The following is a 57,143-nucleotide window of genomic DNA, read 5'->3' as shown; positions in this document are numbered from 1 at the left end:
TACAGCAAATGATTTTGAATTTGCATGGAAGCGATTATTAAATCCGAAAACGGGTTCTATGAATGCGACAGAAATGTATTTTATTAAAGGGGCAGAGGCATACAATACTGGAAAAGGTGAAGAGGGACAAGTTGGTATTCAAGTCGTTGATCCTCAAACATTAAAGGTAACTCTTGAACATCCAGTTGCTTCTATTAAACAAAAATTAGCAAGCTCACTATTTATTCCATTATCTAAAAAGTCAATTGATGATAATAATAAATTAAAAACAGATCCAAAAGAGTTAATTACGAATGGGCCATTCACGTTAAAAGAGTGGAAGCATAACCAGGCAATTACAGTACAAAAAAATAAAGAATTCTACGATAAAAAGGTAACTCTAAAAGAAATTGAGTTTCGTATTATTCCAGACTCTAAAACAGCGTATCAATTATTTAAATCAAAAGAATTAGATTTACTAAGTGGTTTACCACAAGAGATGATTGAAAAAGAAAAAGGAAATAAAGAATATAAGCGTGTTGCAGGATTCTCATCTTATATTTACTCGTTTAACGTAGAAAAAGAGCCGTTTACAAATGCGAAGGTACGTAAAGCATTTTCATTAGCGGTTGATCGCAAATTTATCGTTGAAAAATTGTATAAAAATAATGCGCAAGAAGCATATGCATTCGTTCCAGAAGGAGCAAAAACACAAAGTGGCCGTGATTTCCGTAAAGAAAAAGGTGATTACGTTAAATTTGATCCAGCAGAAGCGAAAAAATTATTAGAAGAAGGTATGAAAGAACAAGGATGGTCTACATTACCTGAAGTAACATTAAAATTCACTACAGATACACAACATAAAAAAGTAGCAGAAGCAATGCAAGAAATGTTTAAGAAAAATCTTGGAGTAGATATTAAATTAGAAAATAAAGAGTGGAAGAGTTACATCGACACATACAAGCAAAGTGATTTCCAATTAGCTTATATGGGATGGGGCGGCTCTTTATTAGATCCAATTACTAAACTAGATTTATATGCAGGTGATGGTCCGAATAACTATGCAAAATGGCATAATAAAGAATTTGACGCTTTAATAAAAGAAGCAAAAGTTGAACAAAACGAGGATAAGCGTTTTGAATTATTGCATAAAGCGGAAGATATTATGTTTACAGATTCACCATTAATCCCAATTATTTTCCCAAGTTCCTCATATTTACAAAAACCATCAGTATCCGGTGTCCAATTCATTATCGGTTCTAGTCCAGAATTAAGGTACGCAAAAATTAAAAAATAAAGAAGTAGGCAACCGCCTACTTCTTTATTTTATTTCTCTTTTATATTCTTTTTTCGTTCCATCAGAGAAGACAACTTCTAAATCGAATTTTTGATAGTCTTTATCAAGTTTGAACACGTTCACTACTTGATCGATTACTTCTTGGTCAGCAGTATCTTTATCAAATTTTAATTCTTGTAGAAGTGGGCTTAATTTTGTGATAGCCTCGTCTCCTGTTAATTTTACATCTGCTTTATGATCTTCAATTTTTGCTTCCATTTTCTTATCAGCTGCTACATTTTTATAGTCTGCTTCGTAGTCTTTCTTTGTATCTTGGTAGTCTGCCTTTAAATCGAATTCATTGAAGTTTAGTTTTAAATCTGCAGGAGCCTCATTTTTTGCTTCTTCAGTCGTCTTTTTATTAGAAGTTGTGTCTTCTTTTGCAGGAGCTTTACATCCTGTTAATGCAGGTACTAGCATAAGAGCTAATAAAACTGATAGTAGAATTCTCATTATAAATTCCTCCTTATGTAAATTCGTTCTATACAAGTTTTTCCCAAAAACATGTAATTATGTATGTGTTGAAAATAAATTATTATCCTGCAGTCATAAGGGCTAATCCGCAATTTAAATCAAAAACGATTTGTATGTATATGGTAAATTGAAGTTGTGAGGGAGGGACTAAAATGCATGAAGAATATAAAGAGATAATAAAAAAATCAATTGAATATATAGAGAATCACTTACATGAGGAGCTTACAACAGAAAGAGTGGCATCTCACAGTGCAGTATCGATGTACCATTTTCATCGCATCTTTCAAAGATATGTTGGGATGAGTGTAACGGATTATGTTCGTAAGAGAAGATTAACTCATGCTGCACAAGATTTGGTATCGACTGAAAGAGCAGTTATTAATATTGCAGTGCAATACGGTTTTTCCTCACAAGAGGCATTTACTAGAGCTTTTAAAAGAATGTTTCAATTACCACCAAAAAAATATCGAAAGTATTTCCAGTCATTTTATATAGAAAGAGAGGGGATTTCAATGGAAAAAGGTATACCGAAAGGATGGGTATTAAGTGGAAGTCATCCCGCTGAATATGAGATGGGTTTAGATTACGAAATTGCCCATCAAGGAAAAGTATCTGCATATATAAAAGCAAAAGAGAACGTTACGCACGGAGGATTTTCAACATTAATGCAAATGTTTCGAGCGGATAACTATGTAGGTAAGAGATTACGTTTAACAGCATTTATTAAGAGTGAGAATGTAAAAGATTGGGCAGGATTGTGGATGCGAGTAGATGGAAAAAATACGGAGCCGATTGCTATGGATAACATGCAAAATCGTCCAATTAAAAATACGAATAACTGGCAATCGTACTCGGTTGTACTAGATATAAAAGAAGAAGCACTTGGTATTGCATTTGGTGTTTTATTATCAGGAGAAGGTTGTGTCTGGCTAGATAGTATTCGATTTGATGAGGTGGATGGAAAAATTCCTGTAACGGATTTGGCAGAAAGTTTTTATGAAACTCTTCTAGAAGAGCCAATGAACCTGCAATTTGAAGAAATGGAAAAAGAATGAGGTAAGGAGAAAATGTATGCTCCAATATGTAAAACTAATAAGTATTAGTTTAGTAGCGTCATCTTGTATTATGGGAATTAACTATTTAATTAGCTATCTTTGGTCAGGGCATATACCTTCTTTGACGTGGAAAACATATTTGATATTTGCATTTATATTTATTATGAGTTTTAGTTCAATACAAAAAGATGGAAAAGAGGATTGTTGACAATAGTCTTCTTCGCATTTCTTTAACACAAATGTTTATTCCTGTATGTGGGATTATTTCCCGCAACATGCGTAGCGAATGGCTATTACAAAATAATATTTGCCGGAGTTAATTTAGAGAAAATATTATCTCATTATTATTTATTAGACTAGTTACACAATTAGTAGCGGGGCTCACTATAGGTATAAAAGAAATGAAAAAGGGAAGAGACCTTGTAATTAATGAAGTACACAGTAAAAAGGTATCCTTCAATTGGATACCTTTTTATTAGTACTTATTATTTTGCAACTTCTGCCCACTTGTAGTTAAATTCACCGCCGAAGTCAGTTGTTACAAGTCCTTTAATGAAAGAGCGTTGTAAGTAAGAGCGACCTTGTTGGTACAAAGGAGCGACAGCGCCATCTTGTAATAAGATTTTTTCAGCTTGTTTCATTGCTTCCCAGCGTGCTTTTTCATCGCCAGCTAAATCTGTTTTCACTTTATGAATTAGCTCGTCGTACTCTTTGTTAGAGTATTTATCAAAGTTATAAGCACTATCTGTTGTGAATAAATCTAAGAATGTAATAGGATCAGCGAAGTCAGGACCCCAGCCATCAATTCCGATTTCATAATCACCACTTAATAGTAATTTCAACTGTTGTTTACGTGGTTGTGGCTTTAAATTCACTGTTAATCCATCTAGATTCTTTTCCAGTTCACCTTTTAAATATTCGCCAGTCTTTTTAGCTAAAGCATTATCACTTGTTAATAGTTCAAGTGTTACTTTGTCAGTACTAAGTTCTTGCTTCGCTTTTTTCCAGTTTTCTTTCGCTGATTTCACATCATCTTTGACTAGGTTTCCGTTTTCTTTGCGGAAGTCAGTGCCCTCTGGGCTCTTTGCAAATTTCGCAGGAACCATTCCTTCAGCTGGAACAGCACCGTTATTTAAAATTGTTTCTACGTATGCTTTTTTATTCATTGCGCCGTTAATAGCAAGGCGTGCATGTTGATTTTTTAATACTTCATTTTTTTGATTGAGTCGTAAAAATTGAATGCCGACTTCAGCACGTTCTTTGAAGTTTGGATCGCCCTTATATTTATCAACAAACTCCGCAGTTAAAGCAACACGGTCAATTTGTCCTGAATCATATAAGTTAACTTCTGTAGACTTATCTTTAACGACATTGAAGTTGATTTCTTCTAATTTTACTGTTTTAGCATCCCAATAGTTAGGATTCTTCTTTAATTGGAAGCCTTGTTCGTGCTTCCAGTTATCTAATGTGAAAGCACCGTTGTAGATTAAATGATTTGTTTCTAAACCGTATTTATCACCTTGCGATTTTAAGTAATCTTCATTAATTGGTAAGAATGTTGCAAATGTCGTTAAGCTTAAGAAGTAGGGAACAGGACGGTCTAGTTGTACTTCTAAAGTTTTGTCATCAAGGGCTTTGACACCTAATTGATCAAGTGGTAATTGTTTTTGATTTATTTGTTTTGCATTCTTTATATCGAAGAATAAGAATGCGTATTCGGCAGCTGTTTCAGGATTTACAGCACGTTGCCAAGCGAAGGCGAAGTCTTTTGCTGTAACAGGAGTACCGTTTGACCATTTCGAATCACGAAGATGGAATGTATATTTTGTTTTATCAGGACTAACGTCAACCGACTCAGCGACACCAGGAATTGGTTTATTATCTTCGCCCATTGCATATAAACCTTCAAAAACATTTCGCATTACGTTCATGGATTCCCCATCCGTTGCTTTTGCAACATCCATTGTTGGAATTTCTGAAGCAAATGATAAGTTAATTGCTTGTTTATCAGGTGCTTTATCGTTTGCTTTTGCTCCGCTTGCATTATTTTTATTTCCCCCACAAGCAGTTAGTAGTAGACTTGCCCCTAAAACAGATGCAACAACAGGTACAACTTTTTTCTTCATTGTTCGTTCCTCCCTAAATGTGTTGTTCATAACGTCATAATGTCCATGTCTTGAAGTAGCTATAGAAAGAGATAAAACCTAGTATAAATATTTGTTTATAGGTAATCATGTGTTCTATATGTATATACATGTTGAACTATAATGTATCGTTATATGTTTCAACATAGTAGACATTATATTTTGATGGTTAAATATTTCGTTTCTTTGATTATTTAGAATATTAACACCAGAAAGAACTATATGTCAATAATAAAAACAAAGCGTTAATTTCTTGGAATAATATATTAAAAAAGTAGATTCACTCATATTAAGGAATCTACTTTTAATATATTTTGTCAAAAAAACAATGGGAGTTGGTGGAAATACGTTGTTTAAAGTTTCACTTTATTTTTCAATTTTTGCCCATTTGAAGTTTAATTGACCTGCAAAGTCTACTTGTACAATGCCTTTCACATAAGATTTCTCTAAATAAGATTCGCCTTTTTGGTAAAGAGGAGCAATAACAGAGTCTTTAAATAATATTTTCTCTGATGCTAGTAATGCATCAAAGCGGGCTTTTTCATCACCAGCTAAAGTAGTTTTCACCTTTTCAATTGCTTCGTCGAACTCTTTATTAGAGTAATGATCTAAGTTGTAAGGGTTATTCGTTGTAAACAATTCAAGGAATGTAATTGGATCAGCAAAGTCAGGGCTCCAACCATCAATTCCGATTTCGTAGTCACCTTTTAATAAGAGTGAAACTTGTTGTTTACGTGGTTGCGGTTTTATATTTACTGTTAAGCCCTCTAAATTCTTTTCTAATTGACCTTTTAGAAACTCACCAGTCTTCTTCTCAAGGTCACCGTCACTTGTTAATAATTCTAATGTTATCTTTTCAGAACCTAGTTCTTTTTTTGCCTTTTTCCATAATTCTTGTGCAGATTTCGTATCAACTTTTGTTAAATCGCCGTTTGTAGCACGGAAGTCTTTTCCATCAGGACCTTTTGCAAAGTTTTTTGGCACAAGACCAAAGGTTGGTGTAGAGCCATCATTTAATAACGTATTGACAAAGGACTTTCGATCAATCGTTTGATCAATTGCTTGGCGTGCAGAAACGTTTTGAAGTACTTTGTTTTGTTGATTCATACGTAAAAATTGTACCCCTACGTTCGGACGTTCTTTAAAATTAGCATCCTTTTTATATTTATCAACGAAGTCAGATGTTAGTTTTATACGGTCTAATTGTTTAGATTCGAATAAATTTACTTCTGTTGATTTTTCTTTTACGATGTTGAAATTGATTTCTTCGATTTTGACAGTATCTTTATCCCAGTAGGTAGGGTTTTTCTTAAATTTAAAGCTTTGTTCATGCTTCCAATCACTTAGTGTAAAAGCTCCGTTATACAAAATTGTATTATCTTCTAAAGCGTACTTATCACCTTGTGTTTTAAAGAATTCCTCGCTAATTGGTAGAAATGTTGGGAACGCCGTTAAGCTAATAAAGTACGGAACAGGACGCTCTAATTCTACCTCAAACGTATGGTCATCAACTGCTTTTACACCAAGTTGATCGGCTGGAAGCTCTTTGTTGTTAATTTGTTTTGCGTTTTTAATATCAAAGAATAAAAATGCATATTCAGAGGCTGTTGCTGGATCAACAGCTCTTTGCCAGGCGAAGACGAAATCTTTCGCTGTAACAGGAGTACCGTTTGACCATTTTGAATCTCGCAGGTGGAATGTGTACTTCGTTTTATCGCCACTTACTTCATGGGATTTTGCAACGCCAGGGACAGGTTTGTTACCTTCACCAAGATTATACAAACCTTCAAATACGTTTCTCATTACTTGACCGGAATCAGTATCTGTAGCACGAGCTGTATCCATTGTTCGTATTTCAGAAGGTGAAGATAAGTTTAAAACCTGTTTACTAGATGCCTCGTCTTTTGCATTTGCTCCGCTAGCTTCGTTTTTATAACTACCGCAACCAGTTAATAAAATACTTACTCCTACAACTGATGCGATACCGGGTAAAAACTTCTTTTTCATTTGATTTTCCTCCTAAATAATTAAGTTTGGATGATGATGAGGGAAATGAAAAATAAAAAAATCCCTCTTTTCTGATTGAGAAAGAGGGATTTTCACATACAAGTTATGTACCCGTATATAAACGAAGTCCCTCATTCTATCTTTCAAGCATAAAGCTTGCAGGAAGTGGCACAGTATTCAAAATGAACCTGCTGCCGAGGTTTCAAAGGGCCAGTCCCTCCACCTCTCTTGATACAATGAGTAAACGAATGAATTTTATTAATTTTTGTGTTTCTTTGATAATTCAAAATCTTACACCTTGGATAATGAAGTGTCAATCAAATGAAACATAGTTTAAATTTTCAGTTTTTTTAAAGTGAAAAAAACCACTGCACATGGCAGTGGTTTTTCTGCTAGAAGTTAAAGTTATCTGGATCTGGACCGACGCGATGATTTTCATTCAAAGCTTGAATTGCTTTCATATCATCCGAGCTTAATTCAAAATCAAAGATGTTTGCATTTTCAATAATGCGGTGCTCTTTAATTGATTTAGGAATCGTTACAACTTCATTTTGTAAATCCCAGCGTAAAATAACTTGTGCAGTTGATTTACTATATTTTGTCGCAATTTCTTGTAATGTTGGATGATCCAGTAGTTGCCCTTGCATTAATGGTGACCAAGCCTCGAGCTGGATGTTATGTTCTTTACAGAAAGCATGTAATTCTTCTTGTGCTAAACGAGGGTGGTATTCCACTTGGTTGACCATTGGCTTAATTTCAGCAATTTCAAATACGTCTTGTAAGTGGTGAATGTGGAAATTACTCACACCGATAGCACGAACACGACCATCTTTATAAAGCTTTTCTAACGCTTTCCATGATTCAGTATATTTCTCTTTTACAGGCCAATGTACTAAATATAAATCTAAATATTCTAGGCCTAATTTCTCTAATGTAGTTTCAAATGCTTGAATTGTTGTTTCATAACCTTGATCGCTATTCCATACTTTTGAAGTGATAAATAGCTCTTCACGAGGAATATCAGATTCGCGAATTGCTTGACCAACGCCTTCTTCATTTTGATAGATTGCTGCAGTATCGATGCTGCGGTATCCGTTTTTAATAGCTGCTTTTACAGAATCAATTACTTCTGATCCGTCCTCTACTTTAAACACACCTAAACCGAACCAAGGCATTTTTACACCATTATGTAATGTTGTATAGTCTTTTAAACTTGTTAAATTCATATTATTTCCCCCTAGCTTTTTTATTTGTTGCTTCAACTGCTTGTTGAATGACTTCTGAAAAATTATTTTCATATAGAACTTTTAAGCCTTCAGCAGTTGAACCTCCTGGTGTTGTTACTTGTTCTCGGAGCATAGCTGGATCTTCGTTTTGTTGGAGCATAGCGGCAGAACCAGCAATCATTTGAATGACAAGGTGGTTTGCCGTTTTCTCATCAATTCCATAGTTTTTCGTCGCTTCAATTAAACCTTCAGCAAAGTGATAGAGAAAAGCAGGTGCACTACCAGTAATGGCGGTAAGTTGATGAACTTCCTCTTCAGTACAAAACTGTGAGGTACCAATACCTTTTAAAAGGAGTTGTAGCGTTTCTTGATGCGTTTCACCTACGGAATGTCCCGTCGTATATAAGGAGATGGACTTTCTGATTTCGGCAGCTGTATTTGGCATAATCCAGGCAACAGGTGTCCCTTGAGGAAGCCGTTTTTCTAAATAAGATGGTCCAATTCCGGCAGCAACGGTCACAACGAATTGCTCAGTTAGAAGAGGAGATAACTCCTGTAATAACTGTTCATGTGCAGCTGGTGGCATTGCTAAAACAATCGTATCAACGGATGTAATATGCTGCTTCCAGTCTGTAGTGATGGACACATTATATCGCCCTTGTAATTGTTCTAGTTTTTCTATGTTGCTTCGGTTGGAAACGATAATTTCTTCGATATATTCTTTACTCGTTTTAAGTAACCCGGAGAAGATAGCTTCTGCCATACGACCGGCACCAATAAATAAAATTCGATGTTTAGTAAGCATATCCTTTATTCCCTTCTAGTAGAGATATGTTATAAAAAACGATACCATTTTTAAGAGAATTTTGTAAAAAGAAAAGACTTACCGTATATGGAATAGATAATGAGGGGGTTTTTGAATAAGGGAATTCATGATAAAAATAAGAGGAGTTCCTTATACTGGTGATATGGAATTTATTACACATCTGGGGAGAGATAAATATGGTTAGAAGTCCACTTTTTTTACTCATTTCTAGTATTATTTGCGTATTGGTTGGATTTTACATTCAATCGAGTTATATTGAAATTTTCGCATCGATTATGGGGATTGTTAATGTTTGGTTATTAGCAAGAGAAAAAGTATCCAACTTTTTATTTGGTATGATTACTGTTACATTATTTCTGTATATTTTCATTATACAAGATTTATATGCAATGGCAGTATTAGCAGTCTTTCAATTTATATTTAATGTATATGGTTGGTATTATTGGATTGCACGTAGTGGGGAAGAAGAGGTAAAAGCAACTGTCCGTTTAGGTTTAAAGGGGTGGACCTTTTATATAATTTTTATTTTAGTTGCTTGGGTTGGTTGGGGCTATTATCAAGTCCGTCATTTAGAATCAACAAGTCCATATTTAGACGCTTTAAATGCTGTATTAGGATTAGTAGCTCAATTTATGCTAAGTCGAAAAATCTTAGAGAACTGGCATTTATGGATTTTGTATAACGTAGTTAGCATTGTAATTTATATTTCCACTGGTTTATATGTCATGCTAATACTAGCTGTTATTAATCTCTTTATATGTGTAGCTGGTTTGCTAGAGTGGAAGAAGAACTATAAAGGACAAGTGCGTGTAAATAATTATATTTAGAAAATAATTAAAATCGAAAAAACCCCTGGGACACATATGCCTCAGGGGTTTTTAATAGAATATAAGTTTATGCTTTTGTTAGACCAAGTAATACAGCGCCGCCGATAATTAAAACACTACCTAGTGCAATAAAGATCAATTGACGTTTTGTTTTCTTTTCACCTAAGAAGACAATCGCACCGAATGTTGAGATAACGATTCCAGTTTGAGATAATGGGAAGCTTGTCGCTACTCCGACACGTGGTAATGAAAGAAGTAAGAATAAGTTTCCTGTTCCCCAAAGTAAACCAGATAAAGCATTACGAATTGCATATTTGTTAAATGGCTTATGTTTAGATGTCAGTACAACCGCACCGACAAACATACCAACTGCTTGTGGTAAAATAGCAGACCAACCATCAATGTTATACCAACGAATAATAATTACATATACAAGATAGCCGAAAGTAGAAACAATTAAAGTAAGAAGTCCTTTTTTCAATTGTCCTGGTGGCTGTGCATTTTCTTTATCATCTAATGATGTGAATACAACGCCAACTACGATTAATAGGATTGCAATCGTTCCCATAATGATCGTTGTTGTAGTAGTCCACTCGCGGAAAGCGATAACTCCAAAGATAGAAGTTGCAACAAGTTGCATACCAGTAGAAATCGTTACAGTAGTAGAAACACCTAACTTTTCAACTGTTTTTAATTGGTTTACTTGTCCTAAAGCCCAGAATACACCTGAAATAAAACCAACAATCAAGATTGTCATTGTTAAAGCTGGTTGAGTAAATACATACATAACTGTTGCGAAGAATAGAGCACCGATTGTCATACCTACCGTTTGGCTATATGCACCACCGCCCATTTTTACGCTTACTAATAAGATGTTTCCCCATGCAATTGCAGGAAGAAGCGCTAATAAAATGTCCATTACAAGACTCCCTTCGGTTTGCTATACCAATATAATTACATATCGTTCTAACGATCGGTAATGCCCCACTAATAGAGTAGAAGATTACCGATCGCTAAAACAGGATGAAGAATTCACGATATAAATGCGTTTTCATTTCTTCATTTTTTCAAACACCTCCATATAATAACAGGAAATTGCCTATTTTAGAAAGTAAATTCAAATAGAATGTATATTTAAATAAAAGGTAAAATTCAGTCACTTTATATAGTATTTTTTATTTCCTAAGAAATAAAAAAGCAGCTTTTGTCGAAAGCTGCTTTAAGAATTAGTAATTCTTTTATTAATGAGCTGAATACATAGGAGAAATATGAGTGACATACTGATAGTGATAATTACAAGTGTCCAAGCGAGTTGCATATTACTTGCATCAATGGCCATATAAATTGCTGTTGGGATTGTCTGTGTTTTGCCAGGAATATTCCCAGCAAACATGAGTGTAGCACCAAATTCTCCTAGTGCACGAACAAAGCTTAAGATCATACCGCTTAGTAATGCAGGAAATGCAAGCGGTAGTGTAACGTGTAGAAAAACTTGATATTCACTGGCGCCGAGATCGCGAGCGCCCTCTTCAATTTGTACATTTGCGATCGAAAATCCTGTTTTTGCTGATTGATACATGAGCGGAAATGCGACAACTGTAGAAGCAATGATAGCAGCAGTAGATGTGAACATAATGGACTGCTGAAATACCGATTCTATCCACTTTCCAATGGGGCTGTTATTTCCAAAAATAATAATGAGAAAAAATCCGATTACAGTTGGCGGAAGTACCATTGGTAATAAGAAAATAGTTTCTAGTATTACTTTATATCTCCATGAGGAGCGTGCTAGTGACCGACCGATAATCGTTCCTAAAATTGTGACGATAATGGTGGCGTATGCAGCTATTCGTAAAGATAAAAAGACAGGTGACAAAATATCATCAAAGCTCATGGCAATTATGATAGGACTGTAAATCCATATTTCTTAAAGATAGATTGTGCATCTTTTGACTGCAAATATTCATAAAATGAAGTCGCCTCTTTCTTATGCTTCGATTCTTTTATAACGCCTAAAGGATAGTGGATTGGTTCATGAGAAGTAGCTGCTGCCGTCTCGCCAATTTTTACTTTGTCTGAAATGAGAGCATCTGTTTTGTATACAATACCAGCATCGACATTACCTGTTTCTACATATGTTAACACTTGGCGAACATCTTTTGTAAATACGATTTTATTTTGAATGTCATTCCAAAGATTTTCATGTGTGAGAGAAGCTTTTGCATATTTCCCAGCGGGTACAGATTCAGGTGTACCAAGTGCGATTTTTTTGATTTTCTCATCTTTTAAATCTTGAATTTTTGTAAGAGAGCTATCTTTTGGGACGACTAGAACTAGTTCATTTCCAAGAAGGTTTTTTCCTTCTTTTTCATTAATGAATCCTTTTTTAACAAGTGTTTGGAATTTATCTTCTGCTGCAGAGAAGAATAAATCAGCAGGCGCACCTTGTTCGATTTGTTGTTGAAGTGCACCGGAAGCACCGAAGTTAAAAGAAAGTTTAATATTAGGCTTTTTCTCTTTATATTGTTTTTCAATTTCTTTTAATGCATCTTGTAAGCTAGCAGCAGCTGATATAGTCAGTTCGACTGTTTTTCTCTCTTTAGCAACTGACTTCTCCTTCTTTTCCACGCTTGTACAAGCAGCACTAAATATAAGAAGGAAAGAAAGTATAAGTGCCCCAATAGATCGTAATGTGAATTTGTTCATAAAAAAATCCCCTTTCGTTTTGACATAACTAATTATAACTAAATATAACTAATTATAACTAGTTATAATTGAATATAATTTGAACAATATGGTTGTTTTTAAAAAATAGGAGAAATATTCTTTTCTTTGTTACAATGAAGGAAGAAAGTGAGGAATCGTCTATGGATCATCATTCCTACACAACGGAAGAAGTAGCGAAGCGATTAAAAGTATCAAAACTAACTGTATACGACTTAATTAAAAAAGGAGAACTTCCTTCTTATAGAGTTGGTAGACAGATGCGCATTGATACAGCGGATTTAGAACAATATATAAAGCAAATGAAAACAGGAAAGATACAAGTTACTTCTGTAAAGAATGACGATAGTAGTATCTTGAATACATGCATCATTAGCGGGCAAGAACTAACGTTAGATATGTTGGCAAAACGTATAGAAAATCGATTGCTAAATTCTAATGTATTAAGAGCGTATCAAGGTAGTTTAACAAGTTTAGTGAAGATGTACCAAGGAGAAGGAAGTGTAGTTAGTTTACACTTATTTGATGGTGAAACGGGTACTTATAATGTTCCTTACGTAAAACGTATTTTAGTTGGACAACCGTGTATTATGATCAATTTATTGGCAAGAAATGTGGGGTTTTATGTTCAAAAAGGAAACCCAAAGAAAATAAAGACATGGGCTGACATATTCGGGTCCTCTATAAAATTTGTAAATCGAGAAAAAGGCTCTGGTATTAGGGTGCTAGTGGATGAACAATTACGAATTCAAAAGTTAAATAAAGAACATATTAGTGGATATGAATGGGAAGAATCGAGTCATCTTGGTGTTGCCACGCAAGTTGCGAACGGAAAAGCTGATGTTGGGGTAGGATCGGAAAAGGTTTCGCAAATTGTAAATGTAGACTTTATTCCGATAATGAAAGAACAGTATGATTTAGTAATTTTGAAGAATAAAGACAATGAAGAACTTATTGAAGTTATGAAAGACATTCTGCAATCGGAAGAATTTCATAATGAGTTAAAAGCGATTGGCGGATACGATATTATGAAAACAGGCCAAATTATATATGAAACAAACTAAAAAGCTGCTTGTCTATAAGACGAGCAGCTTTTTCTATATATAAAGGGGTTTGGGGAAACGAATTGTTAAACAAGACTTTGAGCAAGTGTGTAAATGAAAGCTGTAAGAAGAGTCGCTCCACTTGCAAGTCCGATAAAGTCTGATTTGTTGAAAGTAATGTTGTTCATTATAATCTCTCCTTATTTGTTTAATGTAGTTGCAACTGCTTTTGCATCGACAAGTGCGGATAGCACCATGCCCATTGTGTTAAAAAAATTGTTTGATTTCATTTTGTTCATCATGCGTATCCGCTCCTTTTCGAATTGTTGTTGCCCTGCTTTATGTCTTAATTATAGGGAAAATGATGAACTACAACTATCGAATTATCTTACGGGAGACTTACACTTTTGTAAGAAAAAAAGACATTCGTGTAAGAATGTCTTTTAAAGCATATTGATGTGATGGTGCTCTTCAATTGTTTTTAAAAAGCTACGCATTGAATTGGTCATGTAGCTATCTTTGCGGCGTATGAAAACAGTTGAAATACTACCGTATTTCTCGGGAATCGGATGACAGTGTACTTTACCTGCTGTAGAAAGATGTTGTACCGCGGACTGGGGCACGAGTGTAATCCCAAGACCGAGTGCTACACTATTTAATATTGTTTCTAATATGTTAAATTCCATAATTCTTTTTGGTAGCAAACCTTCATCTTTAAGCCATCGTTCTAGTTTGGTACGGTATCCACACCCTTGATTAAAAACGAGTAAGGGCGTCGTAGTAAATTCTTCTATATGAAAAGCTTTATTTTGTGTCACGAGCATTAATTTTTCTGTACTAACATCGTATTGTTCAATTAGTGGATGCTTAATAGGACCTGATATAAAGGCGCCATCTAATTGATGGTCAAGGACTTCTCTAATAAGTTCTTCGGTTAGACCAGCTTGTAATGATAAATCAACGTTTGGATAGCTTTTATAGTAAGAAGACAAAATGGTAGGCAATGTACTTACTGTTTCGACTGTACCGATTTTTAATATACCAGATGGTGTTTCACTATCTAGAAACACTTGTTTTAGCTCTTCAACATCTTGCAAAATTTTATTAACATAAACGAGCATTTTTCTTCCTTCAGCTGTTAAAGTCATGCCTCGTTTATGACGGTAAAAGAGCGGTGTTTTTAGCTCGTTTTCTAATTGTTTAATACGTGCGGTTACATTTGATTGTACATAATTTAATTCCTTTGCTGCGCCGCTTACACTACCGCGATCGGCAACGCTTTGGAAGATTTGTAAGTCTCGTAATTCCATTGTATGCTCCCCCTTGATGTTAACTATCATTATAAATGATAGTTAACATCATTTTGAATCGTTTTACGTGATATGTTTTTTCTTTTACAATTCTCTTTGTGCAAATAGAAAGAAGCGGGGGATTATGGTGAGAAGAGGTCAAATAGTAATAGGAGCTTTGGCATGTTTAATTGCAAGTATGTCATGGGGAGCGATGTTTCCGGTTGCTGATCATGCGCTAGAATACATAGATCCATTTTATTTTTCACTTATTCGTTATGGAGCAGTGGCGATAGTACTGATTATATTATTGTTAATGAAAGAAGGAAAACAGGCATTTCGTTTAGAAGGAAGGGGAAAGTTACTCGTCTTTTTTGGAACGATGGCGTTTACTGTATATAATGTACTCATATTTTTAGGTCAAATGTTAATGGGAAAATCAGGTGTAATGGTAGCCTCCATTATGGAAGCACTCATGCCGATGATTTCCATTTGTATTTTATGGGGATATAAGCATATAAAACCGAAAAAATATATGATAACGAGCATGATTATCGCTTTTGTAGGAGCTGTGTTTGTTATTACGAAAGGTGATATGAGTTTCTTTTTAACATTGAAAGATAACATGTTTTCACTAGCGTTTATATTTATTGGTGTTGTAGGTTGGGTTATTTATACGATGGGTGGTCAAACGTGTAGCGATTGGTCAACATTACGCTATTCTACATTGACGTGTGTATTTGGTACGACTGTCACAGGAATTATAACTGTAATGATTACGGTGCTTGGGTATGTTCCAGTCCCAAGTATGGGAACGATTTCTATCGTGAAGTATGATTTGTTATTTATGATGACATTACCAGGAATCATAGCGCTACTCGCTTGGAATTACGGTGTGAAAATCTTATCATCGATTAACGGCATTTTATTTATTAATTTTGTACCCGTTACGACTTTGATTATTATGATGATACAAGGGTATCAAATAACAATGTTTGATATTGTAGGAACTTTACTTGTTATTGCAGCACTTATTCGCAATAACGTTTGTCAGAGAAAAGAAGAAAATATAAATAAGCAAGTTTTACAAGAAGAGCAATTACGCCAAGCGGTTTAATAGGCAATTGGAGGATTTAACATGTTAGAAAGTTTATTGTTTTTCTTCGCCGTCGGAGTTGCGTGCGAGCTTGCAGCAATTAATCGAAATGGTCGTAAGAAGGTAAAACAACAAGCTGAACTGATACAGCTTTTAAAAGAGTTAAAAGAAAGAAAAATTTAAAAAGACGACCGGGCATAGACGGTCGTCTTTTTCTATATATAAAGGGGAAAGGGGACACAAAGTTTATATAAGCGTAGCAGCGTAAATAAAAGCAGTAAGAAGAAGAGAGCCGCTAGCTAGTCCTAAAAAATCTAATTTGTTAAAGGTGATATTTTGCATAATATATTCTCCTTACTTGTTTAATGTAGAAGCAACAGATTTTGCATCGATAAGAGCGGACAATACCATGCCCATTGTATTCGTAAATTTGTTGTTCTTCATTTTGTTCATCATATCGATCCGCTCCTTTTCAAATGGTTGCCCTGTTTCTGACTTAATTGTATAAGATATTGGGGAGAGTCACTATCGAATTAGCTTACAAGAAAATTACACTTTTGTAAGAATTGAAATTTAACAATAAATACTTATTTTTATTACCAACTCCTAAAACTTAGTGTTATAATCATTGTAAGAAAATGATTATACTTCGGATATTTAGAAAGGAACGAAACAAATGTATAAACCAATTACATTTTCGTTGAAATATATATTTAAAATGGCTGGGAAAGTAGAAGTACAAGGGAGAGAGAAATTACCAGAAGGCGGCCCTTACGTTGTTGCGTGTACACATACGAGTTTTATGGACGTTTTAATGTTAGCAACTGGGATGTATCCAACCCAAATTCATTACATGGCCAAAAAAGAATTATTTGAAGGGAAATTCAAAAACTGGTTCTTTAAAAATGTAAATGCATTTCCGGTAGATCGTGCGAATCCAGGGCCGAGCACATTAAAAATTCCATCGCGTTTATTAAAAGAGGGAAAAGTAGTAGGGATTTTCCCAAGTGGAACGAGATCAACAGAAGACGTTTCATTAAAAGCGGGGGCTGTTACGATTGCACTGCGTTCTAACGTTCCATTAGTGCCGGCAGCTTATATTGGTCCATCAAGTGTAAAAGAATTAATAAAAGGAAAAAAAGCGCAATTAGTTTTTGGAGATCCGATTCAAATTGATGCCGGAGAACAAATAGATCGAAAAACGGCTATGAAAATGATGACAGATCAATTAAACGAAAAATTTGAAGAACTAAAGGAAACTTTGCAATCGAAACAAAAGTAAAAAAGACGACCGGGCATAGACGGTCGTCTTTTTCTATATATAAAGGGGAAAGGGGACACAAAGTTTATATAAGCGTAGCAGCGTAAATAAAAGCAGTAAGAAGAAGAGAGCCGCTAGCTAGTCCTAAAAAATCTAATTTGTTAAAAGTGATGTTGTTCATTATAATCTCTCCTTACTTGTTTGTAGAAGCAACAGATTTTGCATCGATAAGAGCGGACAATACCATGCCCATTGTATTTGTAAATTTGTTGTTCTTCATTTTGTTCATCATATTAATCCGCTCCTTTTCGAATAGTTGTTGCCCTGTTTCTGACTTAATTGTATAAGATATTGGGAAGAGTCACTATCGAATTAGCTTACAGGAAAATTACACTTTTGTAAGAAAAACGAATGAAGGTGTAATGATGAGAAGATTTGACATATGTTCATGGAATTCATTAAGTTAAAAGGAGAGGTGAGTGTATGGCTAATATTAAAGATATCGCAAAGATGGCCGGAGTTTCAGTTACGACCGTTTCGAGGGTGCTAAATGATCACCCATATGTAAGTGAAGAAAAAAGGAAAGCGGTTATTGAGATAGTTGAGAAGTTGAATTACTCACAAAACGCAAACGCTGTTCATTTATCCAAAGGGAAGACGAATATTGTTGGTGTAATTTTACCTTACATTAATCATCCGTGTTTTGATGCGATGGTAGGTGGAATGATGGAGGTGGCGTTAGCTCATAATTACAGGGTGTTACTTTGCCAAACGAATTACAATAAAAAAGAAGAAATGAAAAGTTTACATATGCTAAAAACAAAACAATTGGACGGCCTTATTATTTGCTCGCGTGCGAATGATTGGGAAACGATAGAACCGTATGCTTCTTACGGCACAATAATTGCTTGTGAAGATAATGATATTTCAAATATCTCAAGTGTATATACAAATCATTCGGCAGCCTTTCAGTTAGGAATGAATTATCTTATTGAAAAAGGTTATAAAAAAATTGGTTATTGTACGGGAAGGAAGTTAGGGCCAAGTAGTCAAAAACGTTTTGATGTTTATAAACATCAATTACAATCCATAGATGAAGAGGTTAATGAAGAGTGGATTTTTACAGAATGTTTTACATTAGAAGATGGTGTGAGAGCGGCTCATAAGTTAAAGGAGATGCAGGTCCTCCCAGAAGCGTTAATAGTAGCAGGAGATGAAGTTGCGATTGGGATTATGACAGAAGTTGAAAAGTTAGGTATTCAAGTTCCTGAGGATTTGGCGATTATTGGTTTTGATAATCAACCTATTTCACAAGTGTTACAGTTGACAACGATTGATCAAAATTTAAAGGAGATAGGCAAAAACGCTTTTGAAATGTTTTATAGGCAAGTGAGCAACGAGAGTTATAAACAAGAAAAGGTGGAGATTCCGTATGAACTTGTGGAACGCTCTACAGTTTAGTCTTAATCCGTTATGTGTATAATCGCATAACGGATTATTTTTTGAAATGTCTTTGACAGGAAACGCGTTTCATACTTTATAAAAGAGTTAAACCGGTCTGTAATAATCCATGGATTCTTTTCAAGTGTTAAAACAATGAATAGAATTTGGAGGAATATGCATGAATGAACTTTTATCGAGTATGAAAAAATATGTAGAGGATGACGAAAAGATTTTAGCTGTTGTGGTAGGGATATTTGAGAAGGATGATTTTACCGTAGCTTACCGGCATGGGATTTTCGCTGCTACTACTAGACGTCTCCTTTTTTACGGGAAATTTTCGGGCTACCCTGCAATATTTGAAGAGTATCCGTATTTGCATATAGATGACATAGATCTCTGTCCATATTTTGAATTTACTTGTAATCATGAAAGGGTTAGAGCTAGGTATATTCAGAAAGGGAATGTGGAGCGATTTGTTCGTGCAGTTAGAGAAAATATGAATAATTAATCAACCCTTTGTTTAAACATAATATCTCGATCTTTAAGAGGTAAAATGCGGAATAAAAACCACTTCTAAACCTCTAGGAGATAGTGATACAATGTCAAATGGGGGAGGGTATGAATTATGGTTAATCAACGTATAAAGGAAATAACACTAATTACAATTGGTTCATTATTATTCGCAATTGGTATTAATTACTTTGCAATTCCAAACCGTTTATCGGAAGGTGGAATTATTGGTTTAACGGTTGTTACGTACTACTTATTTGATTGGTCACCAGGGATTGTGAACTTTGCTATAAATGCAGTTTTACTAGCTATTGGTTATAAGTTTTTTGATAAAAAAACGATGGTTTATACGATTTTAGGGATTGTAGAAACATCCTTGTTTTTATATGTTACAGAACATATTGAGTATCATGTAAATAGTGATACGCTATTAGCAGCTTTATTTGCTGGTTTGTTTGTAGGTATCGGATTAGGCTGTATGTTCAAAGCTGGAGGTACATCAGGAGGATCGGCAATTTTAGCACAGTTAGCAAATCAATATTTAGGGTGGAGCGTTGGTAAAGGCGTACTTATTATTGATATCGTTGTAATTGCTGGTTCTGTATTTATAATAGGACAAGAAAAAGCGATGTACACACTTGTTGCAGTATTCATCGGTGCGAAAGTGATTGATTTCATTGTAGAAGGAATGGATACAAAAACGGCTGTTACAATCATTTCAAATCAACCAGATTTAATACGTGAGGCTATTACCAAAAACATGACACGCGGTGTCACTGTATTAGAAGGACGCGGCGGATATACTGGAAAAAATAAAGAAGTTTTATATGTTGTTATTAATAAACAAGAGCTTGTTAAGTTAAAGCAAGTTATTAGCCGAGTAGATGAAGATGCTTTCGTTGTTATTCATGATGTGCGTGATGTGCTTGGTGGGGGCTTTAAAGCGAGCTAAAAGGTGAACGAGTAAAATCGTTCACCTTTTTTTATTCTTACAAAAATGTAAGTGTAATGTAATGAGATTCAATAGTAGATTTTATTGCTTCTTCTTAAAATGGATGTATATATATCCTGCAGAGGAGGAATGTTTATTGTGAAGAAAAAAATGATCACTACTATAATAGCGATGCTAGTGATAGTAGTAATGTTACTGCCTACGAAACTTGGACCAGTTATTGATAAATATAATCCGCTTTATAAGACGAAAGAATACTATACGGTTGTGAATACAATTGGTCAGCATGTTGGTGATGAGTGGTATGAATATGAATTTATTGCATTTGACGAACGTGGAAGAGAACAAAAAATAAAGAAGACTGTTAAGCATATGTTAAAGAGAGATGAAGCATTAAAAGTGTACGCAAAAGGACGATACGGCGAGTCAATTGAAGAAATTGAAGCTGTAAATATTCCTATTAATGCGAAGAGTAAACTTTTAGCGATGAGATAGCGAAATATACCCCTGCCTATTTTTTGTCGAAAATCAAAATACTAGGTAGGGGTATTTCGAGGTTCGTAAAAAAGCCTTAGTCCATATGGGCTAAGGCTTTTTTTATTATATAAAGGGGAAGGGGGTACATTGTAGTAGCATGAGTGAAAGGTATAAGAAGAGTAGCTACTAGCAATGTAATTTGGTTATGTGAGCGTTCTTCTTATTTGGCTTACTTTCTAACTGTATTGTACGAAATATAGATATGGAAAACTATCGAATTACATTACGCATAGCTTACAAACATGTAAGCCTTCTGTAATGTAATTCGATAGTTAAAAGATAGTAAATTTAATATAGTATAAATAGAAAGTCTAATGTATTACTTTCTGTTTGTAATGTAAGGAAGAATGAAAAACCAACTACTTTTTAATAACCCTCATCTGTATGTAGATGGGGCTCTTTTTATAAACCTTACAACATTGTAAGGTTTACGTAAGTTAATTCGATAGTAAATTTGTCATATTTTTTGCATAATAGATACAAATAGATGAAAATAGTTAGGGATTTAGTAAGAAGGGAGAAAAATGGGATGCGTAAAGAAGAAGTAGTGAGGTTTCCAATTAAAGATTTCTGTAGCTACTTTACTGTTGCTGTAGTATGTATTGGATTATTTGATATCATAACAAACTTAATTGTTAAATAATATAGATGATAAAACAAGAAGGGAGTTCCTTTCTTGTTTTTTTTTATGGAGGAATAAAGATGAGGTGGATTGATAGCCATATACATGTTGATCAATATAAGGATGAAGAGAAAAGTAGATTACTTAAAGATTTGGAAAATAGTAAAGAGGTAAAGGGGCTTATTGCGGTATCTATGAATTATCAATCATGTAAGGAAACTTTATCTTTAGGAAAGAAATTCCCTTTCATACACCCAGCAATAGGATTTCATCCGGAGCAACCGATTCATAAAGAAGAATGTGAGCGCATATTCAAATTAATTGAAGCTCATGCTGAGGAAATCATTGCGATTGGTGAAGTGGGCTTGCCGTATTATTTAACGAAAGAAGATGAAGGGGTTACTATAGATTCATACGTGGCGATATTGAGACGATTTATAGAACTAGCTAGTGAATATGATTTGCCCATTGTATTACACGCAGTTTATGAAGATGCCGATATTGTATGTGATTTACTTGAAGAATATAAAATTTCACGTGCACACTTCCATTGGTTTAAAGGAAATGAAGCGACAATGGGACGGATGGTGAGGAATGGTTATTATATTTCTATCACACCAGATGTTTTACATAAGGAGAAAATTAGAAAGATCGTTTCGTATTATCCACTGGAATATATGATGGTAGAAACGGATGGACCGTGGGAATTTCAAGAGAATACTATAACACACCCTTGTATGATTAAAGATGTATTAGAAGAAGTTAGTGTAATAAAAAAAATTCCAGTAGAGAAAGTTGCAGAACAAATATATAAGAATACAGTTCGCTTTTATCGATTGACTGAATCCTAAAAAACACCAAGCAGCTCGCTTAGTGTTTTTTATTAGGATTCTAATTTTTTCGCACGTCTTAATAATAATAGAAAGACAATGATAACGAACCCAAGTATAAGGAAGAATCCATATTGTTTTATATAATCAATTACGTCATTTGCACTAGTTGATTTTTCAACGTGGATACCGTCTTTATTAGTAGTAATATGAATATCTTTCATTTTTACTTCATTCGTTTCTTTTTGTAAATCAATCCACTCTATGTTTGGAATACTCTCTAGATCTTTTAATACTTCTTTTAATGGTTTCACACCTAAGTAAGGATGATAGAATGCACCAATAATTCCATCGGATAATTTAGCAACAGATAAAGCACGCTCTTTCATTTGGGCAATAGCTCGTGGTTTATCTTCTTCAATAAATCCAACTGTTTCAGGCATTAATTTCATTCCATGTAGAAATGATGGTGTACTTCTATACGCTGGAGAGTGCATGGATTTCCAAGTTGTATCACTTAACTGCAGTTGACCTACATAAGTTGAAAAGTACTTTGATAAGATTTCATAACCTTTTTGAGACATTGTGTAATGAGGTGCTTCAAATGCGACAGGATATAGTTTAGCATCTACAAGTTCTTGGATACCTTTTTCAATATGATCTGTCGTATATTTTTCTTCAAATGCTTCACCTTTTTTTACATATTGGTTATATGCCTCTATATTTGGGAAATTATCTTTTGTTTTTGGCTTTTCATGCTTCGGTTGACGAATGGGTTGATCAGTTTTTACGTCCCAAAATTCAAACCCTTCACCAGTTTCACTGTCATAAAATTGGTGAGTATAACCATGCATAATAATTGCTGCACCATCATCTTGCATAGAGCGTAAAAGATCGACTAGTTCGGGTTTATCTTTTAAATGTAGTGTTTCACCTGTATCTGGATCTGTATATACAGGAATAACAGTTATCATGTAAGGAATCTTTTTCTTCTTTAATAAGTCGGCAATATCCTGTAATTGATTTATATCTGCAGCTGGGTGAACATCCTCGAGGCGTAAATAGGCTAATTTTTTATTAGTTTCAGGTTTTTGTTGAAAATAAGAAAATAAGCTTTCGCCAATATAATAAGATATCCAATCAAAGAGGTTGGAAGTTGCAACGTAATACGAATTGTTTTGCTGTACAATTAATGGATAAGTATTATTGTCTCTTAAGGCATGGGCAAGAATTGTTCCATTTGTATCAAGTTGTTTAATTGATCTCTCTTCCTCTAATGTATTCTTTAGCTTACGTGTTGGATATTCAATTTTATCAGAGTTTATATCTTCGTTTTTAAGTGTGATGAACGAAAAACGATTAGATAACTGTTCTATGTTTTGACCTAAAACTAGTAGTGGTCCGGGGAAGCTTTCTAGAAATTCTTTTGCTTCAGTAGAAAGTTCTTCTTGTTTTTCACCCATGTAAATAACGTGTGTATACGAAGATTTATCAGTTACTTCAGATAACTGTTTTATATTTTTAATTGTTATATCATTAGTGAAATGTCCTACTTGTGTATTAAGTATTTGGATATCACTTGTAATTTGATCATCATTTGAACTGTATAAAATAAGGACTTTCGACTTTTCGGTTTTTTGTGCGGAAATAGGGACAGGAATTAATAGTAGTAAACTGAATAAGAGTAATAGCCATTTTTTCATATTATTATTCTCCTAGTTTATATTTAGAATTCAATTTACAATTATATACAAAAAATAAGTTATAGTCTATGAAAGTTACATTTTTGCACGTATTTACCAAATGTTTTTTCACAAAATAGGCCTAAAGCATGATGATAATATGTATAGTTATTTGCTATGATAAAAGAGTAAGAGAATGATAGAACATAGGTAATTGTAAAGGGAAGGCTGAAAGGGGACAAATTTCAGCGGAGAAAGAGGTAGAGGTAGTGAAGAAATTCTTTGTAGGATTTTTAGTCGTTCTTGGGGTGTATTTATATTTCCAAGGAAAGTCTGAAGGAATGGATAAGCTAGTGAAAGAGACAAGCTATGTTGATTCAGAAGAAGCAAAACAGATGAAACAAATTATTATAGAGGAAGCAAAGAAAGTAAATCTTCCAGAATGGATACCTCTTACAATTGCCGAACATGAAAGTCGATTGAATCCAAGAAGTATTGGAGACAACGGAACTTCATTCGGATTGTTTCAATTGCACCGTGGTGGTGGACTTGCGCCAGATCATTTAACTGATGAAGAGTTGAAAGACCCACGTACAAATGCACAAATTGCAATGCCGCATTTGGTGAAGGGATATAAGCGCGGGGTGCAAAGAGGCTTGACTGATTTTGCATTATTGAAATATGTAGCGAATACATCAGGATGGCCAGGGAATTTAGGGCCAGAGTGGACGGATAACAATATGAAGTATAACGTTGGATTAGAGAACGTATACTATCGAAATAAAGGTGTACTAAAAGAGTAGGTTTTCGATACCTACTCTATTTTTTTATGGATATTTTTGTCTTCCTGCCTTGTGAAGTACTGCGCTAGTTGTATGTTCACTTCTTCTAGTTTTGTAGAAACTTGTGGTATTTTATATCCTACATACAACGGTGAAACGACAAACCTAGGAACAACTTTACAAATAATTTTTCCGTTTAAGTGATAGAAGAATAAGTTATAACTGCTACACCCTTTATGGAAATCTGTCAGTATGTATCGTACAGTTTGCTGAATGTAATTTGCCATTTCATCTATACATGCAATATCATCAATGATTATATTGAATTCAGTAAAACCGATAATAGGAAGCTCTGAAATATTGAGTTCAATACGTTCATTTTTTTGAACAATTATCCCTTGGAAATTTTCCTCTTCAATATTCTCGAGATAGTCTACATGTTTCATTCCGATAATTTGCATGTGTGCATGATGCAAACTTCCGCCTGAAAATGGACCATGATTTTTGTATAAAATTACAGATGAAAAGTCTTCGTTTTCCTGTAACTTTAACCAATGTTGAATAGAGAAATGAATTAGTTTTCGCATATGCTCTTCTGTATATGTTGCGATATGATCTTCACAATTATCCGTTTCGATTAACACGGTTTGAAATGTATCTTTTAATGTAGGGAATTTATTTTTCAACCAAATAATTGAGCCCTCAGTTTCTAAAATATCCGTTAAATTTTCTCTATCGCAAAATGGACATGCAGCGCTTCTGTTCCGAATGCTTTCTGGTTTTTGTTTACCGATATCGTTTAAAAAATATAGTTGTTGTGTATCCATTTGTATATACCCCTTTAAAATATGTGTAAAAATCCCGCTTAATACATTCGGGGAAAGGAGGAGGAAATCCTTTAAAGTGAATAGGGAAAAATAAAAGACAAGATATCCTCATTACGATAGGGTATCTTGTCTTTTATTTTTTCTTTAATAATGTGTATGGATAATATAGAGTATTTTCACTATGTTTCGTTTTTCTATTTTTTATTGTGTATAAGGCGATTGCTGTACTTGCGATTATAATAATGGCTTTCTTCATATTCATATAACCCCTTTTTATTGTTGGTTTAATTCTTGGCTAACTGCCTTTGCATCGACTAAAGCGTGTAAGATCATTTTCACCATGTTCATCATATTTCTTCACTCCTTTTTATAGTTCATTTAGTTCTTTTACAACTGCTTGTCCGTTCACTAATACCTCAAAGATTGCTTTTACGATTTCTTTCATCATGATTGCTTCCTCCTTTTGTTTGTCTCTCTTGTTTACATCTTTATTGTATAGGGAGGCATCTTTTCGTACTATCGCTTTCCATTACGTGAACATAACAGTTTTGTAAGATTTGATGTCACTTATTGAAATGTTTAGTCTATCTTCATTATTTTCAGAAAAATGACTATTCAAACATAAAATAGGGAAGTATAATAAAGAAGTAAGTATTAAATTCCGTACGAAAGGGGTGAATGAGATGAAACGTTCTTTAGCTGCGCGTGCCAAATTTTTAGATTTTATCTATTTTTGTCGTGCGATTTTTCATGATGTAATTGTTAACGGGATACGTCTGCCCTTTTTTAACAATTGCATAGTAGCTATTGAACGATAGAAATCTCTTCACCCATTTTTAATAAACGTGTGAAAAGGGAGCTATTTGGCTTCCTTTTTCTATGTCGAAAATCATGGGGAATGTTTCTTTCCCATGGTTTTTTTATATTGAAAGGAGTACGGAAAATGACAATTTGTAGTGTAAATAATGTAACGAAATCTTTTGGTGGAAACATCATATTTGAAAATATATCGCTTGAAATAAAGAATGGTGAACGTGTTGGTTTAGTTGGCCGTAACGGTAGTGGGAAGACAACAATCTTTGGTCTTCTAACAGGAATGGAGAATGTGGATGCAGGAGCCGTTCATATGAAGAAAGGTACACGTATTGGTCATGTCGCACAAATTCCAAAGTTTGATGAGGGCATGACTGTATACGATGTATTGGGTTCCGCCTTTAAAGTAGAAAAGGAATTAGAAAAAGAAATGCGTGTTTTAGAAAAAAATATGACGGAGGAACGGGAAGCGTCTGCTTTGCAAAAATTGATGGAGAGGTACGGTGTAATTCAAGAAAAATTTACGTTTCTTGGTGGTTATGAAATAGAGGCAAATATTATGAAGGTAGCAAATGGTCTACAAGTGACGGAACTATTCCTCCGATCATTTCTAGAATTAAGTGGAGGAGAACAGACGAAGGTAAGCCTTGCGTATATGCTATTGCAGAAACCAGATTTACTTCTATTAGATGAACCGACAAATCATTTGGATTTATTTGCAGTCGAATGGTTAGAGCAATTTTTAAAAGAATACACCGGAACGGTTATGGTTATTTCACATGATCGCTATTTCCTTGATGAAGTTGTAACGAAAGTTTTTGATTTAGAAGATGGAGAAATTCACGTGTATCATACGAATTATTCTCAGTTTGTTGAGGAGAAGGAAGAAAGGTTGCTTCATGAGTTTCAGGCTTATCAAGAACAGCAAAAGAAAATAAAGAAAATGAAAGAAGCAATTAAGCGTCTACGTGAATGGGCAAATCAAGCGAATCCGCCGAATGAAGGACTGCATAAGAGAGCGAGAAATATGGAACGTGCGTTAGAACGTATGGAGAAGTTAAAGAGACCGATTTTAGAACGAAAACAGATGGGACTTCAGTTTGAAGGGCAAGAGAGAAGCGGGAAAGATGTTGTTGTAATGAAAGAAGTGAGTAAAGGTTTTTCTGACAAACCTTTATTTGAACAAGCGAATTTACATGTTCGTTTTCAGGAGCGTGCGGCTATCGTTGGTCGTAATGGCACAGGGAAGACTACGCTACTAAAATTACTATTAGAAGAAATAGAGCCAGATGCTGGTGAAATTCGGATGGGTAGTAGTGTCAAAATTGGTTATTTATCGCAGCATGCGTACGGAAATATGAAGAGTAATGTATTGGAAGCTTTCAGAGAGTATGTAGCTGTAACAGAGGGAGAAGCAAGACATATATTAGCTAAGTTTTTATTTTATGGTCCAGCTGTGTTTAAGAATGTAACGCAACTGAGCGGTGGAGAAAAAATGAGGCTAAGACTGGCGCAACTTATGTATCAAGACATCAATTTTTTAATTTTAGATGAGCCGACAAACCATCTTGATATTGAATCAAGGGAAGTTTTAGAGGAAGCTCTTGAGCAATATAATGGAACGATTTTAGCTGTTTCACATGATCGTTATTTTTTAAATAAGTTATTTGAAAAGACGTATTGGATTGATGAACGCAAATTATTTGAGTTTGCAGGGAACTATGCATGGGCTCGTCAAAAGTGGGAGGAAAGGATTGAGAAGCAAGTAATAAGGCAGAAACCTCAAGGGAGAAAAAGTATTGAAACAGTCCCTGTAAAAAAGAAAGAAGCTAGGAATATTGAGGGGATTGAAACCGAGTTAATGCGTGTAGAAGAAGATATATATGCACTTGAATGTAAAATGGAACATGTAGCTGATGTTGAAATGCTTGAACAATTGTATGAAGAAAAAACGAAAAAAGAGTTGTTACGAGCGGAGTTATATAATGAGTTAGATAATATTGTGGGGTAAAGAGTAGAAAGCTAATTCCTTTCAGTTTTGCTGAAGGGATTAGCTTTCTTTTTTTATAACTATATTTTACTGTAAGAGATAAATGAAAAAGTGTGTTTCACGTGAAACAGTAACTTGGGTAAATCTTTGTTACGCATCTTGTATAGGTTGTGAAACATATGCAATGATGAGGCAAAATATATATGTTATTAGTAGATTTTCGATAGGATTAATTACGAAAGTAAAGGCTAATTATTTCCCGAGACATAAGTATGTATGATGGAAATCTGAGATTGAAAATAAAAAAGAAAGCAGAGTCACAGCTTTACGCGCTGAACTCTGCTTTCTTTTTGTGTGGTATCTTCTTTTGTTGAAATGATAATAGCGATCCCGAGCATAATAAAAAAAGCTAAAAAGAGGACGAATTTTGGGAAGAAAGGGAATAGTAATAGCGCCCCGACTATCATAATTGTTAATAATACGTAGTGCAGGACATATTGGAATAGGTTGTCCATGTTTTCGCCCCCTTTTTGGTAATTGATTATTAGTATTCTATGTTTCATGCTGAAGGAATAGAAGTAGTTTTTATGTTTTTTAATATAAAATGTGGATGCATAAACTAAAAAACATTAGAAGCGATACATATTGAAAACGAAAAGGGACTTATAAAAAAAGCTATAGTAGGGGTTAAGTGAAGATAACTACAACGATATGTAGTTTCCTAAATTAAATAGACAATATTTTTGAAAAAAACCATAAAAATATTTATTTAGAAAGAATTGACAAAATATATTGAAAGTTATAAGCTATTAACCATAAAGTCTACCGGAAAAGTCGGAATAAGATTGTTACCCCTCAAAAACATCTATTTTTTACGATTAAAACCGACTTTTCCGATTGGCTATAAATGTTGCTGTGGGAGGCATACATAAGGCAAGCAGTTCATAAGGTGTAATTATTAAAAAAAAGTTAGGGTGGGGACAATGAAGAAAAAGACGAAAAAATGGGCTGGTGTATTTTCGGTATTAATGAGTAGTTCGCTTGTGCTATCTGCTTGTGGGGGACAGGAAGATAAGGCTTCTACAGAACCGGTTAAACAACAAGATTTAAAAAATATAAAAATTGAAAAGATCGCTGCGACAGATAAAACGAAAGTACCAGATAAAGCGAAGAATAGAAAAGATACGCTAGTAGTTGGTATTAGTAAACCTGGTGGCGTATTTTTACCATATTTCCAACAAAATGGTTGGGATGGAAACGTGACTTCAGTGATTTTTGCATCTCTTGTATCAACGGATAAACAAGGGAAACCAATTCCGGAATTAGCGGAGAAGTGGGACGTTTCTTCTGATCAGTTAACATATACATTCCATTTACGTAAAGACTTAAAATTTAGCGATGGATCGCCATTAACAGCAGATGATGTAGCGTTCACATTGACGCTTTTACATGATAAGGCATATGAAGGTGAAATAGATATCTCTCAATATGCGGTTAAAGGTGGTAAAGAATATAAAGAAGGAAAGGCAACTTCTATTGAAGGTATTCAAGTTGTTGATCCACAAACAATTAAAATTACCACTGAAAAAGTTAATTCACAAGCTATATTTGTTTTAGGTGGTACAGTATTATCAAAAGCTTATTACGGAAAAGATTACAAACAAAATACAAGTTTAGATTACTTAAAAGAGTTATATGGAAAACCGATAGCTGCGGGTCCCTATAAATTTGAAAAGTATATCCCGGGGCAAGAAGTTCGATTTGTAGCAAATGAAAATTATTATGCGGGCAAACCCAAAATTCCAAACTTCATTTATAAAATTACTTCTGGCGATACGAAGCTTCAATTATTCCAAACAGGTGAGGTTGACTACACTGGCCTAGGTACTGGTGATGAAATTCTTGAACAGGCTAAGGGTTTAGAATTTGCGAATATCCAAATCGAAACAGCAGCGTCATTTAGTTATATTTATATGAATAATAATAAGCCGTACTTAAAGGATAAAAAGGTTCGCCAAGCACTTATTTACGGATTAGATCGTAAAAAATATGTTGATACAGCATTGAAAGGATACGGTACGGTAGCTAATGTACCAATTCATCCAACTTCTTGGGCTTATACGGAAGAAGGAGTTAATAAATATGAATACGACAAAGAAAAAGCGAAAAAATTATTAGATGAAGCAGGATGGAAAGTTGGTTCGGATGGAGTTCGTGAAAAAGATGGTCAAAAATTAAAGCTTTCTTATTTCGGCCCAAGTTCGGCTAAAGATAGTGATTTATTAATTCCAATTGCGAAAGAGAATTATAAAGAAATAGGTGTAGAATTTAATCCAGAATTTATGGACTTTAATACTATGCTTTCGAAGGTAAATAAAGGTGACTATGATTTAGCTTCTGTTTCGACACCGATTACAAGTGATCCGAGTGAAACAGCTGGTGAATATTTGTCTGGTGTCAATGATAAGAGTCTTGGTTATAAAAATGCGAAAGTAGATGAGTTAATTAAAAAAGGTATTGAGACAGTTGATATTGAAAAACGTAAACCTATTTATAAAGAATTATATAAAGAGTTAAGTGATGACCCACCAGTAATTCTATTAAACTACCGTAGAACAATTACTGGTTATAACGGGAATATAAAAGGAATTGACTCTGAAAAATACAATAGTATTAGCGCAAACTTACCAGTTTTATCATTTGAAAAATAACGATAAGGATGTATAAATAGAAGACATTTTTTCATTCGGTTAGTAATGTACCGCTTTGAAAAAATGTTCTTCTATTTTAGGCATAAGATTGGAGAGAAAAAGGGTGAAAACATATATCGTTCGTAGGTTGTTACAAATGATTCCTACACTGTTCGGAACATCAATTATTATTTTCTTCCTGTTTGCGCTTCTTCCAGGAGACTATATTGATTCAAATCCAAAGATTACACCTGAAAGGGCAGCTGAACTTAGGGAATTATATGGATTAAATAAGCCAATTGTTGAGCGTTATTTTCATTGGTTAGGTAATGCATTGCAAGGGGATTTTGGTTTTTCGCTTCAATATCAGGAACCTGTAACGTCATTATTAAATAAATTTATTTGGAATTCTTTTAGTGTAGCTGTTATTGCATTGTTTTTTATTTGGCTAATTGCACTTATTATCGGCGTATTCTCAGCGACGAAGCAACATTCTTTATTCGATAAACTTGTAACAATTGGTGTCTTTGCAGCAATGTCATTTCCTTCATTTTTTATCGGTTTGTTTTTAATTAAGGTGTTCGCGGTGGACTTTAAGTTATTACCGATAGGCGGAATGATTGATGTCGGGAGTAATTCGACTGGATTAGCTTACGTAATAGAAGTTGCCAAGCATATGGTTTTACCAGTATTTATTTTGACTCTTCTTGGTGTGGGTTCATTAACTCGTTACTTTAGAACAAGCATGTTAGAGGTTGTAAGGCAAGATTACATACGAACAGCACGGGCGAAAGGTTTAAAGGAGAAGACTGTTATTTATAAGCATGCGTTAAAAAATGCAATATTACCGGCGATTACGTTATTAGCATTTGAATTACCAGGTTTATTTTCGGGAGCAATTATTATTGAACAAATTTTTAACTGGCCAGGGATTGGTAATATTCAATTAGAAGCACTAAATTTTCGTGATTATACAGTATTAATGGCATTTACGATGTTTCTTTCTTGTTTAACAATTGTTTCAAACTTTTTCGCTGATATCGTATATGCAGTTGTCGATCCACGTATTCGGTTGAAGTAAGGGGGGATTAGATGGAAACTGTTACAGCAATTACAGAGAAAAAAGAAAAAAAGAGAAGAAATGAATCATCACCATGGCGACAGGCTCTTAAAAAAATAAAGAGAAATAAGATGGCACTCGTGGGGTTTTATGCACTAATGTTTATGTTTTTATTTTGTTTTGTCGGTCCGCTCTTTTCGCCATATGCATCAGGGAAAATACAAGTCGCTTTAATTAACAAACCACCTAGTTTTTCACATTGGCTCGGTACAGATCAATTGGGAAGAGATATTTTAACAAGACTTATGCAAGCAGGACGCATTTCATTAACAATTGGATTAGCTTCAATGGTCTTATCGGTTATACTTGGAGCTTTATTAGGAGCTATTGCAGGTTTTTATCGCGGGATTGTCGACAATATTATTATGCGTCTTGCAGATATTTTAATGTCGATGCCGGGATTGCCGTTGCTTATTATAATGGGAGCTATTTTATCAGAATGGAAAGTACCATCTGATTATCGTCTTTATGTCATTATGATTATTTTAAGTTTAGTAGGTTGGCCAGGACTTGCACGTCTTGTAAGAGGTCAAATTTTATCACTCAGGGAGCAAGCATTTATGCAAGCTGCTGATGTGTTAGGAATGAAAGATTACCGGAAAATTATATATCATTTAATCCCTAATGTTTTACCGATCTTAATTGTTGTATCCACATTAGGTGTTGCAGGCTCTATTTTAGGGGAATCCGCACTAAGCTACTTAGGTCTCGGAGTCGTCCCGCCTACACCATCATGGGGAAATATGATTAGTGCAGCTAACTCATTAATCGATTTCCAAAAGCGTCCGTGGTTATGGATTCCGCCCGGTTTTGCAATTTTTATAACAGTTGTATCAATTAATTTACTTGGTGATGCACTTCGTGATGCGTTAGATCCAAAGATGAGACGGTAGGTGAGGGAATATGAGTAAAGCGGTAGTAGAGCTGAAAGATTTGCAAACACACTTTCAGACAGAAGAAGGAACAGTAAAGGCTGTTAATCATGTTAGCTTTGCAGTTCGAGAAGGTGAAACAGTTTGTGTTGTAGGTGAATCGGGTTGCGGAAAGAGTGTAACGGCGCTATCGATTATGGGACTTATTGCTGAATCAGGAAGTGTAGTAGGTGGAGACATTTTATATGGAGGAAAAAGTCTTTTAGGTATGAAAGAGAAAGAGCTTCGTAGTTTACGAGGAAATGATATTGCGATGATATTCCAAGAGCCGATGACATCGCTGAATCCCGTCTTCACTGTAGGAGAACAAATTGTAGAAACGTTAAGAGAGCATGAATTACTTAGTAAAAATGAGGCGTATAAAAAGGCAATCGAATTAATTCGTAAAGTTGGTATAGCTCGTGCGGATGAAATTGTCCATTCGTATCCACATGAACTAAGTGGAGGCATGTTACAACGCATTATGATTGCTGTTGCGCTTAGTTGTAATCCTAAGTTATTAATTGCAGATGAACCGACAACTGCTCTTGATGTTACGATTCAAGCTCAAATTTTAGACTTACTAAGACAGATAAAAGAGGAATTTAAAACATCGATTTTATTAATTACACATGATTTAGGCGTTGTAGCAGAAATGGCTGATTACGTTGTCGTTATGTATGGCGGAAAAGTTATTGAGGAAGCTCCAGTACTAGAGATATTCCAAAATCCGAAACATCCGTATACGAAAGGTTTGTTGAAATCAAAACCGGTAATGGGAAAACGAATAGATAAACTATATTCTATTCCAGGGCAAGTTCCGAATTTAGTTGGCTTAGGTGAATTTTGCTATTTTAGTGGTCGTTGTGAGCATTGTATGGAAATATGTAAAGAAGAGGCACCAAATTTGAATGTGCACGATGAGAACCATAAAGTAGCTTGCTGGTTATATGAGGAGCGTGCGGAACAATGAGTGAACCATTATTAGAAGTGAAAAACTTAAAGACGTATTTTCCAATTAAGGGCGGCATATTTAGTAGAACGATTGGACATGTAAAGGCAGTTGATGGAGTAAGTTTTACTATTAATAAAGGTGAAGTGTTTGGCCTAGTTGGAGAATCAGGAAGTGGAAAAACAACGATAGGAAAAACAATTTTACGTCTCGTCCAAAAAACGGAGGGAGAAGTAAAGTTTAAAGGGCACGATGTTTATTCCTTATCCAAGGAGGAATTGAGAAAACATCGCCCTAATATGCAGCTTGTTTTTCAAGATCCATTTAGTTCATTAAACCCAAGAATGAGAATTGGAGAAGCACTTGGTGAGCCGATGTTGGCTCACGGACTAGCGACGAAAGAAAATGTTCGTGCAAAGGTGATAGAAGTATTGGAGTTATGTGGTTTAGCTCCGTATCATATTGACCGGTATCCTCATGAGTTTTCTGGTGGGCAACGTCAGCGTATCGTTATCGCAAGAGCTATGGTATTAAATCCAGAATTCATTGTAGCTGACGAACCTGTGGCAGCACTAGATGTATCTATTCAAGCACAAATCATTAATTTATTTAGTGAGTTACAGGAGAAAAAGGGATTATCTTATTTATTCATTTCACATGATTTAAGTGTTGTGGAACATTTATGTACAAAAATAGGAATTATGTATTTAGGAACGATTGTAGAAACGGCACCGCGTGATGAGTTATTTACGAATCCACTTCATCCGTATACAAAAGCATTGTTATCAGCTGTGCCAATACCAGATCCAACAGTGAAGCGGGAGCGAATTATACTAGAGGGGGATATTCCCAGTCCAGCAAATCCACCTTCAGGTTGTCGTTTTCATACACGCTGCCCGTTTGCGACAGATGTTTGTACACAAACGGTACCAGAGTTTCGTAATGTTGGTGAAGATCATTTTGTTGCTTGTCATCATGTATAAAAGAGAAGGACCCTTTCAGAAGTTGAAAGGGTCTTTTTTTTATTTACTAGATAAAGTTTGTTTTAAAACAAATTGCTCGATTGCATGGGCAACACCATGTTCATTGTTTGTTAATGTTACAACGTCACATAATTTTTTTACATCTTCTTCAGCATTTCCCATTGCAACAGATAAACCAGCAACTTCTAACATTGGTACATCATTAAAATTATCACCAATAGCAATTGTATCTTCAATTGGTATATTAAAATGAGCTGCCATCTGCTGTAGCCCATTTCCTTTATGGCCATTCTTATCCATAATTTCTAAATTAGTAGGAGCAGATGCTGTAACCATAATAGCAGTGTCTTCTTGTAACATACTTAATAACTGGGCGCGATGACCTGCATTGAACGTTAAAATGAAGAATTTAGATATTTCGAGTTCTTGATTGTTTACAACATCTTCGATTTTTTGGAAATCAGTAATTAGGTTTGATTTCTTTTGTTTTTCTGTAATTCTTTCGAGTTCTTCTAATGTAACATCTAGCGCATGCTTGTTTTCTTCGAATGCCTGCATCACTTGATCTTGCCATGTAGAAGGAGAGTAAACCCCTTTATTTGTATATAGCTTATATGGAAAACCTTCAGCTTCTAGTAATTTTGCAAGTTTGTACACTTTATCGTTTTGTAAACAACGCGAGTTAATTACTTTTCCATCCACGTAAACAATTGCCCCATTGCTTGCTCCAACTGGAAGAGCTAATTGGTATTCTTCCAATAGTTTTAAAGCATCCTCTTTTGCGCGGCCAGAACAAATCATTACAATATGTCCAGCTTCTTGTGCAGTTTGGATTGCTTGTAAGTTCTCTTTGGAGATTTCAAGATTAGATGATAGTAGTGTACCATCCATATCTAATGCGATTAATTTCAAAATGACCACCTCTTTGTTTTTATTATACATAGTTATATAGAGGAAACATATAAACTTATCTTGGAAAGATAGTATTTTGTCCTATAGTGTACCATCCAGTGAAAACCTAGTAGATTCAATCTTACTTATTAAAGATTCACCTTGATTTGTAACAAAAGTAGAGAGGAATATAGTTATATTTAGGTTTATGACTGTAATGTTACACGAATGTTACAAACGTGAATGTAGTGGGAAATGCATTGAAATAGGGTTTTTAAGGGTGTTTATAAAAAAACGTAAAAAAAATGTAATAAAATTTACGTAATCATATTGCAACGTAATAATAGTTATGTTACATTAATGTTACAAACGTTACGTTATCAAATTCAATGTAACGATAACATAAAAACTATGAAAAAAACATTTCTTAGAAATTACATATAGAAAACTTATTCAAAGGGAGGATAAATGATATGAAAGAGCAAGTATTACAAGTAACAAAAGGTGACTTCGTAGGATCAGCAAGTGGAGCGGTAGTATTAACAGCATTAATCGTATTTCTATCAAGCGTATTAGTATAATAGAAGTTTTGTAACAAAAGATAAATGAAGGGAGAATGAAAGATATGAAAGAGCAAGTATTACAAGTAACAAAAGGTGACTTCGTAGGATCAGCAAGTGGAGCGGTAGTATTAACAGCATTAATCGTATTTCTATCAAGCGTATTAGTATAATAGAAGTTTTGTAACAAAAGATAAATGAAGGGAGAATGAAAGATATGAAAGAGCAAGTATTACAAGTAACAAAAGGTGATTTCGTAGGATCAGCAAGTGGAGCGGTAGTATTAACAGCATTAATCGTATTTCTATCAAGCGTATTAGTATAATAGAAGTTTTGTAACAAAAGATAAATGAAGGGAGAATGAAAGATATGAAAGAGCAAGTATTACAAGTAACAAAAGGTGATTTCGTAGGATCAGCAAGTGGAGCAGTAGTGTTAACGGCATTAATCGTATTTCTATCAAGCGTATTAGTATAATAAAAGTTTTAAATTGTACAAAATGAAAGGAGAATGAGGAATATGAACAGTGAACAAGTGCTACAAGTAACAAAAACAGATTTATTAGGATCATTAGGTGGAGCAGTAATATTAACATCATTTATTCTATTCCTTGCAAATATATTAGTATGAGAAATATAAATACAATTATTCAAAAAAAATAAAGACTCTAACGTATTAGTAAGTAGTTAATATGTTGGAGTCTTTTTTGTTTTCCCCACATATATACCTTCAATTATGAATATTTTCCCCTTACTTTAAAGAGAAAAAAGTCGAATTTTATATGTAAGAAAAAAAGAGGAATTTGACAGAAAAGATAGAAAATTTTAAAGGTCAGAAATTGTTAGCCTGCTAACTAATTTCTATAAATTGATGTTGGAAGCGTTTTCGGTTGGTTTTAGGTATGGACCATTTAATCTATTTACAGGGGGATGAAGAGATTATGAAACAAAAATCTATGGATACGCTAGCTGCACAAATGGAGGACTTTTTTCCGGTACGTGATGTAGATCATTTGGAGTTTTACGTAGGGAATGCAAAACAATCGAGTTATTACCTTGCGAGAGCGTTCGGATTCAAAATTGTGGCTTACTCTGGATTAGAAACAGGAAACCGTGAAAAGGTATCTTATGTTCTTGTGCAAAAAAATATGCGTTTTGTTGTGTCCGGGGCCCTAGGTAGCGATAATCGTATCGCAGAGTTTGTAAAAACTCATGGTGATGGTGTAAAAGACGTTGCATTACTTGTCGATGACGTTGATAAGGCTTACTCGGAAGCGGTGAAACGTGGTGCCGTCGCAATTGCTCCACCTGAGGAGTTAACAGATGAGGATGGTACATTGAAAAAAGCAGTTATTGGTACGTATGGTGATACAATTCACACGCTTGTAGAGCGTAAAAATTATAAAGGAACATTTATGCCAGGATTCCAAAAGGTTGAGTTTAATATTCCATTTGAAGAATCTGGTTTAATTGCTGTAGATCATGTAGTTGGTAACGTTGAGAAAATGGAAGAGTGGGTTAGTTATTACGAGAATGTTATGGGCTTTAAACAAATGATCCATTTCGACGATGATGATATTAGTACAGAGTATTCGGCATTAATGTCAAAAGTTATGACGAATGGAAGTCGTATTAAGTTCCCTATTAACGAACCAGCAGATGGAAAGAGAAAATCGCAAATTCAAGAATATCTTGAATTCTATAATGGAGCAGGTGTACAACATCTTGCCTTATTAACGAGTGATATTGTTAAAACAGTTGAAGCGCTTCGTGCAAATGGTGTGGAGTTTTTAGATACACCAGATACGTATTACGATGAGTTAACTGCGCGAGTTGGAAAAATCGATGAGGAAATTGATAAGTTAAAAGAATTAAAGATTTTAGTAGACCGTGATGATGAGGGCTATTTACTGCAAATCTTTACGAAACCAATTGTAGACCGTCCAACTTTATTTATTGAAATCATTCAACGTAAAGGTTCTCGTGGATTTGGTGAAGGGAACTTTAAAGCATTATTCGAATCAATTGAAAGAGAACAAGAGCGTCGCGGAAATTTATAAGATTTGTATCCACCAGCAAGAATTCTTTTGCTGGTGGAAATTTCATTTTCATAGGGAGGAATTATGATGAAATTTGTTACATTTCGTCTCCCTTCGAAAGAAATGCGAGCTGGGTGGCTTGAAGGTGACAAAGTAATCGATATGAATCTTGCTAGTGACGGAAAAGTCCCTTCCTCTATGCTCGCCTTTTTAGAGAAAGCGGATGAGTATGTAGAGCTGCTGCGTAATAGTAAGAATCCAAACAAGGGTATATATTCCTTAGAAGAAGTACAATTGACAGCTGTTATTCCTAATCCGGGTAGCATTCGAGATTTTTATGCATTTGAACAGCATGTAAAAACAGCTCGCGGACGAAGAGGACTAGATGTTGTACCTGAATGGTATGATGTCCCGGTTTTTTATTTTACTAACCATCGTGCTGTTATTGGTCCAGATGATTTTGTAATTGGTCCGAAGAAGTCTAAAAAGCTTGATTATGAATTAGAGATTGCTTGTGTAATCGGAAAAGAAGGAAGAAATATTTCTCGTGAGCAAGCAGAGGAATATATTTTTGGTTATTGTATTATGAACGACTGGAGTGCAAGGGACTTACAAGCAACAGAAATGAAGGTAGGGCTTGGACCAGCAAAAGGAAAAGACTTTGCAACTTCATTAGGAGCGTATCTCGTTACGAAAGAGGAATTAGACATTTATCGTAATGGTAATCGATATGATTTAGAGATGACTGCTCACGTGAATGGGAAACTATTATCAAAGGGAAATTTCCAAGATATTTACTATACGTTTGCTGAAATGATTGAACGTGCTTCACAAGACGTGACCTTATATCCGGGAGATGTGATCGGTTCTGGAACAGTAGGAACAGGATGTATTTTAGAACTTGGTACAGAAGAGTGGCTACAAGATGGAGATGTTGTAGAGCTGTCGATTACTGGTTTAGGTACGTTACGTAATACGGTCAAAAAAGACATGAAAGCAGGTGATGGGCATGTTTTATCGTCACATGGGGGAGCTACCTCATAAACGACATGTACAATTTCGTAAAAAAGATGGAGCGCTTTATCGTGAACAGGTAATGGGAACGAAAGGTTTTTCTGGTACGCAGTCTATTTTGTACCATCATTATATGCCAACGGAAGTAGGTCATGCGGCAGTATCTCATTCTTGTCAGTTGCAGTATGAAGAAGATGTAGCTCTTGCACATCGTCATTTTCGCACGAAAGAAAATAAAAAAACGGGCGATGCAGTAAGCGGAAGAAATTTTATGCTTGGGAATGAGGATTTATTAATTGGAGTAGTGACTCCGACAGAAAAAATGGACTATTTCTATCGTAATGGCGATGGCGATGAAATGTTATTTGTTCATTATGGAACAGGAAAAATCGAAACAATGTTCGGAACGATTCACTATAGAAAAGGTGATTATGTAACGATCCCAATTGGAACGATTTATCGTGTTATTCCAGATGAAGGAGAGACTAAGTTTCTTGTTGTAGAGGCGAATAGCCAAATTACAACACCACGTCGCTATCGCAATGAATATGGGCAATTGTTAGAACATAGCCCGTTTTGTGAGAGAGATATTCGTGGCCCGGAAAAATTAGAGACATATGATGAGAAAGGTGAGTTTGTCGTAATGACAAAGTCGAGAGGATATATGCATAAGTATGTTTTAGGGCATCATCCGCTAGATGTTGTTGGGTGGGATGGTTATTTATATCCGTGGGTCTTTAATGTGGAGGATTTTGAACCAATTACAGGCCGTATTCATCAGCCACCACCAGTACATCAAACATTCGAAGGGCATAATTTCGTCATTTGCTCTTTCGTACCGCGTTTATACGATTATCATCCAGAATCTATCCCGGCACCGTATTATCATAGTAACGTGAATAGTGATGAAGTACTGTACTATGTAGAAGGAAACTTTATGAGCCGAAAAGGTGTGGAAGAAGGGTCTATTACACTTCACCCGAGCGGAATTCCTCATGGGCCGCATCCTGGGAAAACAGAGGCAAGTATCGGAAAAAAAGAGACGCTTGAATTAGCCGTTATGATAGATACATTCCGTCCGCTTCGTATTGTAAAACAAGCACATGAAACGGAAGATGAAAAGTATATGTATAGCTGGATTGAAGATGGTTCATATACTGTGAAATAAGCAAAAAGAGGCGTGCTCAATAAAGGGGCACGCCTCTTTAATATGTATAATGACACCAAAATAAGGTGATAGAAAGATTCTCAGAAAGAATAATAAGGATATTGTATATTCCGAAAGATTTCTACTTATTTCGACAAAAGTATTGACGAGAAAAAGTGTTATGAGTAAAATAAAAAAGCGAATTAAAAATTTTCAGAAAATTTAAAACTTGGAGGAGTGGACGATGAAGCAAATTTTTCAAAAGAAGCCTATTGCAAAGTTAATGCAAGAAAGTAAGCAAAAAACGTTAGCGAGAACATTGGGCGCACTGGATTTAACTATGCTTGGAATCGGAGCGATTGTTGGAACTGGTATTTTCGTTCTTACAGGCGTAGTGGCAGCAAAACATTCTGGACCAGCTATTATATTATCATTCGCGATAGCCGCATTAGCCTGTGCCTTTGCTGCATTTTGTTATGCTGAATTTGCTTCTTCAGTTCCTGTCTCGGGTAGCGTATATACATATACGTACGCGACGATGGGAGAAGTATTCGCGTTTTTAATTGGTTGGGATTTAATGCTTGAATATTTACTTGCTACATCTGCTGTAGCAAATGGATGGTCCGCTTATTTTCAGTCTTTACTAAAGGGATTTGGGATTCATATTCCGACCATTCTTTCTTCGGCCCCAGGCACAGGAAAAGGTGGAATAATTGATTTGCCTGCAGTCTTAATTATTTTAGTGATGACAGCTCTTTTATCTAGGGGTGTTCGAGAGAGTGCACGTGTAAATAATATTATGGTATTTATTAAAATAGCAGTTGTTCTTATTTTTATCTTTGCTGGTTTTAATTATGTGAAGCCTGAAAACTGGACGCCTTTTATGCCATTTGGTTTAGATGGTGTAATGGCTGGGGCTGCTACAGTATTCTTCGCATTTATAGGATTCGATGCAGTTTCAACAGCTGCGGAAGAAGTGAAACGTCCACAACGTGATTTACCAATCGGCATTATTGCATCGTTATTAATATGTACAGTTCTTTATATCGTTGTTTCACTTATTCTGACAGGAATTGTTCCATACGGACAGCTGAATATATCAGATCCAGTTGCTTTTGCACTTCAATTTATTGGACAAGATGGTTTAGCGGGGGTAATTTCAGTAGGGGCAATCACAGGGATTACAACTGTAATGCTAGTGATGATGTATGGGCAAGTTCGTGTTTCATATGCGATGAGCCGTGATGGGTTATTGCCGAAGCGTCTGGCTAAGGTTCACCCGAAATTTAAAACACCGTTTTTAAATACATGGACAACGGGTATTATTGCAGCATTGATTTCAGGATTAATAGATTTAAATGTATTGGCACACCTTGTAAACATGGGGACATTGTCAGCCTTTGCACTCGTAGCTGTTGCGGTTATTGTGATGAGAAAGACTCATCCGGATTTACCAAGAGCATTTAAGGCGCCACTCGTACCATTTTTACCAGCGTTAACAGTAATTTTCTGTTTATACTTAATGCTTCAATTATCAGGGACAGCGTGGATTAGTTTTGGAGTATGGATGGTTATCGGTATAGCGGTTTACTTCTTATATAGTCGAAAACATAGTGTTTTAAATAATAGTAAAAAAGAAGATGATGTAGCGAATTTATAAGTGGAAAAATCCATTCTAATTCTGTTAGAATGGGTTTTTTTATTTGAAAATTTACATTTTTCTGAATCTATTATAAGATAATTGTTGGTCAACTAAAGGGGTGAAAATATGAAAAATACATGGCGTGAGCTAAGGGAAATGGATCGTAACGTATGGATTCGATTTATCGGTGAGACATTGAATGGAATTGCGATGATGATGTTAATGCCTTTTTTCGCATTATATTTAAAAGATAAGGTAGATTCTTTATTACAGGTTGGAGTTATTATGGCGCTTTCTCCAATTGCTGCAAGCTTTGGATCGCTTATAGGTGGAAGAATTGCTGATATATATGGAAGAAAGCCGATTATGATATTTTCAATGGCAAGTAATGCATTATTAATGCTCGGTTTTTTATTTATAGAAGGGTTTATTTCATATGCAATTTTATCTGTTTTTTTAGGATTAAGTAATTCTTTATTTCATCCAGCTGCATCAGCGATGGTTGCAGATGTGACCGCGCCAGAAAAAAGAACCGAAGCATATGGTTTATTGCGAATGGGACACAATATAGGTGCTGCAATCGGTCCAATAATGGGTGCATCAGTAGTGGTGTTGTCAAAGAATCTTGTGTTTATTATTGCTTCTTCTACGATGCTATTTTATGCATTACTTGTACTAATTCTTATCCAGGAGACAATGCCAAAAGCAGCAGATAAAAAAGAAGAGAATGCAGAGAAGGAATCAGGTGCAGTTTGGAAAGTTTTAATGAGAGATAAGGCGTTAATGATTTATTTGTTAGCAGGTATCATTATTTCTATGGGATTTTCTCAAACAGAAGGCATGTTACCACTTCACTTTGATAATGAAATGAAGGATATTTTTGGAGTTAACAATCCATACCCGTATTTAATGGCGCTAAATGGACTATTAGTTGTGTTGTTCCAGTTTCAAATTTCAAAATGGGCGACAGATAAACCTGTCGGAAAGACGATGTTATACGGGGCGTGTTTGTTTGGAATTGGTTTGTTTTTTATAGGGTGGTTACCGAAGTGGTTTGGAGAATTTAATACAAATGCTACAATTATTTTAGTGACGTTAATGTTCGTGTATGCCATATATACGTTAGGCGAGATGATTATGTCGCCTGTACAGATGACGTTTGTAGCGAATTTGGCCCCTGAGCATTTGAGAGGAACTTATATGGGAGCAGCGAGTTTGCAGTGGATTACGGGAAGTGCATTTGGTCCACTTCTTGGAGGTTTTTTATTAGATAGATTACTCGGACATTTCTTATTTACAATTTTAGGTGTAGGATGTTTAGTTGCAGGTATTGTATACGTTTCTTTAGATCGCCTTGTGGAACAAAGGCAAAAGGACACACTAACCAAACAATCTTCTTAATAAAATAGGTGACATACACAAAAAGGGGATTTCTACATATTTTAGGTACATAACTAGATTAGGTTGCCATTTCATTTTGTGTAGTTGTGAAGAAAATGAAATAGAAAAGTGTAGAAATCCAATAAGTGGTGTCATTTAATTATTTGTGGAAGTTACATTTTATTTCAAATAGGAACTACCTATTTTTATAAAAAGTGCTAAAATAGAAAAATGAAAACAATTGGTTAGGGTGATTTAATTGACGAAAATTAAATTAGGTTTATTATATGGTGGAAAATCAGCTGAGCATCAAGTTTCGTTACAGACGGCTCTTGCTGCTATTAAAGCGTTAAATCAAGATAAATTCGAGATTCATCCGATTTATATTACAGAGCAAGGTCAATGGGTACGCGGTGAGCGTATTGAAGGTGAAGTAACGGATGTTGAAGCTTTAAAAATGAGCGGTGCAGAAAATTCGATTTCTCCGTTATCATTAAGCACGGAAATTATTCCATCTGCAACTTCTGAGGAAGATGCTATCGACGTTATTTTTCCATTACTACATGGACCAAATGGTGAAGATGGAACGGTTCAAGGGTTATTAGAATTAATGAACATTCCTTATGTAGGAAATGGTGTTCTAGCATCGTCTGCCGGTATGGATAAAGTTGTTATGAAAAATATCTTTGCAGAAGCTGGTTTGAAACAAGCGAAATATGCATCTTTCATTCGTAGTGCATGGGAAAAAAATCGCGAAGAAGCTTATGACAAAGTAGAAGAGAAGTTAGGGTATCCTTGCTTCGTAAAACCAGCAAACCTTGGTTCAAGTGTTGGTATTAATAAATGTAAAAATCGTGAAGAACTTGAGAGTGCATTTGAAGAGGCATTCCAATTCGACCGCAAAATTATTGTAGAAGAAAATATCGTAGGTCGTGAAGTAGAAGTTGGTGTACTAGGTAACGACGAACCGAAATGTTCAGTTGTAGGTGAAATCGTACCGAAAAAGGACTTTTATGATTATAAGTCGAAGTACATCGATGGTGATACAGCGTTAATTATTCCAGCTGAAATGACAGAAGAAGAGTCTAATGTAATTAAGCGAGATGCAATTGTTGCATTCCAATCTTTAGATGGTGCAGGCTTAACACGAGCTGATTTCTTCTTAACGAAAGACGGAGAAGTATATATTAACGAAGTAAACACAATGCCAGGATTTACGCCGTTTAGTATGTTCCCTCTATTATGGCAACATACTGGATTACCATATCCAGAATTAATTGAAGAGCTAATTCGTTTGGCGATTGAACGTCACGAAGAAAAACAAAAAATTAAATATACAATATAACAAAAAAGGAGGAGGCACTATTCGAAGGAATAGTGCTTCCTCTATGTAAGGAGTGTTTTCATGATTAATCGAACGTTAAAACAAGTAGAACAGATGATAAATGGTACGGGATTAGCAGAGCAGTATGAGGGAATTACTATACAGGGAGTGTCTATTGATACGAGAAAAATCGAAAAAGGAAATTTATATGTTCCGATTCAAGGTGAACGTTTCGATGGACATGCTTTTGTAGATAAAGCTGTTGAAAATGGAGCTGTTGCTACATTATGGATGAAAGATGTAGCAAATCCGCCTGAGAATCTTCCAGTTATTTTTGTAGAAGACACACTATTGGCATTACAAATGTTAGCGAAAAACTATCGCGATCAATTGGATGTTAAAGTTATTGGTGTGACAGGTAGTAACGGTAAAACATCTACGAAAGATATTGTAACAAGCCTTCTTGCGACTAAATTCAAAGTTCAAAAAACAGAAGGTAATTTCAATAACCATATCGGTTTACCTCTTACTATTTTAAACCTAGAAGAAAATACGGAAGTTGCTGTATTAGAAATGGGTATGTCAAGCCGAGGAGAAATTGAATTCTTATCTAAGTTAGCTCGTCCTAATGCAGCTATCATTACGAACATTGGTGAGGCGCATTTAATGGATTTAGGCTCTCGTGAGGCAATTGCAGAAGCGAAATTAGAAATTGTGGCAGGATTACAAGAAGGCGGAGTGTTCGTATATAACGGAGATGAGCCATTATTAACAAATCGTGTTCCTGAAATGAATTTAGCGACGGAAACAGTAACATTTGGTGATGCCAGAGCAAACGATTACTATCCAACGACTGTAACATTACAGGCAACTGGCACACATTTTAAAATGAATAGAGAAGAAAACATTTCATTCTATATACCAGTGTTAGGGAAACATAATGTGTATAATACACTTGCTTCCATGGCGATTGCGAAACATTTTGGTGTGACATGGGAAGAAATGAAACAAGGTTTAGTAACACTTCAAATGACAGGTATGCGCATGGAAATTGTAAAAAAGGATAGTGGGTTAACAGTTATCAATGATGCTTACAATGCAAGTCCGACAGCTATGGAAGCAGCATTCCATTTAATGAATGGTTTAGATGGTTTTTCTCAAAAAATCGTCGTGCTTGGTGATATGTTAGAGCTTGGAGACCAAGAGGTTCAATTTCATTATGAAGTAGGTAAATTAATTGACCCAGCAAAAATCTCATATGTATTCACATATGGTAGATTAGGGGCTCAAATTGCTGAGGGAGCGGAAATTAATTTCCCTGGTGAACGTGTAAAGGCCTATCATAATAAAGAAGAGCTTGTAAAAGATTTACAGGCGGTAGTTGGTAATAACGATGTTGTATTAGTTAAAGCATCTCGTGGTATGAAATTAGAAGAAGTTATTACGATGTTGAAATAATTGGTGAATATAAATAGGGATGATAGTCACGAAAATAGAAGAAACTTATAATAAGCGCTTACAGAGGATGTTAAAAAATAAAAGTGAAGAAAAAAAGTCCTGAATATGAAAATAAGGTAACAGTTGGGTTTGCTTTTTGCACATACAAAACTTATAATTGATAAAGTGTAATAACGTTTAAAAGTATTTTCGTGTAGAAATACGCCCGTTTATATACGTGAGCATTCAGGAAAAGGGCTTTTCCGCCAATTCGGAAAATGCCTTTTTTTAAATGATAAGTATAGGATAGAAAAGGAGAAGTAACATTGACAACATTTCGAGAATTAGGATTAAGTGAATCTTTATTGCAATCTGTTGAAAGTATGGGCTTTGAAGAGGCTACGCCGATTCAAGCTGAAACAATCCCACATGCATTGCAAGGTAAAGATATTATTGGGCAAGCGCAGACAGGTACAGGGAAAACAGCAGCATTTGGATTACCGCTATTAGATAAAGTAGATACTCGTAAAGAAGCAGTTCAAGGTATTGTTATCGCGCCAACGCGTGAATTAGCAATTCAAGTTGGAGAAGAACTATACAAAATTGGTAAACATAAACGTGTTCGTATTTTACCAATTTATGGTGGTCAAGATATTAACCGCCAAATTCGTGCTCTAAAAAAACACCCACACATTATTGTTGGTACGCCGGGTCGTATTTTAGATCATATTAACCGTAAAACACTTCGCCTACAAAACGTTGAGACTGTTGTTCTTGATGAAGCGGATGAAATGTTAAACATGGGCTTCATTGAAGATATTGAAGCAATTTTAACAGATGTGCCAGAAACACATCAAACATTATTATTCTCAGCGACAATGCCAGATCCAATCCGTCGTATTGCTGAGCGTTTCATGACTGAGCCTCAACACATTAAAGTAAAAGCAAAAGAAGTAACAATGCCAAACATTCAGCAGTTCTATTTAGAAGTGCAAGAAAAGAAAAAGTTTGACGTATTAACGCGCTTACTAGATATTCAATCTCCAGAGCTTGCGATCGTATTCGGTCGTACAAAGCGTCGTGTTGATGAATTATCAGAAGCATTAAACTTACGTGGTTATGCAGCAGAAGGTATTCATGGTGACTTAACACAAGCGAAACGTATGTCTGTATTACGTAAATTTAAAGAAGGTGCTATTGAAGTTCTTGTTGCAACAGATGTTGCTGCGCGTGGTCTTGATATTTCAGGCGTAACACACGTATACAACTTCGATATCCCACAAGATCCAGAATCATACGTTCACCGTATCGGTCGTACTGGCCGTGCAGGTAAAAAAGGTATTGCAATGTTATTTGTAACACCACGTGAATCAGGACAATTAAAAAATATCGAGCGTACAACAAAACGTAAGGTTGACCGTATGGAAGCACCGACACTTGACGAGGCACTAGAAGGTCAACAACGTTTAATCGCTGAAAAACTTCAAAGCACAATTGAAAATGATAACTTATCATACTACAAGCGTATTGCAGAAGAAATGTTAGAAGAGAACGACTCTGTAACAGTAGTAGCTGCTGCTTTAAAAATGATGACAAAAGAGCCAGATACAACACCAATCGCTTTAACATCAGAACCACCAGTTGTTTCAAGAGGTGGCGGTTCTAAAAAACGCGGTGGTAACGGAGGCGGATACCGTGATGGTAACCGTAATCGTAGTCGTGATGGACGCAGTGGCGATGGTCGTAACCGTGACCGTAACCGTGACGGACGCAGTGGCGATGGTCGTAACCGTGATCGCAATCGTGATGGTGGCCGTGATGGTAACCGTGGTCGTAGAGGTGAAGGTCAAGGTCGCCCTGGATCTTCTTCAAATGGACGCGGCGAAAGAAAACATCATAGCCGTCCACAAGCTTAATAAAAAAAGAGAATGCCCTTTGTTGGCATTCTCTTTTTTTATTTCTAAAATTGTACATACTACATAATAACTCATGTAGAAAAGAGGTACGATATGCTTGTAAGGCTTGGGTATGTTGCGATGAGTGTGCATTTGAAGAACGCATCTCCATCTCAAACGATGACATATGCACAGTTTCAACGGATTGATGATCGAGAGGCTGCGATTCGTAAACTTGAAAGAATCGCTAATTCGAATTTGGAAAATTGCTTGCGGTTATTAAAGCATAATAAGGGGCATGATATATCTTTCTTTCGACTTAGTTCTAAGCTTATTCCTTTAGCGAATCATGAGGAGTTGTTAGAGTGGAACTATATTCGTCCATTAAAAGAAAGTTTAAAAGTGCTAGGTGAATACGCAATTCGTATGAATATGCGTATTGATTTCCATCCGGATCACTTTGTTGTACTAAATTCACCGGAGGAAAGTATTTTTAAACAGTCAGTAAAAACTTTGCAGATGCACAAAAAAATGTTAAAAGGTATGGGGATTGCACATAAGCAACGATGTGTATTACATGTTGGAGGAGGTTATAAAGATAAAGAGCTCGCATTAGAACGCTTTATAGAAAATTGGTCTAACGTTCCAAGGGGTATTCAAGAAATGATCATGTTAGAAAATGATGATACAACCTTCACGCTAGCGGAAACATTGTATTTAGGAGAAAAATTAGACATTCCGGTCGTGTTTGATTTGCATCATCATACGATGAACAATGAACGAGAAGATTGGCATGAAGATTGGGCGCGTGTTGTTCATACGTGGGAAACATCTTTGTTACCAGTTAAAATGCATATCTCCAGTCCTAGAGATGAGAAAGACCCGAGGGCACACGCTGATTTTATTGATGTTGATGCATTCTTATCTTTTTTAAGAAGGATTAAGGGAAGTGTTGGGCAAATTGATTGTATGATTGAGGCGAAGCAGAAGGATGAGTCTTTATTTCAACTCATGAGAGACTTAAGTAAACAAATAGATGTGGAAATTATCGATGGTGCGAGCTTTTACATTAAATAAGCTCAGCACCATCGAATTTTTTTGTTAAAAAAGGAGTTAAAATACCACCGGTTATTAATCCTGCTAAATGGCTTATAGGATTGGCGAAAGGATTAAAGAAAGTAAATAATAGTAATATAAGTATCATGATTGAGAAAATAGCAATTTCTTTTGAGTGTGAAGGGCGGTATCGATTGTACAATAAAAATAGTTGGGCGCCTAGTAACCCGAAAATCCCACCAGATGCTCCCGTATGAATGTATTCAGGAGGCATAATAATATAAGAAGCGATATTTCCGGAAATACCGGGAAGAAAAAATAGAATGATAAAAGAAATGTGTCCGAGTTGTTTTTCGATAGAAGAGCCAAGAATAAATAAGCAAATACTATTAGAAAGAAAATGTTGTAAGTCCACGTGTACGAGCAGAGAAGTTATGACACGCCACCATTCTCCTTTAGTGATATATTCATTGTTAGCTGCCATTGGAAAGAGAAAGAAGTCGCCTAACATCATCATGAATAGTTGAATAAGAAGTAAAGAGAGGATGATTGGATTTAAGGAAATGCGAGTGGGTCGTATTAGCATGCTGGTAGTATCACTCCTTTTGCATCAGAATGATTCTCTGTTATTCTTACAATATGAAAGAAGAAAGCTAAATAGAAGAAGGGGATTTCGAAATGATTGTAGGGATTGGAATAGATATTATTGAATTGAATCGAATTGAAAAAATGCTAGATGGAAAGCTTAAATTTATGGAACGTATTTTAACTGAAAGTGAACGTAATGTTGCTATGGAACTGAAAGGGAGTCGCCTTACAGAGTTTGTAGCGGGAAGATTTGCAGCGAAAGAGGCGTATTCAAAAGCGGTAGGCACTGGTATCGGGAAAGAAGTGAGTTTTTTAGATATTGAAGTGAAAAATGATGATAGAGGGAAGCCGCTTCTTATTGCAAATACAGAGCATATTGTTCATTTATCAATTAGTCATAGTAAGGAATTTGCTGTTGCACAAGTTGTTTTAGAAAGCTTGTCACGCTAGTCTGCATATTTCATATCCTTGTCTCATATATTTGAGGTAGCGATAAGGAAGGTACACCTTCCATTCATTTATAGGGGCAAAGGGGCTGAAGTGATGAAAAGGCGTCTGTTTTTAGTTCTTGTCGGTTTATTGACCGTTTTTGTGTTGGCGGGCTGTATGGAAAAGAAACAAGATGATGTTGTGAGAGATTTAGAAGCGAAAGTGAAAGGGATGAAAAGTTATCAAGCTGAAGCGAAATTAACTATTAAAACAGGGAATGAGCCTCAGGAGTATAAAGTGGAAATTTGGCATAAAGAACCTTCTTTTTATCGTGTGAATTTACAGAATGCAAAAAAAGATCAGAGCCAAATTATTTTAAGAAATGAAGAAGGGGTATTTGTATTAACTCCAGCGCTTAATAAGAGTTTCCGTTTTCAAAGTGATTGGCCGCAAAATAGTAGCCAGGCCTATTTATATGAATCACTTGTAAGAGATATTTTGCAGGATAAGAAAAACCTTACTTTCGAGAAAACAGATAAATATTATATTTTCAAAACAAAAACAAACTATCAACATCAAAATATGTTACCGAAACAAGAGATTACATTGAAGAAAAGCGATTTAACACCAGTTTCGGTGAAATTAATGGATAATGATCAAAATGTTCTTGTGAAAGTAGATTTCTCTAAAGTGAAATTCGATGCGAAATTTGATAAAGGTGCATTTGATACGAAACAAAATATGTCTAGAGCGCAAGTAGATGTTCAAACAACAGCGAAAGAAGACAAACCATTTGCTATTTTGTATCCGCGTGATACGCCGCAAGGCATGACTCTGAAAGACGAAAAAGAGTTGAAGACAGACAGTGGCAAGCGTACGATACTCACATACACTGGAAATAAGAAATCCTTTACCTTAATACAAGAAAAGGCAAAAGTTGCAGAGGCTTCGTCAGCAGTAAGTGTAAGTGGAGAGCCGGTTGATCTTGGGTTTACGATTGGTGCATTGACGAAAGAATCTGTAACGTGGTCACATAACGGAGTAGAATATATGCTCGTGTCTAAAGGTTTAGAGCCGAATGAGTTGTTAATGGTAGCTCGTTCAGTTACAGCGAAGCAGGTGAAGTAAACTTCTTAGACGTGGTGATATATGTGCACCACGTCTTTTCTTAGTTTGAAGGTGGATTTCATAAAAGAAGCATATAAAAGAATAAGCTTCGCATATCGTGTATAAGGAAGTGTATTTATGGAAGAAGCGTCATTTTACCGTGATACTTGGGTGGAAGTGGATTTAGATGCGATTTATAACAATATTACGCATATTAAAGAGTTCATTCCGAGTAATGTTGAGATTTTTGCTGTAGTTAAAGCGAATGCATATGGGCACGATTATGTACCGGTGGCTAAAACCGCATTAGAAGCAGGTGCAACAAGATTAGCAGTTGCTTTTTTAGATGAAGCCTTAGTTCTTAGAAGGGCTGGTATTACCGTACCAATTTTAGTGCTAGGTCCTTCCCCGCCTCGAGATATAAATGTAGCTGCTGAAAATGATGTAGCATTAACTGTTTTTCAAAAAGAATGGGTGGAAGAAGCCATCAAACTATGGGATGGTTCATCTATAATGAAATTCCATATTAATTTTGATAGTGGTATGGGGAGAATTGGAATACGCGAACGCAAAGAATTAAAAGAATTCTTAAAGAGTTTAGAAGGTGCACCATTTTTAGAGTTAGAAGGAGTATATACGCATTTTGCAACAGCAGATGAGGTTGAGACTTCGTATTTTGATAAGCAATATAACACGTTCTTGCAGCAGTTAAGTTGGTTGAAGGAATTCGGAGTGGATCCTAAATTTGTCCATACAGCTAATAGTGCTGCAACTTTACGTTTTCAAGGAATTACATTTAATGCAGTACGAATTGGTATTGCGATGTATGGATTATCCCCATCTGTAGAAATACGTCCTTTTTTACCATTTAAATTAGAACCGGCGTTATCACTGCATACGAAAGTTGCTCATATTAAACAGGTGATTAAAGGGGATGGAATTAGTTATAACGTCACTTACCGAACAAAAACTGAAGAATGGATTGCAACTGTTGCGATTGGATATGCAGATGGCTGGCTTAGAAGATTACAAGGATTTGAAGTGCTTGTGGATGGTAAAAGAGTACCGATTGTAGGGAGAGTAACAATGGATCAATTCATGATTCATCTTCCTTGTGAAGTCCCGCTTGGTACGAAAGTTACACTCATTGGACGACAAGGTGATGAATATATTAGCGCTACAGAGGTTGCTGAATATTCCGGGACTATTAATTATGAAATTATTGCAACGATTAGTTTCCGTGTGCCGAGAATATTTATACGACATGGTAAAGTTGTAGAAATCATCAATTATTTGAATAATATATAGAAGATCATCTAATTTGCTTCTTGTCATTTAATTGAGCTTTTTATTGATGGAAAATATGCTCTTTTTTGATGAGAAGCTTTTACTTATAATCACTTTTAATATAAGTTTTGCATAGGAATTCTTTTGTTCCTTGTTTAAAATAAGATGAAAAATAATAGAAGATGAATGTTTTTCCTGTGAATTGGAAAACATAAGCAAGGAATAAGGAAGTCTTTGCAACAGGCTCCATACAATGGTATTATTACAATAGGTGTCATATATATATTTGGGTGTGTAGTTGACGGTGGAGGTGTATTTTTGTGTCCGAATCAAGTGTAACTACTGAAATCGTGGTTCGGTTGCCAAAGCAAATGGTAACGGAATTGGACGGAATTGGAAAACAAGAGAATAAGAATCGCCATGAACTAATTTGCCAGGCAACACAACTGTTATTGCGTCAACATAAGACGAAGAAACGCTACCAACATGAATCAATGCGACGTGGGTACATTGAAATGGGAAAAATTAATCTTGGTATTGCATCTGAAGCTTTCTTAGCAGAGTATGAAGCAGCTCATACGGTAGAACGCTTAGTTAGCGGGGGGTAATATTTTGATTGTAAAACGCGGCGACGTGTATTTTGCAGACCTTTCCCCAGTTGTTGGTTCTGAGCAAGGAGGCGTTCGTCCGGTTCTTGTCATTCAAAATGACATCGGAAATCGTTTTAGTCCAACGGTGATTGTAGCGGCTATTACTGCACAGATTCAAAAAGCGAAATTACCCACTCATGTGGAAATTGATGCGAAAAAGTATGGATTTGAGAGAGATTCTGTTATTTTACTTGAGCAGATTCGAACAATCGATAAGCAACGCTTAACGGACAAAATCACTCATTTGGATGAAGTGATGATGATTCGTGTAGATGAAGCGTTACAAATTAGTTTAGGACTAATAGATTTTTAAATCGGCAGTTTAAGTTGCTCTCTTTGAAGGGCAACTTTTTTTTATTATAGAGGAGGTTACGGTTGTATATGGAAATGGTAGATAATCGACAAGCGTTAATGAAAATGTTAGTGAAAGAATTAGGCTTTACCGAAAAGCAAGTTCGTCATGTTATTCAATTAACAGAAGAAGGTAACACAGTTCCATTTATTGCTCGTTACCGAAAAGAATGGACAGGCTCTTTAGATGAGGTGCAAATTCGTGCAATCTTAGAGAGATGGCAATATATGATGCAGCTTGAAGATAGGAAAGAAGAGGTTCTTCGTCTTATTGGTGAAAAGGGTAAGCTAACCGAAGAGTTGCGCCGTCATATTGTTGCCGCAACGAAACTACAGGAAGTAGAAGATTTATATCGTCCTTATAAAGAGAAAAGAAGAACGAAAGCGACGATTGCAAAAGAAAAAGGATTAGAACCGCTAGCTGAATGGTTATTGTTATATAAAAAAGAAGATCCGGCTAAAAAGGCTATGGAATTTGTTAATGCAGAAAAAGAAGTGGAATCTGCAGAAGAGGCGTTGCAAGGTGCGCAAGACATTATTGCAGAAATCGTTTCAGATGAAGCTGCGTATCGTAGTTGGATTCGGAATGTTACTTTTAGAAAAGGTGTTATGTCTTCGGTTGTAAAAGACGAAGAAAAAGATGAAAAGAATATATATGAAATGTATTACAGTTATGAAGAACCGTTGCAGAAAGTAGTACCGCATCGTGTATTAGCGATGAATCGCGGTGAGAAAGAAGATATATTGAGAGTTTCTGTTGTTCCACCAGTAGATGAGATAATAACTTTCTTATATAAGAAAGTAATCCGTGATAACGATTCAAAAAGTGCGCATTATGTACAATTAGCGATTGAGGATGGCTATAAACGATTAATTCAATCTTCGATTGAAAGAGAAATTCGAAAAGAATTAACAGAAACAGCTGAAGAACAAGCGATACATATTTTCTCTGAGAACTTACGTAATTTATTATTACAACCTCCAATGAAAGGGAAGGTTGTGCTAGCCGTAGACCCTGCATATAGAACTGGTTGTAAATTAGCTGTAGTAGATGATACGGGGAAAGTTCTATATATCGATGTTATTTATCCGCATCCACCTGTTCGTAAATATGATGATGCAAAAAAGAAAGTTCTTTCTATTATAGATAAATATCAAGTTGAAATGATTGCAATTGGGAACGGCACAGCTTCTAGAGAAACGGAAGAGTTTATAGTAGATGTATTACAAAGTGTGAAACAGGATGTTTTCTATATTATTGTAAATGAAGCAGGGGCAAGTGTGTATTCGGCTTCCGATTTAGCTCGTGAGGAATTCCCTGATTTCCAAGTTGAAGAAAGAAGCGCGGTTTCAATTGGAAGACGCCTGCAAGATCCACTTGCTGAGCTCGTGAAAATTGACCCTAAATCGGTAGGGGTGGGGCAATATCAACATGATGTAACTCAAAAGAGATTAAATGAATCGTTAACATTTGTGGTAGAGACAGCAGTTAACCAAGTTGGTGTGAATGTAAATACAGCTTCAGTTGCATTGTTACAATATGTTTCGGGGTTATCAAAAACAGTTGCGAAAAATATTGTAGCTAAGCGTGAGGAAGATGGGAAATTTACGAAGCGTACTGAATTAAAGAAAATCCCTCGTTTAGGCGCGAAAACATATGAACAGTGTATTGGGTTTTTACGTATATTAGAAGGCGCGAATCCGTTAGATCGTACAGGGATCCATCCAGAACAATATAAAAATGTCGAATTGCTACTAAAGAGTCTAGGGTTATCGAAGAATGATGTAGGGAAACCGAACTTGCAGGAGAGTTTAGAGGGAGTGGATGTTTCTAAATTATCTCAAGAGACGGAGATCGGTGAGCCGACATTGGTTGATATTATTGATGCCTTAATTAGTCCAGAGCGAGACATGAGGGATGAATTGCCAAAACCACTTCTGAAAAAAGGGATTTTGAAATTAGAAGATTTACAGCGTGGTATGGAACTGGAAGGGACAGTTCGTAACGTTGTTGATTTTGGTGCTTTTGTTGACATTGGTGTAAAACAAGATGGTTTAGTGCATATTTCTAAATTAAGCAAACAGTTTGTAAAGCATCCATTAGATGTTGTATCTGTAGGGCAAATCGTAAAAGTATGGGTAGATGATATTGATACAAAAAAAGGTCGTGTTGCATTATCTATGTTACCGATTGAATAGTAAGAAAAGAGAGCAGATAAAACTGCTCTTTTTTTTATGGAGTAGAAAGTGTAATGGATTATGAGCTTTGATGTATTTTGCTATAATAAAACCAGCATTCATTTAGCAATTTAATTTGATACCGGTTTTTTTCAAAATATGCACGTTGCATTTGTTTTTTTAGCCATGTAGGCATAGGAATCCCTCCTTGTATAATCCTACTCTCAAAAATGTACCTTTGTAGTTAAGGTACTATTGACGAGAGGTTAATGAGTGGATTTCTATTAATGTCGTATTTTTAGAAACCACGCTTCTTGAATGAGGATGGGTATATGTACTATTTAATATATGTATAGGAAGGGAGAAAAGTGTAAAAATATTTTTTTGTTTAGGAGGAATGAGAATGCATGAGAAAGAAATTCAGCAGCTAGTGGAAGAAGTATCCCTACGATACTTCGGGATGCCATTCTTACATAAAGCGATGTTTAATAATAGATTACGTACAACTGGTGGACGTTATCTATTGAAGAGTCACAATATCGAACTGAATTATCGATATTATGAAATGTATGGTAAAGAAGAATTAGTCGGGATTATTAAACATGAACTTTGTCATTATCACTTGCATATTACAGGGAGAGGATATAAGCATCGGGATAGGGATTTTCGTGAACTATTAAAAAAGGTAGGTGCACCACGTTTTTGTAAGCGAATGATTAATGAAGAGAAGGAAAAGAAGGAAAAGAAGGTTTATATGTATGAATGTATGGAGTGTTCGCTTCAATATGTAAGAAGACGTCAAATAAATACAAAAAGATATGTCTGTGGAAAGTGTAAGGGAAAACTAAAACCGGTAGCGAAAACATCTTGACAGTGAAAACGCAATCCAGTATATTATAAACATGTCACGTTTGTGCAAGATATTGTTAAAAAACATCTTGACTTACGATGAGAAGTTTTATAAGATACAAATTGTCTTCATTATTCCGCAGTAGCTCAGTGGTAGAGCTATCGGCTGTTAACCGATCGGTCGTAGGTTCGAGTCCTACCTGCGGAGCCATACAGAGAAGTACCCAAGTGGCTCAAGGGGCTCCCCTGCTAAGGGAGTAGATCGCTAACGCGGTGCGAGGGTTCGAATCCCTTCTTCTCTGCCATACATATTGGCCCGTTGGTCAAGTGGTTAAGACACCGCCCTTTCACGGCGGTAACACGGGTTCGAATCCCGTACGGGTCACCAC

General features: G+C 35.5%; 61 protein-coding genes, 3 tRNA genes, 1 pseudogene and 1 riboswitch (1 of these 66 running past the window's edge). Of the genes and pseudogenes, 46 read left to right on the top strand and 19 right to left on the bottom strand.

Annotated features, from left to right (window positions below; all coding sequences use genetic code 11):
* On the top strand, nt 1–1,276 hold the 3' portion of the coding sequence (locus tag A6J74_RS15925) for a peptide ABC transporter substrate-binding protein (RefSeq protein ID WP_000714105.1). The gene continues 335 nt to the left of window position 1, outside the view; the window shows 1,276 of its 1,611 coding nt (coding positions 336–1,611); the start codon falls outside the window, past its left edge; it ends in the stop codon at nt 1,274–1,276.
* 24 nt (nt 1,277–1,300) lie between these two features.
* On the opposite strand, the gene A6J74_RS15920 is transcribed toward A6J74_RS15925, so the two are convergent.
* Nucleotides 1,301–1,768 carry a YusW family protein gene (locus A6J74_RS15920; RefSeq protein WP_001221551.1) on the bottom strand — a complete coding sequence of 156 codons (468 nt, stop codon included), beginning with the start codon at nt 1,766–1,768 and terminating at the stop codon, nt 1,301–1,303.
* Between the two features lie 173 nt (nt 1,769–1,941).
* Here A6J74_RS15920 and A6J74_RS15915 point away from each other — a divergent pair, with 173 nt between their 5' ends.
* The 3 genes and pseudogenes from A6J74_RS15915 to A6J74_RS30560 all read left to right on the top strand — a co-directional run bounded on the left by A6J74_RS15915 (nt 1,942) and on the right by A6J74_RS30560 (nt 3,323).
* A complete protein-coding gene (locus tag A6J74_RS15915; protein ID WP_000544207.1) occupies nt 1,942–2,844 on the top strand; it encodes a helix-turn-helix transcriptional regulator in 903 nt (300 codons plus the stop codon).
* 16 nt (nt 2,845–2,860) lie between these two features.
* Nucleotides 2,861–3,052, top strand: a complete 192-nt coding sequence (locus A6J74_RS15910) for a hypothetical protein (protein WP_000942528.1) — start codon at nt 2,861–2,863, stop codon at nt 3,050–3,052.
* A pseudogene (locus tag A6J74_RS30560) lies at nt 3,046–3,323 on the top strand (hypothetical protein). Before A6J74_RS15910 ends, A6J74_RS30560 begins: the two are co-directional and overlap by 7 nt.
* 6 nt (nt 3,324–3,329) lie before the next feature.
* Here the strand turns inward: A6J74_RS30560 and A6J74_RS15900 are convergent.
* The 4 genes from A6J74_RS15900 to proC form a co-directional block, all read right to left on the bottom strand.
* Entirely contained in the window at nt 3,330–4,970 is a 1,641-nt protein-coding gene (locus A6J74_RS15900) for a peptide ABC transporter substrate-binding protein (protein WP_000731095.1), read from the bottom strand.
* A gap of 384 nt (nt 4,971–5,354) precedes the next feature.
* Entirely contained in the window at nt 5,355–6,995 is a 1,641-nt protein-coding gene (locus tag A6J74_RS15895; protein ID WP_000726293.1) for a peptide ABC transporter substrate-binding protein, read from the bottom strand.
* 133 nt (nt 6,996–7,128) lie between these two features.
* A riboswitch (SAM riboswitch) is annotated at nt 7,129–7,233 on the bottom strand.
* A 154-nt stretch (nt 7,234–7,387) separates the two neighbouring features.
* Entirely contained in the window at nt 7,388–8,221 is an 834-nt protein-coding gene (locus tag A6J74_RS15890; protein WP_001054813.1) for an aldo/keto reductase, read from the bottom strand.
* Between the two features lies 1 nt (nt 8,222).
* Nucleotides 8,223–9,026, bottom strand: coding sequence for a pyrroline-5-carboxylate reductase (gene proC / locus A6J74_RS15885; protein WP_000956246.1), 804 nt, complete (start codon nt 9,024–9,026; stop codon nt 8,223–8,225).
* Between the two features lie 197 nt (nt 9,027–9,223).
* Between proC and pnuC the strand changes: the two genes are divergently transcribed.
* Entirely contained in the window at nt 9,224–9,874 is a 651-nt protein-coding gene (pnuC, locus tag A6J74_RS15880) for a nicotinamide riboside transporter PnuC (protein WP_000252471.1), read from the top strand.
* Between the two features lie 67 nt (nt 9,875–9,941).
* On the opposite strand, the gene A6J74_RS15875 is transcribed toward pnuC, so the two are convergent.
* From A6J74_RS15875 to modA, 3 genes are all read right to left on the bottom strand, one after another.
* Complete coding sequence (locus A6J74_RS15875; protein WP_000353553.1) at nt 9,942–10,793, bottom strand: GRP family sugar transporter; 852 nt, start codon at nt 10,791–10,793, stop codon at nt 9,942–9,944.
* Nucleotides 10,794–11,093: 300 nt separating this feature from the next.
* Entirely contained in the window at nt 11,094–11,768 is a 675-nt protein-coding gene (gene modB, locus A6J74_RS15870; protein ID WP_002047011.1) for a molybdate ABC transporter permease subunit, read from the bottom strand.
* A gap of 5 nt (nt 11,769–11,773) precedes the next feature.
* On the bottom strand, nt 11,774–12,580 hold the full coding sequence (gene modA, locus A6J74_RS15865; RefSeq protein ID WP_001032238.1) for a molybdate ABC transporter substrate-binding protein: 807 nt from the start codon (nt 12,578–12,580) through the stop codon (nt 11,774–11,776).
* Between the two features lie 134 nt (nt 12,581–12,714).
* Between modA and A6J74_RS15860 the strand changes: the two genes are divergently transcribed.
* Nucleotides 12,715–13,662 carry a helix-turn-helix transcriptional regulator gene (locus A6J74_RS15860; RefSeq protein ID WP_000657123.1) on the top strand — a complete coding sequence of 316 codons (948 nt, stop codon included), beginning with the start codon at nt 12,715–12,717 and terminating at the stop codon, nt 13,660–13,662.
* Between the two features lie 65 nt (nt 13,663–13,727).
* Here A6J74_RS15860 and A6J74_RS15855 read toward each other — a convergent pair whose 3' ends face one another.
* On the bottom strand, nt 13,728–13,829 hold the full coding sequence (locus tag A6J74_RS15855) for a DUF3948 family protein (protein ID WP_001060020.1): 102 nt from the start codon (nt 13,827–13,829) through the stop codon (nt 13,728–13,730).
* 255 nt (nt 13,830–14,084) lie between these two features.
* The gene (locus A6J74_RS15845; protein ID WP_000423064.1) at nt 14,085–14,951 is read right to left on the bottom strand and encodes a LysR family transcriptional regulator; all 867 of its coding nucleotides are present in this window, start codon (nt 14,949–14,951) and stop codon (nt 14,085–14,087) included.
* Nucleotides 14,952–15,078: 127 nt separating this feature from the next.
* Between A6J74_RS15845 and A6J74_RS15840 the strand changes: the two genes are divergently transcribed.
* Both A6J74_RS15840 and A6J74_RS15835 read left to right on the top strand, forming a co-directional pair.
* A complete protein-coding gene (locus tag A6J74_RS15840) occupies nt 15,079–16,047 on the top strand; it encodes a DMT family transporter (protein ID WP_001252495.1) in 969 nt (322 codons plus the stop codon).
* 21 nt (nt 16,048–16,068) lie between these two features.
* Complete coding sequence (locus tag A6J74_RS15835) at nt 16,069–16,209, top strand: YrzO family protein (RefSeq protein ID WP_000894071.1); 141 nt, start codon at nt 16,069–16,071, stop codon at nt 16,207–16,209.
* 63 nt (nt 16,210–16,272) lie between these two features.
* Here A6J74_RS15835 and A6J74_RS15830 read toward each other — a convergent pair whose 3' ends face one another.
* Nucleotides 16,273–16,368 (bottom strand): DUF3948 family protein, encoded by a 96-nt coding sequence (locus A6J74_RS15830; RefSeq protein WP_001179702.1) that lies wholly within the window; start codon nt 16,366–16,368, stop codon nt 16,273–16,275.
* 334 nt (nt 16,369–16,702) lie between these two features.
* Here A6J74_RS15830 and A6J74_RS15820 point away from each other — a divergent pair, with 334 nt between their 5' ends.
* Nucleotides 16,703–17,308, top strand: a complete 606-nt coding sequence (locus A6J74_RS15820) for a lysophospholipid acyltransferase family protein (RefSeq protein ID WP_000277795.1) — start codon at nt 16,703–16,705, stop codon at nt 17,306–17,308.
* A gap of 64 nt (nt 17,309–17,372) precedes the next feature.
* On the opposite strand, the gene A6J74_RS15815 is transcribed toward A6J74_RS15820, so the two are convergent.
* Nucleotides 17,373–17,468, bottom strand: a complete 96-nt coding sequence (locus A6J74_RS15815) for a DUF3948 family protein (RefSeq protein WP_001060006.1) — start codon at nt 17,466–17,468, stop codon at nt 17,373–17,375.
* Between the two features lie 302 nt (nt 17,469–17,770).
* Here A6J74_RS15815 and A6J74_RS15805 point away from each other — a divergent pair, with 302 nt between their 5' ends.
* From A6J74_RS15805 to A6J74_RS15780, 5 genes are all read left to right on the top strand, one after another.
* Nucleotides 17,771–18,748: a LacI family DNA-binding transcriptional regulator gene (locus A6J74_RS15805; RefSeq protein WP_001273894.1), complete on the top strand. Its 978-nt coding sequence runs from the start codon at nt 17,771–17,773 to the stop codon at nt 18,746–18,748.
* 160 nt (nt 18,749–18,908) lie between these two features.
* Nucleotides 18,909–19,238 carry a PH domain-containing protein gene (locus tag A6J74_RS15800; protein ID WP_001004254.1) on the top strand — a complete coding sequence of 110 codons (330 nt, stop codon included), beginning with the start codon at nt 18,909–18,911 and terminating at the stop codon, nt 19,236–19,238.
* Nucleotides 19,239–19,355: 117 nt separating this feature from the next.
* Nucleotides 19,356–20,192: a YitT family protein gene (locus A6J74_RS15795; RefSeq protein ID WP_000248049.1), complete on the top strand. Its 837-nt coding sequence runs from the start codon at nt 19,356–19,358 to the stop codon at nt 20,190–20,192.
* A gap of 138 nt (nt 20,193–20,330) precedes the next feature.
* Nucleotides 20,331–20,687: a YxeA family protein gene (locus A6J74_RS15790; protein WP_000728436.1), complete on the top strand. Its 357-nt coding sequence runs from the start codon at nt 20,331–20,333 to the stop codon at nt 20,685–20,687.
* A gap of 744 nt (nt 20,688–21,431) precedes the next feature.
* Nucleotides 21,432–22,202, top strand: a complete 771-nt coding sequence (locus tag A6J74_RS15780) for a TatD family hydrolase (protein WP_001267182.1) — start codon at nt 21,432–21,434, stop codon at nt 22,200–22,202.
* A 32-nt stretch (nt 22,203–22,234) separates the two neighbouring features.
* Here the strand turns inward: A6J74_RS15780 and A6J74_RS15775 are convergent, their stop codons facing one another.
* Entirely contained in the window at nt 22,235–23,884 is a 1,650-nt protein-coding gene (locus tag A6J74_RS15775; protein WP_000759032.1) for a DUF2334 domain-containing protein, read from the bottom strand.
* A gap of 248 nt (nt 23,885–24,132) precedes the next feature.
* On the opposite strand from A6J74_RS15775, the gene A6J74_RS15770 reads away from it, so the two are divergent.
* A complete protein-coding gene (locus A6J74_RS15770; RefSeq protein WP_000713241.1) occupies nt 24,133–24,666 on the top strand; it encodes a transglycosylase SLT domain-containing protein in 534 nt (177 codons plus the stop codon).
* Between the two features lie 11 nt (nt 24,667–24,677).
* On the opposite strand, the gene A6J74_RS15765 is transcribed toward A6J74_RS15770, so the two are convergent.
* Complete coding sequence (locus tag A6J74_RS15765) at nt 24,678–25,472, bottom strand: DUF4931 domain-containing protein (RefSeq protein ID WP_002037820.1); 795 nt, start codon at nt 25,470–25,472, stop codon at nt 24,678–24,680.
* A gap of 133 nt (nt 25,473–25,605) precedes the next feature.
* Nucleotides 25,606–25,734, bottom strand: coding sequence for a hypothetical protein (locus A6J74_RS15760; protein WP_002042521.1), 129 nt, complete (start codon nt 25,732–25,734; stop codon nt 25,606–25,608).
* A 421-nt stretch (nt 25,735–26,155) separates the two neighbouring features.
* Here A6J74_RS15760 and A6J74_RS30460 point away from each other — a divergent pair, with 421 nt between their 5' ends.
* Nucleotides 26,156–26,290, top strand: a complete 135-nt coding sequence (locus A6J74_RS30460; protein WP_000830640.1) for an RAxF-45 family protein — start codon at nt 26,156–26,158, stop codon at nt 26,288–26,290.
* A 125-nt stretch (nt 26,291–26,415) separates the two neighbouring features.
* On the top strand, nt 26,416–28,296 hold the full coding sequence (abc-f, locus tag A6J74_RS15750) for a ribosomal protection-like ABC-F family protein (RefSeq protein ID WP_000150880.1): 1,881 nt from the start codon (nt 26,416–26,418) through the stop codon (nt 28,294–28,296).
* A 296-nt stretch (nt 28,297–28,592) separates the two neighbouring features.
* Here abc-f and A6J74_RS15745 read toward each other — a convergent pair whose 3' ends face one another.
* Nucleotides 28,593–28,790, bottom strand: a complete 198-nt coding sequence (locus A6J74_RS15745) for a hypothetical protein (RefSeq protein WP_000369250.1) — start codon at nt 28,788–28,790, stop codon at nt 28,593–28,595.
* A 468-nt stretch (nt 28,791–29,258) separates the two neighbouring features.
* On the opposite strand from A6J74_RS15745, the gene A6J74_RS15740 reads away from it, so the two are divergent.
* The 5 genes from A6J74_RS15740 (at nt 29,259) to A6J74_RS15720 (ending at nt 34,931) form a co-directional block, all read left to right on the top strand.
* On the top strand, nt 29,259–30,986 hold the full coding sequence (locus A6J74_RS15740; protein WP_000730694.1) for an ABC transporter substrate-binding protein: 1,728 nt from the start codon (nt 29,259–29,261) through the stop codon (nt 30,984–30,986).
* Nucleotides 30,987–31,089: 103 nt separating this feature from the next.
* A complete protein-coding gene (locus tag A6J74_RS15735; RefSeq protein WP_000860741.1) occupies nt 31,090–32,046 on the top strand; it encodes an ABC transporter permease in 957 nt (318 codons plus the stop codon).
* 11 nt (nt 32,047–32,057) lie between these two features.
* A complete protein-coding gene (gene opp4C / locus A6J74_RS15730; protein ID WP_000451063.1) occupies nt 32,058–32,978 on the top strand; it encodes an oligopeptide ABC transporter permease in 921 nt (306 codons plus the stop codon).
* A gap of 10 nt (nt 32,979–32,988) precedes the next feature.
* Nucleotides 32,989–33,969, top strand: coding sequence for an ABC transporter ATP-binding protein (locus tag A6J74_RS15725; RefSeq protein ID WP_000030779.1), 981 nt, complete (start codon nt 32,989–32,991; stop codon nt 33,967–33,969).
* A complete protein-coding gene (locus A6J74_RS15720) occupies nt 33,966–34,931 on the top strand; it encodes an ABC transporter ATP-binding protein (protein WP_001294496.1) in 966 nt (321 codons plus the stop codon). The genes A6J74_RS15725 and A6J74_RS15720 overlap by 4 nt, the downstream gene beginning before the upstream one ends.
* Nucleotides 34,932–34,970: 39 nt before the next feature.
* Here the strand turns inward: A6J74_RS15720 and A6J74_RS15715 are convergent, their stop codons facing one another.
* Nucleotides 34,971–35,843 carry a Cof-type HAD-IIB family hydrolase gene (locus A6J74_RS15715; RefSeq protein ID WP_000766429.1) on the bottom strand — a complete coding sequence of 291 codons (873 nt, stop codon included), beginning with the start codon at nt 35,841–35,843 and terminating at the stop codon, nt 34,971–34,973.
* A 452-nt stretch (nt 35,844–36,295) separates the two neighbouring features.
* Between A6J74_RS15715 and A6J74_RS15710 the strand changes: the two genes are divergently transcribed.
* From A6J74_RS15710 to uvsE, 14 genes are all read left to right on the top strand, one after another.
* Complete coding sequence (locus tag A6J74_RS15710) at nt 36,296–36,403, top strand: DUF3948 family protein (protein WP_000664237.1); 108 nt, start codon at nt 36,296–36,298, stop codon at nt 36,401–36,403.
* Nucleotides 36,404–36,438: 35 nt separating this feature from the next.
* Nucleotides 36,439–36,555, top strand: a complete 117-nt coding sequence (locus A6J74_RS15705; protein ID WP_000654250.1) for a DUF3948 family protein — start codon at nt 36,439–36,441, stop codon at nt 36,553–36,555.
* Nucleotides 36,556–36,590: 35 nt separating this feature from the next.
* Nucleotides 36,591–36,707, top strand: coding sequence for a DUF3948 family protein (locus A6J74_RS15700; RefSeq protein WP_000654250.1), 117 nt, complete (start codon nt 36,591–36,593; stop codon nt 36,705–36,707).
* Nucleotides 36,708–36,742: 35 nt separating this feature from the next.
* Entirely contained in the window at nt 36,743–36,859 is a 117-nt protein-coding gene (locus tag A6J74_RS15695; RefSeq protein ID WP_000654250.1) for a DUF3948 family protein, read from the top strand.
* Nucleotides 36,860–36,901: 42 nt separating this feature from the next.
* Entirely contained in the window at nt 36,902–37,012 is a 111-nt protein-coding gene (locus tag A6J74_RS15690) for a DUF3948 family protein (RefSeq protein ID WP_001083697.1), read from the top strand.
* Between the two features lie 310 nt (nt 37,013–37,322).
* Nucleotides 37,323–38,441, top strand: a complete 1,119-nt coding sequence (gene hppD, locus A6J74_RS15685; protein WP_000810910.1) for a 4-hydroxyphenylpyruvate dioxygenase — start codon at nt 37,323–37,325, stop codon at nt 38,439–38,441.
* Nucleotides 38,442–38,507: 66 nt separating this feature from the next.
* Nucleotides 38,508–39,464 (top strand): fumarylacetoacetate hydrolase family protein, encoded by a 957-nt coding sequence (locus A6J74_RS15680; protein ID WP_000674026.1) that lies wholly within the window; start codon nt 38,508–38,510, stop codon nt 39,462–39,464.
* Nucleotides 39,430–40,602, top strand: coding sequence for a homogentisate 1,2-dioxygenase (locus A6J74_RS15675; protein WP_000499906.1), 1,173 nt, complete (start codon nt 39,430–39,432; stop codon nt 40,600–40,602). Before A6J74_RS15680 ends, A6J74_RS15675 begins: the two co-directional genes overlap by 35 nt.
* Before the next feature lie 223 nt (nt 40,603–40,825).
* Nucleotides 40,826–42,241 (top strand): branched-chain amino acid transporter BcaP, encoded by a 1,416-nt coding sequence (locus tag A6J74_RS15670; protein ID WP_000809353.1) that lies wholly within the window; start codon nt 40,826–40,828, stop codon nt 42,239–42,241.
* A 108-nt stretch (nt 42,242–42,349) separates the two neighbouring features.
* Nucleotides 42,350–43,624: an MDR family MFS transporter gene (locus A6J74_RS15665; RefSeq protein ID WP_000799751.1), complete on the top strand. Its 1,275-nt coding sequence runs from the start codon at nt 42,350–42,352 to the stop codon at nt 43,622–43,624.
* Between the two features lie 238 nt (nt 43,625–43,862).
* Nucleotides 43,863–44,948 (top strand): D-alanine--D-alanine ligase, encoded by a 1,086-nt coding sequence (locus A6J74_RS15660; protein WP_000161430.1) that lies wholly within the window; start codon nt 43,863–43,865, stop codon nt 44,946–44,948.
* Between the two features lie 60 nt (nt 44,949–45,008).
* Nucleotides 45,009–46,385 (top strand): UDP-N-acetylmuramoyl-tripeptide--D-alanyl-D-alanine ligase, encoded by a 1,377-nt coding sequence (gene murF / locus A6J74_RS15655; RefSeq protein WP_000610669.1) that lies wholly within the window; start codon nt 45,009–45,011, stop codon nt 46,383–46,385.
* A 305-nt stretch (nt 46,386–46,690) separates the two neighbouring features.
* Nucleotides 46,691–48,280, top strand: a complete 1,590-nt coding sequence (gene cshA, locus A6J74_RS15650) for a degradosome RNA helicase CshA (RefSeq protein ID WP_000206605.1) — start codon at nt 46,691–46,693, stop codon at nt 48,278–48,280.
* A gap of 93 nt (nt 48,281–48,373) precedes the next feature.
* On the top strand, nt 48,374–49,336 hold the full coding sequence (uvsE, locus tag A6J74_RS15645; RefSeq protein ID WP_000961174.1) for a UV DNA damage repair endonuclease UvsE: 963 nt from the start codon (nt 48,374–48,376) through the stop codon (nt 49,334–49,336).
* Here the strand turns inward: uvsE and A6J74_RS15640 are convergent.
* Nucleotides 49,329–49,901, bottom strand: a complete 573-nt coding sequence (locus tag A6J74_RS15640) for a rhomboid family intramembrane serine protease (RefSeq protein ID WP_000908503.1) — start codon at nt 49,899–49,901, stop codon at nt 49,329–49,331. The genes uvsE and A6J74_RS15640 overlap by 8 nt on opposite strands.
* Nucleotides 49,902–49,993: 92 nt before the next feature.
* Here A6J74_RS15640 and acpS point away from each other — a divergent pair, with 92 nt between their 5' ends.
* The 6 genes from acpS to A6J74_RS15610 all read left to right on the top strand — a co-directional run bounded on the left by acpS (nt 49,994) and on the right by A6J74_RS15610 (nt 55,926).
* On the top strand, nt 49,994–50,353 hold the full coding sequence (gene acpS / locus A6J74_RS15635; RefSeq protein ID WP_000635048.1) for a holo-ACP synthase: 360 nt from the start codon (nt 49,994–49,996) through the stop codon (nt 50,351–50,353).
* A gap of 156 nt (nt 50,354–50,509) precedes the next feature.
* Entirely contained in the window at nt 50,510–51,460 is a 951-nt protein-coding gene (locus A6J74_RS15630; RefSeq protein WP_002037834.1) for a LolA family protein, read from the top strand.
* Between the two features lie 117 nt (nt 51,461–51,577).
* Nucleotides 51,578–52,747, top strand: coding sequence for an alanine racemase (alr, locus tag A6J74_RS15625; RefSeq protein WP_000390621.1), 1,170 nt, complete (start codon nt 51,578–51,580; stop codon nt 52,745–52,747).
* A 299-nt stretch (nt 52,748–53,046) separates the two neighbouring features.
* On the top strand, nt 53,047–53,334 hold the full coding sequence (locus A6J74_RS15620; RefSeq protein WP_000004570.1) for an antitoxin EndoAI: 288 nt from the start codon (nt 53,047–53,049) through the stop codon (nt 53,332–53,334).
* Nucleotides 53,335–53,338: 4 nt separating this feature from the next.
* Nucleotides 53,339–53,689 (top strand): type II toxin-antitoxin system endoribonuclease NdoA, encoded by a 351-nt coding sequence (gene ndoA, locus A6J74_RS15615; RefSeq protein ID WP_000635963.1) that lies wholly within the window; start codon nt 53,339–53,341, stop codon nt 53,687–53,689.
* Nucleotides 53,690–53,757: 68 nt separating this feature from the next.
* Nucleotides 53,758–55,926, top strand: a complete 2,169-nt coding sequence (locus tag A6J74_RS15610) for a Tex family protein (RefSeq protein ID WP_000426215.1) — start codon at nt 53,758–53,760, stop codon at nt 55,924–55,926.
* Nucleotides 55,927–55,984: 58 nt separating this feature from the next.
* Here A6J74_RS15610 and cmpA read toward each other — a convergent pair whose 3' ends face one another.
* A complete protein-coding gene (cmpA, locus tag A6J74_RS15605; RefSeq protein ID WP_001143642.1) occupies nt 55,985–56,101 on the bottom strand; it encodes a cortex morphogenetic protein CmpA in 117 nt (38 codons plus the stop codon).
* 207 nt (nt 56,102–56,308) lie between these two features.
* On the opposite strand from cmpA, the gene A6J74_RS15600 reads away from it, so the two are divergent.
* The 4 genes from A6J74_RS15600 (at nt 56,309) to A6J74_RS15585 (ending at nt 57,142) form a co-directional block, all read left to right on the top strand.
* Complete coding sequence (locus A6J74_RS15600; RefSeq protein WP_000544525.1) at nt 56,309–56,776, top strand: SprT family protein; 468 nt, start codon at nt 56,309–56,311, stop codon at nt 56,774–56,776.
* A 114-nt stretch (nt 56,777–56,890) separates the two neighbouring features.
* Nucleotides 56,891–56,965 (top strand) — tRNA-Asn (locus A6J74_RS15595).
* Between the two features lie 3 nt (nt 56,966–56,968).
* Nucleotides 56,969–57,059, top strand: a tRNA-Ser gene (locus tag A6J74_RS15590).
* A gap of 8 nt (nt 57,060–57,067) precedes the next feature.
* Nucleotides 57,068–57,142, top strand: a tRNA-Glu gene (locus A6J74_RS15585).
* Nucleotide 57,143: the final 1 nt, after the last annotated feature.

This window comes from Bacillus sp. FDAARGOS_235 (assembly GCF_002073415.2).
In the GTDB taxonomy this organism is placed as follows: Bacteria; Bacillota; Bacilli; order Bacillales; family Bacillaceae_G; genus Bacillus_A; species Bacillus_A toyonensis.
This window is presented reverse-complemented; position numbering and strand designations above follow the sequence as displayed.

Excerpts from the sequence above, each read along its gene's own strand:
- A6J74_RS15900 (WP_000731095.1), bottom strand. The coding sequence starts at position 4,970 with ATGAAGAAAAAAGTTGTACCTGTTGTTGCATCTGTTTTAGGGGCAAGT.
- murF (WP_000610669.1), top strand. The coding sequence starts at position 45,009 with ATGATTAATCGAACGTTAAAACAAGTAGAACAGATGATAAATGGTACG.
- A6J74_RS15855 (WP_001060020.1), bottom strand. The coding sequence starts at position 13,829 with ATGAACAACATTACTTTCAACAAATCAGACTTTATCGGACTTGCAAGT.
- A6J74_RS15820 (WP_000277795.1), top strand. The coding sequence starts at position 16,703 with ATGTATAAACCAATTACATTTTCGTTGAAATATATATTTAAAATGGCT.
- A6J74_RS15630 (WP_002037834.1), top strand. The coding sequence starts at position 50,510 with ATGGAAAAGAAACAAGATGATGTTGTGAGAGATTTAGAAGCGAAAGTG.
- A6J74_RS15740 (WP_000730694.1), top strand. The coding sequence starts at position 29,259 with ATGAAGAAAAAGACGAAAAAATGGGCTGGTGTATTTTCGGTATTAATG.
- A6J74_RS15860 (WP_000657123.1), top strand. The coding sequence starts at position 12,715 with ATGAAGGAAGAAAGTGAGGAATCGTCTATGGATCATCATTCCTACACA.
- A6J74_RS15875 (WP_000353553.1), bottom strand. The coding sequence starts at position 10,793 with ATGGACATTTTATTAGCGCTTCTTCCTGCAATTGCATGGGGAAACATC.
- A6J74_RS15695 (WP_000654250.1), top strand. The coding sequence starts at position 36,743 with ATGAAAGATATGAAAGAGCAAGTATTACAAGTAACAAAAGGTGATTTC.
- modB (WP_002047011.1), bottom strand. The coding sequence starts at position 11,768 with ATGAGCTTTGATGATATTTTGTCACCTGTCTTTTTATCTTTACGAATA.
- proC (WP_000956246.1), bottom strand. The coding sequence starts at position 9,026 with ATGCTTACTAAACATCGAATTTTATTTATTGGTGCCGGTCGTATGGCA.
- A6J74_RS15815 (WP_001060006.1), bottom strand. The coding sequence starts at position 17,468 with ATGAACAACATCACTTTTAACAAATTAGATTTTTTAGGACTAGCTAGC.
- A6J74_RS15675 (WP_000499906.1), top strand. The coding sequence starts at position 39,430 with ATGTTTTATCGTCACATGGGGGAGCTACCTCATAAACGACATGTACAA.
- A6J74_RS15910 (WP_000942528.1), top strand. The coding sequence starts at position 2,861 with ATGCTCCAATATGTAAAACTAATAAGTATTAGTTTAGTAGCGTCATCT.
- A6J74_RS15705 (WP_000654250.1), top strand. The coding sequence starts at position 36,439 with ATGAAAGATATGAAAGAGCAAGTATTACAAGTAACAAAAGGTGACTTC.
- A6J74_RS15600 (WP_000544525.1), top strand. The coding sequence starts at position 56,309 with ATGCATGAGAAAGAAATTCAGCAGCTAGTGGAAGAAGTATCCCTACGA.
- A6J74_RS15690 (WP_001083697.1), top strand. The coding sequence starts at position 36,902 with ATGAACAGTGAACAAGTGCTACAAGTAACAAAAACAGATTTATTAGGA.
- A6J74_RS30460 (WP_000830640.1), top strand. The coding sequence starts at position 26,156 with ATGAAACGTTCTTTAGCTGCGCGTGCCAAATTTTTAGATTTTATCTAT.
- A6J74_RS15795 (WP_000248049.1), top strand. The coding sequence starts at position 19,356 with ATGGTTAATCAACGTATAAAGGAAATAACACTAATTACAATTGGTTCA.
- A6J74_RS15680 (WP_000674026.1), top strand. The coding sequence starts at position 38,508 with ATGAAATTTGTTACATTTCGTCTCCCTTCGAAAGAAATGCGAGCTGGG.
- A6J74_RS15775 (WP_000759032.1), bottom strand. The coding sequence starts at position 23,884 with ATGAAAAAATGGCTATTACTCTTATTCAGTTTACTACTATTAATTCCT.
- A6J74_RS15845 (WP_000423064.1), bottom strand. The coding sequence starts at position 14,951 with ATGGAATTACGAGACTTACAAATCTTCCAAAGCGTTGCCGATCGCGGT.
- A6J74_RS15725 (WP_000030779.1), top strand. The coding sequence starts at position 32,989 with ATGAGTAAAGCGGTAGTAGAGCTGAAAGATTTGCAAACACACTTTCAG.
- A6J74_RS15765 (WP_002037820.1), bottom strand. The coding sequence starts at position 25,472 with ATGGATACACAACAACTATATTTTTTAAACGATATCGGTAAACAAAAA.
- pnuC (WP_000252471.1), top strand. The coding sequence starts at position 9,224 with ATGGTTAGAAGTCCACTTTTTTTACTCATTTCTAGTATTATTTGCGTA.
- A6J74_RS15745 (WP_000369250.1), bottom strand. The coding sequence starts at position 28,790 with ATGGACAACCTATTCCAATATGTCCTGCACTACGTATTATTAACAATT.
- A6J74_RS15665 (WP_000799751.1), top strand. The coding sequence starts at position 42,350 with ATGAAAAATACATGGCGTGAGCTAAGGGAAATGGATCGTAACGTATGG.
- A6J74_RS15670 (WP_000809353.1), top strand. The coding sequence starts at position 40,826 with ATGAAGCAAATTTTTCAAAAGAAGCCTATTGCAAAGTTAATGCAAGAA.
- A6J74_RS15805 (WP_001273894.1), top strand. The coding sequence starts at position 17,771 with ATGGCTAATATTAAAGATATCGCAAAGATGGCCGGAGTTTCAGTTACG.
- A6J74_RS15710 (WP_000664237.1), top strand. The coding sequence starts at position 36,296 with ATGAAAGAGCAAGTATTACAAGTAACAAAAGGTGACTTCGTAGGATCA.
- A6J74_RS15830 (WP_001179702.1), bottom strand. The coding sequence starts at position 16,368 with ATGCAAAATATCACCTTTAACAAATTAGATTTTTTAGGACTAGCTAGC.
- alr (WP_000390621.1), top strand. The coding sequence starts at position 51,578 with ATGGAAGAAGCGTCATTTTACCGTGATACTTGGGTGGAAGTGGATTTA.
- uvsE (WP_000961174.1), top strand. The coding sequence starts at position 48,374 with ATGCTTGTAAGGCTTGGGTATGTTGCGATGAGTGTGCATTTGAAGAAC.
- A6J74_RS15780 (WP_001267182.1), top strand. The coding sequence starts at position 21,432 with ATGAGGTGGATTGATAGCCATATACATGTTGATCAATATAAGGATGAA.
- A6J74_RS15890 (WP_001054813.1), bottom strand. The coding sequence starts at position 8,221 with ATGAATTTAACAAGTTTAAAAGACTATACAACATTACATAATGGTGTA.
- A6J74_RS15720 (WP_001294496.1), top strand. The coding sequence starts at position 33,966 with ATGAGTGAACCATTATTAGAAGTGAAAAACTTAAAGACGTATTTTCCA.
- cmpA (WP_001143642.1), bottom strand. The coding sequence starts at position 56,101 with ATGCCTACATGGCTAAAAAAACAAATGCAACGTGCATATTTTGAAAAA.
- A6J74_RS15700 (WP_000654250.1), top strand. The coding sequence starts at position 36,591 with ATGAAAGATATGAAAGAGCAAGTATTACAAGTAACAAAAGGTGATTTC.
- A6J74_RS15895 (WP_000726293.1), bottom strand. The coding sequence starts at position 6,995 with ATGAAAAAGAAGTTTTTACCCGGTATCGCATCAGTTGTAGGAGTAAGT.
- acpS (WP_000635048.1), top strand. The coding sequence starts at position 49,994 with ATGATTGTAGGGATTGGAATAGATATTATTGAATTGAATCGAATTGAA.
- modA (WP_001032238.1), bottom strand. The coding sequence starts at position 12,580 with ATGAACAAATTCACATTACGATCTATTGGGGCACTTATACTTTCTTTC.
- opp4C (WP_000451063.1), top strand. The coding sequence starts at position 32,058 with ATGGAAACTGTTACAGCAATTACAGAGAAAAAAGAAAAAAAGAGAAGA.
- abc-f (WP_000150880.1), top strand. The coding sequence starts at position 26,416 with ATGACAATTTGTAGTGTAAATAATGTAACGAAATCTTTTGGTGGAAAC.
- A6J74_RS15920 (WP_001221551.1), bottom strand. The coding sequence starts at position 1,768 with ATGAGAATTCTACTATCAGTTTTATTAGCTCTTATGCTAGTACCTGCA.
- A6J74_RS15610 (WP_000426215.1), top strand. The coding sequence starts at position 53,758 with ATGGAAATGGTAGATAATCGACAAGCGTTAATGAAAATGTTAGTGAAA.
- A6J74_RS15835 (WP_000894071.1), top strand. The coding sequence starts at position 16,069 with ATGTTAGAAAGTTTATTGTTTTTCTTCGCCGTCGGAGTTGCGTGCGAG.
- hppD (WP_000810910.1), top strand. The coding sequence starts at position 37,323 with ATGAAACAAAAATCTATGGATACGCTAGCTGCACAAATGGAGGACTTT.
- A6J74_RS15915 (WP_000544207.1), top strand. The coding sequence starts at position 1,942 with ATGCATGAAGAATATAAAGAGATAATAAAAAAATCAATTGAATATATA.
- A6J74_RS15640 (WP_000908503.1), bottom strand. The coding sequence starts at position 49,901 with ATGCTAATACGACCCACTCGCATTTCCTTAAATCCAATCATCCTCTCT.
- A6J74_RS15800 (WP_001004254.1), top strand. The coding sequence starts at position 18,909 with ATGAATGAACTTTTATCGAGTATGAAAAAATATGTAGAGGATGACGAA.
- A6J74_RS15760 (WP_002042521.1), bottom strand. The coding sequence starts at position 25,734 with ATGAATATGAAGAAAGCCATTATTATAATCGCAAGTACAGCAATCGCC.